We start from the raw sequence: 56,115 nt of genomic DNA on the forward strand, positions 1-56,115 counted from the left end.
AGCGCGCCGACACTCAAGTGCCGGCGCGCAGCCATGTGTGGACCCCTTTTCGTCGCCGCCGGCGCAATTATCGATCTTGCGGAAGCGCCCGGAATTGCGCCCGGTAATTGTGATCATGCATTTCCGTTCCGTCCGCGACGGCCGGGCGGAAAGCGGACAGCCGGTCCGGCGGGTGGGTCGCGTGGCGGCGGCGCCCCGGTCCCGGGTTAGTCTGCGGGTTCACCAGGTCCGCGCAGCCGGCGACGGTACGGCGGCCACCGGACGAGGATCGAGAAGGTGCATCTCAAGAGCCTGACGGTGAAGGGCTTCAAATCCTTCGCCTCCGCCACGACGTTGAAGCTGGAACCCGGGATCACCTGCGTGGTGGGCCCGAACGGCTCCGGCAAGTCCAACGTCGTCGACGCCATCGCCTGGGTGCTCGGCGAGCAGGGCGCCAAGGCGCTGCGCGGCGGCAAGATGGAGGACGTCATCTTCGCCGGCACCGCTGGGCGGGCGCCGCTGGGCCGGGCCGAGGTCACCCTCACCATCGACAACACCGACGGCGCGCTGCCGATCGAGTACACCGAGGTCTCCATCACCCGCCGGATGTTCCGCTCCGGCGAGAGCGAGTACGAGATCAACGGCGACTCCTGCCGCCTGCTCGACATCCAGGAGCTGCTGTCCGACTCGGGCATCGGCCGGGAGATGCACATCATCGTCGGGCAGGGCCGGCTCGACGGCATGCTGCACGCCAAGCCGGAGGACCGGCGCGCGTTCATCGAGGAGGCGGCGGGCGTCCTCAAGCACCGTAAGCGCAAGGAGAAGGCGCTGCGGAAGCTCGACGCGATGCAGACCAACCTCAACCGCCTGACCGACCTCACCGCCGAGCTGCGCCGCCAGCTCAAGCCGCTGGGCCGGCAGGCCGAGGTGGCCCGCCGCGCCGCCGGCATCCAGGCCAACCTGCGCGACGCCCGGCTGCGGCTGCTCGCCGACGACCTGCACACGCTGCGGACCACACTGGACAAGGAGATCGCCGACGAGACGGCGCTGCGCGAGCGGCGCGAGCTGATCGAGGCCGAGCACGGCGAGGTGCAGGGCCGCCTCGGCGAGCTGGAGGCGGCGCTGGCCGAGGACGCCCCGCTGCTCGCGGCGGCGCAGGACACCTGGTACCGCCTCTCCGCGCTCCAGGAGCGGTTCCGCTCGATCGAACAGCTGGCCCGGGAGCGGCTGCGTCACCTCAGCGCCGCCGGTGACGACGAGCGCCCCGGCCGCGACCCGGAGCAGCTGGAGGCGGAGTCGCGGCGCGTACGCGAGCAGGAGGAGGAGCTGCGCGCCGCGCTCACCGACGACCAGATCCGGCTGGCCGAGGCGGTCGAGCACCGCCAGGAGCTGGAACGGCAGCTCGCCGCCGCCGAGCGGGAACTGGTCGCCGCGGCCAAGGCGATCGCCGACCGGCGGGAGGGGCTGGCCCGCCTCACGGGCCAGGTCAACTCCGCCCGGGCGCGGACCACGAGCGCCGGCGAGGAGATCGAACGGCTCGCCGCCGCGCACACCGACGCGATGGGCCGGGCCGAGAAGGCGCAGGCCGACCTGGACGCGGTAGCCGAACAGTCGACCGAGGCGGACCGGGACAACGCCGACCTGGACGCCCGGCACGACGAGGCGGTGGCCGTCCACGAGCGGGCCCAGGCGGCGGTGCGCAGCCTTGCCGACGGTGAGCGCGCCGCCGAGAAGGACGCCGCCACCTGGAAGGCCCGCGAGGAGGCGCTCGCCATGGGCCTGCGCCGCAAGGACGGTGCCGGTGAGCTGCTGGCCCGCGCCGACCAGGTGCCCGGCCTGCTCGGCAGCCTTGCCGGGCTGCTCACCGTCGCGCCCGGTGACGAGGCGGCGCTGGCCGCCGCGCTGGGTGGTCTGGCCGACGCGGTGGCGGTCAGCGGCGTGGACGAGGCGGTCGAGGCGATGCGGCTGCTCAAGATCTCCGACGCCGGTCGGGCCGGGCTGCTCGTCGGCAGCCCCGCCGGACCGGGCATGGACGGTCCCGCCGACGCGCTGCGCCCGAAACTGCCCGAGGGCGCCCGCTGGGCCCCCGACCTGGTCGAGTGCTCGGCGGCGATCCGCCCGGCCGTGCACCGCGCGTTGCGCGACGTGGCGCTCGTCGACGATCTCGCCGCCGCGTCCGCGCTCGTCGCCGCGAACCCGGAGCTGCGCGCGGTCACCCCCGACGGCGACGTGGTCGGTGCGTACGCCGCGGCGGGCGGGTCGGCCAAGGCGCCCAGCTTCATCGAGGTGCAGGCCGCCGTCGAGGAGGCGCGGGCCAACCGGGCCACCGCCGAACGCTCCGCCGCCGAGCTGCGCGAACAGCTCGCCGAGGCGCGCGCCGAGGTGGCCGCCGCCAAGGAGGCGGTGCAGCACGCCGCGGCCGCGAAGCGGGAGGCGGAGAGCCACCGCAACGCCGCCGCGCGCCGCCTGGCCGAACTGGGCGCCGCCGCCCGGTCGGCCAAGGCGGAGACCGACCGGCTCGGCGAGTCCCGGGCCCGCGCCGAGGCGGCCCGGGAACGGGACCTCGCGGCGCTGGCCGAGCTGGAGGAACGGCTGCGGCTGGCCGAGGCCACCCCGATCGACGCCGAACCGTCCACCGAGGAGCGGGACCAGCTCGCCGCCCTGGTGCCGCAGGCACGGCAGAACGAGATGGAGGTCCGGCTCGCGGTGCGTACCGCCGAGGAGCGGGTGGCCTCGATCGCCGGGCGGGCCGACTCGCTGGCCCGGCAGGCGACCGCCGAACGGGCGGCGCGGGAGCGCGCCGCGGCCCGGCGCGCGGCCCGCACGCGCGGCGCCCAGATCGCCCGGGCCGTGGTCGGCGGCGCCCGCGAGGCGCTCACCCGGCTCACCGTCTCCATCGCCCGCGCCGAGGAGCACCGCGACGTCGTCGCCCGCGAACGCGCCGCGCGCGAGGCCGAGCTGTCCGAGGTACGCGGCGCGGCCAAGCGCCTCGCCGCCGAGCTGGAACGGCTCACCAGCCAGGTGCACCGGGACGAGGTGGCGCGCGCCGAGCAGCGGATGCGCATCGAGCAACTGGAGGCCAAGGCCGCCGAGGACTTCGGGCTGGACGTGGCCACGCTCGTCGCCGAGTACGGCCCGGACCGGCTGGTCCCGCCCACCGACGCGGACGTGGCGCTCGCCGAGAAGGAGGGCCGGCCGGTGCCCGAGCCGGTCCGCTACGAGCGGCCGGTGCAGGAGAAGCGGGCGGCCAAGGCGGAGCGGGAACTGGCCCTGCTGGGCAAGGTGAACCCGCTCGCGCTGGAGGAGTTCGCCGCGCTGGAGGAGCGCTACAAGTTCCTCTCCGAGCAGCTGGAGGACCTCAAGGCGACCCGGCGCGACCTGCTCACCGTGGTCAAGGACGTGGACGACCGCATCCTTGAGGTCTTCGCCAGCGCGTTCGAGGACACCGCACGGGAGTTCGAGCAGGTCTTCACCGTGCTGTTCCCCGGCGGCGAGGGCCGGCTCGTGCTCACCGACCCGGAGGACCTGCTGACCACCGGCGTCGAGGTCGAGGCCCGCCCGCCGGGCAAGAAGATCAAGCGGCTCTCGCTGCTCTCCGGCGGAGAGCGGTCGCTGACCGCGGTGGCGATGCTCGTGGCGATCTTCCGCGCCCGGCCCAGCCCGTTCTACATCATGGACGAGGTGGAGGCGGCGCTCGACGACGTGAACCTGGGCCGCCTGATCACGCTGCTGGCGCAGTTGCGGGAGAAGAGCCAGCTCATCGTGATCACGCACCAGAAGCGGACCATGGAGATCGCCGACGCGCTCTACGGGGTGACGATGCGCGCCGGTGTGACCCAGGTGATCAGCCAGCGGCTCAACCGGGCCGACGACGAGGAACAGGTGACGAGCGAGTGAGTCGGGAACGCGCCACGGCGCTCCTGGTGGACTTCGACGGCGTACTGCGCCGCTGGGATCCGGCGGTGGCCGCCGGCGTCGAGCGGGAGTACGGGCTGACCGAGGGCGTCCTCGGTGAGATCGCGATGTCCTGGGGACTGCTCCAGCCGGTGCTCACCGGCCAGGTCAGCCATGCCCAGTGGATGGTGAGCGTGGCCGACGCGCTGACCCCCGCCGTCGGCGCGGATCGGGCCCGCGCGGCGGTCCAGGAGTGGCAGAGCTACCGCGGTGAGGTCGACCCGGAGGTGCTGGCGTTCCTCCGCGAGGTGCGTGCCGCCGGTATCCGGGTCGGGCTGGGCACGAACGCCACTGACCTGCTCGACGCCGACCTGGCCGCGCTGGACCTGACCGAGGAGCTGGACGTGATCGTCAACTCCTCGGTCGTGGGGGTGCACAAGCCGGCGAAGGAGTACTTCCAGGCCGCCTGCGAGGCGCTGGCGACGCCACCGGGGCGGGTGCTGTTCGTCGACGACGAGGACCGCGCGGTGGCCGGCGCCCGGGTGGCGGGTCTGTCCGCGCACCGTTGGAGCGGCCCGGCCGACCTGCGGTACCTGCGGGCGGCGCTGGCGTACTGAGCCGGCTCAGGCGCCGGTGACGCCGTCGATGCGTTCCCGGATCAGGTCGGCGTGGCCGTTGTGCCGGGCGTACTCCTCGATCATGTGGACGTAGACCCAGCGCAGGCTGATCTCGTGCGTGGTGTCGCCCCGGCGGTGGTGGAAGGTGTGCTCCAGCGGCAGGCCGGCCACCGCCTCCCGGGCCGCGTCGATCTCGGCGCGCAGCGTGGCGAGCGCCTCGGCCGGGTCGGCGTCGGCGATGTCGTTGTGGTCCGCGTCCGGGTCGGTGCTGTAGTCGTACAGCGTGGGCACGTCCTGCCCGCCGGCGCGGATGCGGAACCACCAGCGCTCCACGTCGGCCATGTGCCGGACCAGGCCGAGCAGGGTCAGCCCGGACGGCTCCACGCTCGGCGTGCGCAGTTGCTCGGCGGTAAGCCCGGCGCACTTGTGCACCAGCGTGTCGCGGTGGTGGTCGAGCCAGCCTTCGAGCATGGTGCGCTCGTCGGCGACGTAGGGCTCGTGGCGGCGGTCGATCTCAGGAACGGTCCAGGTCATGGGCGCAGATGGTAAGAGGGGCCCCCGGTACAACGCGAGGCGTTAACAGGGGGCCCTTCCTTGCACCCTCAGGGGACCACGACGACGGGCCAGCGGCCGGTGCGCACCAGCCGGGTGGCGACCGAGCCGACCAGCCTGTGCCCGGCCTGCTCGGACGAGCCGACCACCACCATGTCGGCCCGGTGCTCGTCCGCGGCCCGGCACAGCTCGGTGTAGGCGTCGCCGCGCCGGCACAGGAACGTCACCGGCAGGTCCAGTTCCTCGGCCCCGCGCCGGCACTCCGCGCGCAGCTCGTCGGCCAGCTCGTCGTGGGTCTGCTGGACCGCACCGGCCACCACGCCGGAGAGCATCGCGCTGTACGAGGCGGGCGAGCTGACGAACACCGCCACCAGCGTGGCGCCCTGCCGCCGGGCCAGTCCGGCGGCGTACGCGGCGGCGCGCATCGAGGTGCGGCTGCCGTCCACGCCGACGAGCACCACCCGTGGCCCGTCCGTACCCCGTTCGTAGGGCAGCGGACGGGTCTGCGGGCCGTACCGTTCACGCTCCGCGGCGTCCATCGTCAGTCCTTCGTTCCGGCCGGAACGGCCTCGGCCGTCTCCCGTCCGGCGGGCACCGGCTCGGCGTTGGAGCGGCGCAGCGGCACCTCCCGGATGAGGACCACAGCGATCAGGGCGAGCAGTCCGAACGGGGCGGCGGCCAGGAAGATGTCACCGGCGGCGTGGCCGTACGCGGACTCGACCACGGCGCGGATCGGGCCGGGGAGCGTGTGCACGTCCGGCAGGCCGCCGCCACCCGACCCGGAGGCCGGGACGCCGAGGCGGCTCAGGCCGTCGGCCAGGTAGCCGGCGACCCGGTGCCCGAGGATCGCGCCGAGCGCGCTGACGCCGATCGCGCCGCCGAGGCTGCGGAAGAACGCCACCACCGAGCTGGCCGCGCCGAGTTCGTCCGGGCGGACCGTGTTCTGCACGGCCAGCACCAGGTTCTGCATGCTCATGCCGACGCCGAGGCCGATCAGCGCCATGAACACGGCGAGGCGCCAGTACGGGGTGTCCGCGCGCATGGTGCCCATCAGCGCGAAGCCGGCGGTGAGCAGCACCGAGCCGATGACCAGCCAGCTCTTCCAGCGACCGGTGGCGGTGATGATCCGGCCGACCACCGTCGAGGAGACCAGCAGGCCGCCGATCATGGGCAGCGTCATCAGGCCGGACATGGTCGGGCTGGCGCCACGGCTGATCTGGAAGTACTGGCCGAGGAAGACCGAGGCGCCGAACATGCCGACGCCGACCGCGATGCTGGCGATCACGGCGAGCGTGATGGTGCGGTTGCGGAACAGGTGCGGCGGGATCATCGGCTCCGCGGCACGCTTCTCGACCCGGGCGGCGAGCACGCCGAGCACCGCCGCGCCGGCCACCATCACGCCGCTGGTCCAGGAGATCCAGTCGTACCTGTCGCCGGCCAGGGTGATCCAGACCAGCAGCAGCGAGACGGCGGCGGTGATGAGCGTGGCACCCCACCAGTCGATCTTCACCTCGCGCCTGACCACCGGCAGGCGCAGCGTCCGCTGGAGCACGACCAGGGCGAGCACGGCGAACGGCACGCCGACGTAGAAGCACCAGCGCCAGCCGAGCCAGGAGGTGTCCACGATGACGCCGCCGATCAGCGGGCCGCCGATGGTGCCGACGGCCATCACCGCGCCGAGGTAGCCGCTGTACCTGCCGCGCTCGCGCGGCGCGATCATCGTCGCCATGATCACCTGGGCCAGGGCGGTGAGGCCGCCCGCGCCGACGCCCTGCACCACGCGGCAGGCGATCAGCTCACCCGTGGTCTGCGCCTGCCCGGCGAGCACCGAGCCCAGCACGAAGACCACCAGGGAGAGCTGGACCAGCAGCTTCTTGCTGAACAGGTCGGAGAGCTTGCCCCAGATGGGCGTGGTCGCGGTGGTCGCCAGCAGCGTCGAGGTGACCACCCAGGTGTACGCGGACTGGCCGCCGCGCAGGTCGGTGATGATTCGCGGCAGCGCGTTGGAGACCACGGTGGAGGAGAGGATCGCGACGAACATGCCCAGCAGCAGGCCGGAGAGCGCCTCCAGGATCTGCCGATGGGACATGTCGACGGCGGTCGCCCGCGCGGGCGCAGTCGCCTGGGTCATCGTGGATTGCCTCCGGAGCGGGAAAAAGGTTGCCTTGGGCAACCGTATAAGTCGTTGCCTTGAGCAACAACTCCTGCCGGACCGGCTTTGTTCCCCCCGCCGGGGGCATCAGAACGACTCGTTGAAGCGGTGCATCAGCCGGGCCAGGTCCGCCACGTCCTCTTTCGGCCAGCTTTCGAGCGAACGCCTTATCTGTCCGAGTCGCGCCGCCCGGGCCGCGTCGAACCGCCGCGTGCCCTCCTCGGTCAGGCTCAGCTGGGCCGCCCGCCGGTCGGTCGGGTCCGGGTCGCGCCGGACCAGGCCCAGCGCCTCCAGCCCGCCGATCTGGCGGCTCAGCGTGCCCTTCCCGATGCCCAGCTTCGCGGCCAGGTCGGTGAGGCGGATCGATCCGGAGCGGCGCAGCCAGAGCAGCAGGCCGTACGCGTTCGGTTCCAGGTTCGGGTGGACCTCGCGGGCGATCTCCCAGGACAACGCCCGGCCGCGGCGCAGCAGCGCGGTCAACTCGTGCTCCACGGCGCGCAGCGTCTCGTCCACGCTCAGAGGGTACTCAGTCCCCGTCGCTGAGTTGCTGTTGCGCCACCGGTCGCAGCTCGCCCTCGCTGGTCGTGCCCTCTATCACCACGGCGGCCCTGCGACCCTGATGCGTGAGCGTGGCGACCGCGTTACCGAAGTAGGGCCCCGCCAGCTTCCGCCAGCGCACCGGCGGGCGGCGTACCCCGGCCGAGCGTGCCAGCGCCCGGGTCGCCCCGGCCGGGCCGGGATTCCAGCCCAGCGTCATCAGCGGGCGCATCGCGGCCGGCACCTGGTTGTGGATCGGCGAACAGGTGAGCTGGTACACGGGTGTGCGGACGTCACGGTCGGCGAACCGGGCCCGCGCCACGTACGAGTGGTGCACGTCACCGGAGAGCACGCTGATCGACGCCGGTCGCGCGTACGCCGGCCCGGCGCCCACCCGCGCCCCGGTGCGCGGCGCGGTACCGCTGCCCAGCCGCGCGAACAGCTCGCCCAGCGCCTCGAACGAGCGCCGGAACGCGGCCCAGTGCTCCAGGTCCAGGGCCCGGCGGATCTGCTCGGAGATCCGCGCCACCCACTGCCGGTCGGAGTCGGCCAGGCGCTCGTTCCACGCCTCGACGTGGTGGATGCCCGGCGGCAGCAGCCACGGCAGCGAGCTGCCCACCACCAGATGGTCGTAGGTGCCGTGCGCCTGGTCGAGGAACCACGACCACTCGCCCGGCGGCAGCATCGCCCGGCTGCCGGGCAGGAGCACCCGGCTGGACCGGTTGTCCAGCATGACCAGGCGGGTACGGCCCAGGTCCAGCGCGTAGCTCCACTGGTATTGCACGGCCCGCCAGCGCTCGGTGTCGTGCGCCAGGTCGGCCTCCTTGTCGACCCGCTCGCCGAACTCGTGCAGCACACCGGTGGCGTCCTCGGCGGCGATCACCTTCGCGTACACCGGGTCGGCGGCGATCTCGTCCGGGCTCAGGTTGCCCAGGTGCTGGTAGACCCAGTAGGAGGCGAGGCCGCTGCGGATCCGCTCGGCCCACCACGGCTGCTCGCGCATGTCCGCGCGCCACGACTGCGAGGTGTTCCAGTCGTCGATCACCTCGTGGTCGTCGAAGATCATCACGCTCGGCACGGTGGAGAACAGCCAGCGGATCTCCGGGTCGCGCCACGACTCCAGATAGAGCTTGGTGTACTCGTCGAAGCTCACCACCTGCGTCGCCGGGGCGTCCTTCGGCCGCCGCCGGCGGCGCTTGAGCAGCCGCCGCACCGTGGGCGAGGTCTCGTCCGCGTACACCTGGTCGCCGAGCAGCACCAGCAGGTCGGGCAGCACGGCCTCGTCGGGCGCCGCCATCACCCGCCGGGCGTACGCGTCCAGCGCATCAGGCGGCAGCTTCCGCGCGGTGGAGTGCTGGGTGGTCTCCCGGCACGAGCCGAACAGCAGCCGCACCGGCTGGTCCGCGTCGTCGAGTGCGCGGGTGCGGATCACGCTGGGCGGGAACGACGAGTCCGGCAGCGGCCACGCCACCTCGTCGTCGATCAGCACCTCGTAGGTCGTGGCGGCGTCCGGGGTGAGCCCGCTCACCACGACGATCGCGTAGTGGTGGTCGTACGCGGAGAAGGTGGGCGAGCTGCCGGTGGCGCCGTCCGCCGTGCGGACGGTGACCACGGCGGGCGAACTGGTCTCCACCCAGACGGTCGCCCGCGTGTCGACGACCCGGCGCAGCAGCGGGCCGATGAGCAGGCGGGAACCGGGCACGACGCACCTCCGACAAGATCGTTGCGGCTGATTCCTACCCGGCCGGCGGTTGCGGTACGCCTTCCGGTGTGAGCGTACCCGCAGGTTGTTCGCGTGCCGAGGCGGTGAGTGGGACGCCGTCGCCGGCATCTGACAGGATTTCGGGCATGACGGAATACCTCCTCGTCGCTCTCGCCCTGCTCGGCGTGCTGATCATCGGCGGCCTGAGCCTCGTGGTGCCCCGGCTGCGCCGGCGCCCGCAGCCGCCGCTGCCGCGTACGGAGGTCGACACCCGGACCGAGGAGGACCTGGCCGGCCCGCCGGTCGAGGCCCCGGAGGCGGAACTCACCACCGGCGTGGTGGTCGAGGCGCCGCCGGCCCCTCCGGTCGAGGTGCCGCAGGTCGAGGTGCCGGAGCCGACCGCCGGCCGCCTGGTCCGGCTGCGCTCGCGGCTGTCCCGCTCGCAGAACGTCTTCGGCAAGGGCCTGCTCGGCCTGCTCAGCCGCGACCGGCTGGACGAGGACACCTGGGAGGAGATCGAGGACAGCCTGATCACCGCCGACGTCGGCATCGACGCCACCCGGGAGATCGTCGACCGGCTGCGCGAGCGGACCCGGGTGCTCGGCACGCGGACCGGGGAGGAACTGCGCGCGCTGCTCGCCGCCGAGCTGGTCAACGCGCTCGACCCGGGCCTGGACCGCTCGCTGCGCACCGCGCCGAAGGAGGGCGTCCCGGCGGTGGTGCTCGTGGTCGGCGTCAACGGCGCCGGCAAGACCACCACCTGCGGCAAGATCGCCCGGGTGCTCGTCGCGGACGGCCGCAGCGTGCTGCTCGGCGCCGCCGACACGTTCCGGGCCGCCGCCGCCGACCAGCTGGAGACCTGGGGCGGCCGGGTGGGCGCCGAGACGGTCCGCGGGCCCGAGGCCGCCGACCCGGCGAGCGTCGCGTTCGACGCGGTCAAGCGCGGCATCGACACCGGCGTGGACACCGTGCTCATCGACACCGCCGGCCGACTGCAGAACAAGATCGGCCTGATGGACGAGCTGGGCAAGGTCAAGCGGGTGGTGGAGAAGCACGGCCCGATCGACGAGACGCTGCTGATCCTCGACGCCACCACCGGCCAGAACGGGCTGGAGCAGGCGCGGGTCTTCACCGAGGCGGTGAACGTCACCGGCGTGGTGCTGACCAAGCTCGACGGCACCGCCAAGGGCGGCATCGTGATCGCCGTGCAGCGCAAGCTCGGCATCCCGGTCAAGCTCGTCGGCCTCGGCGAGGGCAAGGACGACCTGGCCCCGTTCGACCCGGCACAGTTCGTCGACGCGTTGCTCGGCACCGAGCCGCTCGCCCGGGACGCGTAGCCTCTCCCGTGACGACTGACGATCGCGCCTACGCGGGGTGGCGCGACCCCAGCCACCCGTCGCCACGCCTCGGGAGACCGTACGTGACTTCGCAGGAGATCCCGCTGCACGGCGGGAACGTGAGCACCGTGGTCCGTGTGGGAGACACGGTCCGGCGCAACGCCGGCCCGTGGACGCCCTCCGTGCACGCGCTGCTGCGCCACCTGGAGTACGTCGGATTCACCGGCGCGCCCCGGGCGCTCGGCATGGACGAGCGCAACCGGGAGGTCCTGTCGTACCTGGAGGGGGAGTGCGGGGAGTACCCGCTGGCCCCGCACTGGGTCACCGACGAGGCCCTGGTCACGGTGGCCACCATGCTGCGGATGTTCCACGACGCGCAGTACGGCTTCACCCCGCCGCCCGGCGCGGTCTGGCGCTCGTTCGGGCCGCCCCCGCCGGACACCGAGGTCATCTGCCACCACGACGCCGCGCCGCACAACGTGATCTGGCGGCCGGACGGCACGCTCGGGCTGATCGACTTCGACCTCGCCTCGCCCGGCGCCCGGATCTACGACGTGGCGTACGCGGCCTGGACCTGGGTGCCGATCTTCTCCGACCGGGACTCGATCACGCTCGGCTGGAAGCACCCGGACCGGCCGCGCCGGCTGCGGCTGTTCGCCGACGCGTACGGGCTGATCCCGCGCGACCGGCACCGGCTCATCCGGACCATCCGCAAGCGCATCGTCGACCACGTCGAGGGCATCCGGCGGATGGCCGCCGCCGGTGAGCCGGCGTTCGTCCGGATCGTTCACAAGGGCCACCTGCGTCGCCCTATGCGTGACCTGCGGCTGCTCGACTACGAGCGGCACCAGCTGGAGTACGCGCTGCGCTGAGCAAGATCGGCGTTCTTCACACGCCGGAAACAACCCGTCACGCGTCGGAAATCGCGCGGTGTCGCTGAAGGAAACAGCCGGCGACAAAGCTTCCGCGCAACCGGCTGACGGGCGATGCTGCCAGGTCTCAGTCGGAGGGAGGAATACGACAACGAGAGGAGGCAGCGTGGAGATCGACACCGGGAACACTGCCTGGTTGCTTGTCTCGACTGCCCTCGTGCTGCTCATGACCCCCGGTCTCGCGCTGTTCTACGGCGGCCTGAACCGGTCCAAGGGCGTTCTGAACATGATGATGATGAGCTTCTCGTCCATCGGGCTCGTCAGCATCCTGTGGCTTTTCTACGGCTTCACCGTCGCCTTCGGCGAGGGCGGCAGGTTCTGGGGTGACCTGGGCCAGTACCTCGGTACCAAGACCTTCGTCGGCGAGAGCGACCTGTGGGGCGAGACCGGCATCCCGATCTACGTCTTCATCGCCTTCCAGATGATGTTCGCGATCATCACCGTGGCGCTGATCAGCGGTGCGCTGTCCGACCGGGTGAAGTTCGCCGGCTGGCTGCTGTTCGCGTTCGGCTGGGCCACCCTGGTCTACTTCCCGGTCGCCCACATGGTCTGGGGCGGCGGGCTGATCGGCGGCGACATCGGCGCGCTGGACTTCGCCGGTGGTACCGCCGTGCACATCAACGCCGGTGCGGCGGCGCTCGCGCTGGTGCTCGTGCTCGGCAAGCGGGTCGGCTGGCCGCGCGAGAGCATGAAGCCGCACAACGTCCCGATGGTCGCCCTCGGCGCCGCGCTGCTGTGGTTCGGCTGGTTCGGCTTCAACGCCGGTTCCGAGCTGACCGCCGACGGGGTCACCGCGCTGGCGTTCATCAACACCCAGGTCGCCACCGCCGCCGCGCTGCTCGGCTGGATCGTCGTGGAGTGGCTGCGCGACGGCAAGCCGACCCTGGTCGGCGCCTCGTCCGGCGCCATCGCCGGCCTGGTCGCGATCACCCCGGCCTGTGCGTTCATCACCCCGGCCGCAGCGGTGCTGCTGGGCGTGGTGGCCGGTGCGGTCTGCGCCCTCGCGGTCGGCCTGAAGTACCGGCTCGGCTACGACGACTCGCTCGACGTGGTCGGCGTGCACTTCGTCGGCGGCTGGATCGGCTGCCTCTGGATCGGCCTGTTCGGTACCGCCTCGGTCAGCTCGCTGGTGGAGACCGACGGTCTGCTCGTCGGCGGCGACGCCTCGCTGCTCGGCAAGCAGGCGATCAGCGCGCTGATCGTCAGCGTCTACTCCTTCGTGGTCGCCTTCGCCCTGGGCTTCGTGATCGACAAGACGATCGGCCTGCGGGTCTCCGCCGAGGCCGAGGTCGACGGCATCGACATCGCCGAGCACGCGGAGAGCGGCTACGACCTGTCGCCCACCACGGGCAGCAGCGGTGGTGCGTTCGCGATGGCCGGGATCGGCGCCGGCAAGTCGGCCGCGGAGCCCGCCGTCGAGACCGACGAGTCCGCGCCGGTCAGCGAGAAGGTCGCCGGTTAACGTTCCTGGGATGGAGGGGTTGGACATGAAGCTGGTGACCGCGGTCATCAAGCCGTACCAGCTGGACGCGGTGAAGGAGGCCCTGCACGCGCTCGGCGTGGCCGGGCTGACCGTCAGCGAGGTCCAGGGCTACGGCCGGCAGAAGGGGCACACCGAGGTCTACCGGGGTGCCGAGTACACGGTCGAGTTCCTGCCCAAGATCCGGGTCGAGGTGCTCACCGACGAGATGGACGTCGACAAGATCGTGGACGCGATCGTCGGCGCCGCCCGGACCGGCAAGATCGGCGACGGCAAGGTCTGGGTGACCGGCGTCGAGGAGGTCGTCCGGGTGCGTACCGGCGAGCGCGGGCTCGACGCCCTCTGATCGCCGGATCCGCCGACGTGACCTCGTTGACCACGGCCGCCGCCCCCACCGGGGACGGCGTGCCCGTGGTCAACGAGGTCGCCGGCGTTCCCGCCGGCATCGGCGCGGCCGCCCGGACCGCCCGGGCCGACGCGCTCGACGCCTGGCTGTGCCGGGCCTTCCCGGACCGGGACGGGGTCGCGCTCGTCGCGGTGGGCGGGCTGGGCCGTCGCCAGTGCGCCCCCTACGGCGACCTCGACCTGGTGCTGCTGCACGCCGGGGTACCCGGCATCGACGAGCTGGCCGCGTCGCTCTGGTATCCGATCTGGGACGCCGGGCTGCGGCTCGACCACTCGGTCCGCACCGTCGCCGAGGCGCTGTCGGTGGCCCAGGACGACGTCAAGGTCGCCCTCGGCCTGCTCGACGCCCGGCACGTGGCGGGCGATCCGGCGCTCACCGACCAGCTCTCCCGTACCGCCACCGACCACTGGCGGCGGACCGCGATCCGCCAGCTCCCCGGCCTGCGCGAGATCACCGCCGCGCGCTGGGAGGCGCACGGCGAACTGGCCTTCCTGCTCGAAGGTGACCTCAAGGAGGCGGCCGGCGGGCTGCGCGACGTGGGCATCCTGCGCGCCATCGCCACCGCCGGCGTCACCGACGCGCTCCGTCCCGCCGTGTACGCGGCGCACCGGCGGCTGCTGGACACCCGCGACGCGCTGCACCAGCAGGTGGGCCGCCGGGTCGACCGCCTGGTCGCCCAGGAACGCGACGGCGTGGCGCGGCTGCTCGGCGCCGAGGACGGCGACGCGCTGCTGCGGCTCGTGGCCGGCGACGCCCGCACCGTCAGTCACGCCCTCGACGACGCCTGGCGGGCCGCCGACCGGCTCCGCTCCGGCCGGCACCGCGCCGCGCCCGGCCGCCCGCTGCGCCGCCCGGTCGCCCGGGACGTGGTGGAGCAGGACGGCGAACTCGTGCTCGCCCGCACCGCCATCGGGGCCCGCCCCGACCCGAGCCTGTCGCTACGTGTGGCCGCCGCCGCTGCCACCACCCGGCTGCCGATCGCGCGCGCCACCTGCGAGTGGCTCGCCGCGTACTGCCCGCCGCTGCCCGCGCCCTGGCCACCGGCGGCCCGCGCCGCGCTGATCACCCTGCTCGGCGCCGGTCCCGGCCTGGTGCCCGCCTGGGAGACCTGCGACAGGTACGGGCTGATCGACCGCTGGCTACCCGAGTGGACCCGGATGCGCAGCCTGCCCCAGCACAACCCGGTGCACCGGTTCACGCTCGACCGGCACCTGGTGCAGACCGCGTACGAGGCGAGCCGGCACACCCGCGACGTGGAACGGCCCGATCTGCTGCTGCTCGGCGCGTTCCTGCACGACATCGGCAAGGGGCTGGACGGCGACCACTCGACCGTCGGCGCGCCGCTGGCCGAGGCGGTGGCCACCCGGATCGGGCTGCCGCCGGACGAGGCGGCGCTCATCGGCACGCTGGTCCGGCTGCACCTGCTGCTGCCCGACGTGGCCACCCGCCGTGACCTGTCCGACCCGAAGACCGTCGCCGGCGTCGCCGAGCGGGTCGGTGACACCGGCACGCTGGAACTCCTGCACGCCCTGGTCCGCGCCGACGCCGCCGCCACCGGCCCGGCCGCCTGGTCCGGCTGGAAGGGCCGGCTGATCGCCGAACTGGTGAGCCGGGTGCGCACCACGCTGGACACCGGTGTGGTGCCCGCCCCGCCGGCCCCGGACCCGGCGCTCGTGGCCGGGCCGCTGCCTGTCGTACACCTGGGGGAGGACCGGGTGTCGGTGGCCGCGGCCGACCGGCGCGGGCTGCTCGCGACGGTGGCCGGGTGCCTGGCGCTGCACCGCCTGGAGGTGATCTCCGCGGACGCCGCCACCGTCGACGGCCGCGCCCTGGTCGAGTGCCGGGTGCAGCCGCGCTACGGGCTGGCCCCGGAGCCGATCGCGCTCAGCGCCGACCTGCGCCGCGCGGTCGGCGGCGACGTGTCGGTCATCCAGCGGCTGCGCGGCCGGGCCCTCGCGGCGCGCAGCCAGGGCGCCGCGCCGCGGGTGGTGTGGCACCGGGAGGCGGCCACCGACGCGGTGCTGCTGGAGCTGCGGGCCGCCGACGCCGCAGGGCTGCTGTACCGGGTGACCTGCGCGCTGGACGAGGCGGGCGCCCAGGTGCGGGCGGCCCGGATCTCGACGCTGGGCGGCGACGTGGTGGACGCGTTCTACCTGGTCGGCGGCTGGCCCTCGGACGAGGAACGGGCCCGGATCGAGGCTGCGGTGCTGGCCGCCGTGTAGCGGAACGCGCCGCCGGGCCGGAGCGGGGGTGCGGGCGGCGGGCTACCCTAACGGTGGGCTGGACCACCGGCCCGGCAGCATGTACCCGCCGAAAACGACAAACGGGATGTTCGCGTGTTTGACACCTTGAGTGACCGCCTGTCCGGGATCTTCACCAAGCTCCGCGGCAAGGGCCGGCTCACCGACGCCGACATCGACGCCACCGCGCGCGAGATCCGGATGGCGTTGCTGGAGGCCGACGTCGCCCTGCCGGTGGTCAAGGGCTTCATCGCGAACGTCAAGGAGCGGGCGCGCGGCGCCGAGGTCTCCCAGGCGCTCAACCCGGCGCAGCAGATCGTCAAGATCGTCAACGAGGAGCTGATCAAGGTCCTCGGCGGCGAGGGGCGGCGGCTCCAGTTCGCCAAGCAACCGCCGACCGTGATCATGCTGGCCGGTCTCCAGGGTTCCGGTAAGACGACGCTCGCCGGCAAGCTGGCCCGCTGGCTCAAGAGCCAGGGCCACCAGCCGCTGCTCGTCGCCGCCGACCTCCAGCGTCCCAACGCCGTCGGTCAGCTCCAGGTGCTCGGTGGCCGGGCCGGGGTCGAGGTGTACGCCCCGGCGCCCGGCAACGGCGTCGGCGACCCGGTGCAGGTGGCCCGCGACTCGATCGAGCACGCCCGCCGTGCCGCCCGGGACATCGTCATCGTCGACACCGCCGGCCGGCTCGGTATCGACACCGAGATGATGCAGCAGGCCGCGAACATCCGCGACGCCGTCCAGCCGGACGAGGTCATCTTCGTCATCGACGCGATGGTCGGCCAGGACGCGGTGCGTACCGCCGAGGCGTTCCGCGACGGCGTCGGCATCACCGGCGTGGTGCTGTCCAAGCTCGACGGCGACGCCCGCGGTGGCGCCGCGCTCTCCGTCCGCGAGGTGACCGGCCAGCCGATCCTGTTCGCCTCCACCGGCGAGAAGCTGGAGGACTTCGACGTCTTCCACCCGGACCGGATGGCCAGCCGGATCCTCGGCATGGGCGACGTCCTCACTCTGATCGAGCAGGCCGAGGCGGCCTTCGACTCCGATCAGAAGGAGAAGATGACCGCCAAGCTGATGGGCGGGGAGACCTTCACGCTGGAGGACTTCCTCGATCAGCTCATCGCGGTCCGGCGGATGGGCCCGATCGCCAACGTGCTGGCCATGATGCCGGGCATGGGGCAGATGAAGGACCAGCTCGCCGAGCTGGACGACAAGCACTTCGACCGGGTCACCGCGATCATCAGGTCGATGACCCCGGCCGAGCGCACCAACCCGAAGATCATCAACGGCTCCCGCCGGGCCCGCATCGCGAACGGCTCCGGCGTCACCGTCATGGACGTCAACCAGCTGCTCAACCGCTTCGCCGACGCGCAGAAGATGATGAAGCAGATGGGCGGCATGATGGGCCTGCCCGGCGGCGGCCGGCGCAAGGCGACCAAGTCGCCGAAGAACAAGCGCAAGGGCACCAAGGGCGGCGGGCGGCCGCGTACCGGCGCCGGCATGCCGGGCGGCTTCCCGGGCGGGATGCCGCAGCTCCCGCCGGGCCTGGACCCGGGCGACCTGGCCGGTGGGCAGGGCCTGCCGCCGGGCTTCAAGCTCCCGAAGATCGACTTCAACAAGCTCGGCAAGGGCGGCGACAAGGGCCCGCGGTAGCGTGTCGGTGACGGTGGGCGACATTGCTGTCTCTTAAGGTGATGTCGCCCCCTGGAAGGAGATGTCAATGACCGCGGCCCCGATCCTGCCGGAGCGGCACGAGTGGACGGTCGACGACCTGGGCGAACTGCCCAAGGACCTTCCGTACGAACTGATCAACGGAAGGTTGATCGTGCCGTCGCCCACTCTGCTGCACCAGGACATGTGTGTCCGTCTCCTGCTCGCGTTGGAGGTCAACTGCCCGAAGGAGTACCAGGTCGGCATCGACCTGTCGATGCGGGTCGACCACCGGAACGAGCCCCGGCCGGACGTCGTCGCGGTCGTGCGGGGTAACGCCAACCGGAGCCCGCTGCCGGTCGAGGACGCGGTGCTCGCCGTCGAGGTCATCTCGCCGACCTCCACCTTCCGCGACATGTACGACAAGGCCAGGGTCTACGCGTACGCGGGCGTCCGCTCCTACTGGGTGCTCGACCCCATCAAGGAGAAGATCACGCTGACCGAGTACGCGCTCGGCGCCAACCTCGAGTACAAGCAGGTCGGTCAGACAGACGACGTGTTCGTCACCGCACGGCCGTGGAAGGTCTCGATCGATCTGCCGGCGCTGACCGCGCGCCGCAACGACCTGCTCGCCGGCGAGGAGGGCTGATCGGGTAGGACTGTGCACATGGCTCTGCACGTGCGCGGTGTGTTCCTTCCCGACGACGAGGTCCGGGACGTCTGGCTGGTCGGCGACCGGGTCACCTTCGAACCGGTGCCCGGCGCCGAGACGGTGGCCGACGGCGGCTTCGTGCTGCCCGGCCTGACCGACGCCCACTGTCACATCGGCATCGCCCGCGGCGGAAGCCCGATCACCTCGCTCGACCAGGCACGGGACCTGGCCCGGATCGACCGGGACGCGGGCGTGCTGGCGATCCGCGACGCCGGCTCGCCGTACCCGTACCCCGAACTGGAGGACGAGCCGGACCTGCCGCGACTGGCCCGCGCGGGCCGGCACGTCGCGCCGCCGAAGCGCTACCTGCGCGACATCGGCGTGGAGGTCGGCGCTGCCGAGGTCGCCGCGACGGTGGCCGCGCAGGCCGCGGCCGGCAACGGCTGGGTCAAGCTGGTCGGCGACTGGATCGACAGGGGCGTGGGCGACCTGGCGCCGGCCTGGGACGCCGACACGATGACCGCGGCGGTCGCCGCCGCCCACGCCGCCGGCGTACGCGCGGCGGTGCACACGTTCTCCGAGTCGGCGGTGGAGATCATGGTGCGGGCCGGGGTGGACTCGGTGGAGCACGGCACCGGGCTGAGCCTCGACCTGATCGACCTGATGGCCCGGCAGGGCACCGCGCTGGTCCCCACGATGATCAACATCCGGACGTTCGGCCACATCGCCGAGCAGGCCCGGCCCAAGTTCCCCGGGTACGCCGACCACATGCTCGCCCTGCGCGACCGCTTCCCCGAGGTGGTGCGCGCCGCGCACGAGGCGGGCGTGCCGATCTACGTCGGCACCGACGCGGGTGGGGGCATCGACCACGGCCTGGCGGCCGAGGAGATGCTGCTGCTGCACGAGCAGGCCGGGATGTCCGCGCCGGACGTGCTCGCCGCCGCCTCCTGGCGGGCCCGGGAGTGGCTCGGCTTCCCCGGGCTGGTCGAGGGCGGTCTCGCCGACCTGGTGGTCTACCCCGAGGACCCGCGCCGCGACCTGCGCGTGGTCCGCGCCCCCAGCCGGATCGTGCTGCGCGGCCGGGTCGTCCGCTGACCTGCGGTCGGTGGCGGTGGTGACCGGCCGCCGTCGGCGGCCCTAGCGGGCCGTCGCCGCCGTCAGGAACAGGCGTACCGCCAGGTCGGCCAGCCGGTCGGCGGTCTCGTCCACCGGGCCACCGGGCAGCACGATGTGGCTCACCACCAGGCGTACGACGCTGTCCGCCGCGAACGCCAGGGCCGCCGGATCGGCGTCGGGCAGACGCTCACCGGTCCACTCCAGCAGCGCCCGCGCGGCCTCGGCGAGCACCAGCTCGGACCGGGTGGTGAGGTAGGGCAGCAACTCCTCCGAGCCGCCCCGGGTGCTGGTCAGCACCGCCCTCACCAGCGGGTTCTCGGCGGCCGAGGCGAGCGTGCGGTGGATCGCCGCGTACGCGGCCGCGCGGACGTCGGAGTCGTGCTCGTCCAGCGCGGACCGGACCTGGCCGACGAACCGGTCCACCTCGTGCCGGGCCAGCGCCTCGCCCAGGCCCGCCTTGGTGCCGAACTCGTTGTAGACCGTCTGCCGGCTCACCCCCGCCGCGCTCGCGACCGCACCCATCCGGACCCCGGCCCAGCCGGTCGTGACGGTCAGCGAGCGGGCGGCGTCGACGATCGTGTCGCGCACCGGCGTGACGTTCCTGGGCTTAGACATGGTGATCGAAGTCTACGGGCGCTGTTCCGCGCCCGGCTGCGCCGACCCGTCACGGGACGCATAGGATGTGCGGTCATGGCACGCGTGCTCACTCCCCGTGCGGAGGACTTTCCCCGCTGGTACCAGGACCTGATCGCCAAGGCGAAGCTGGCCGACAACGGCCCGGTCCGGGGGACCATGGTGATCCGACCGGCCGGCTACGCCATCTGGGAGCGGATGCAGGCCGAGATGGACGCCCGGATCAAGGCGGCGGGTGCGGAGAACGCGTACTTCCCGCTGTTCATCCCGGAGAGCTACCTGAAGCGGGAGGCCGAGCACGTCGAGGGCTTCTCGCCGGAGCTGGCGGTGGTCACGCACGGTGGCGGCAAGCAGCTCGCCGAGCCGGTGGTGGTGCGGCCCACGAGCGAGACGGTCATCGGCGAGTTCATGGCCAAGTGGATCGACTCGTACCGCGACCTGCCGCTGCTGCTCAACCAGTGGGCGAACGTGGTCCGGTGGGAGCTGCGCCCGCGGATCTTCCTGCGTACCAGCGAGTTCCTCTGGCAGGAGGGGCACACCGCGCACGCCACCCGTTCCGACGCCCGCGCCTACGCGCGGCGGATCCTGCACGAGGCGTACGAGGATCTGATGGTCAACGTGCTCGGCATCCCGGTGGTGGTGGGCCTGAAGACCGCCCGGGAGCGCTTCGCCGGCGCCACCGCCACGTACACGTGCGAGGGCATGATGGGCGACGGCAAGGCGCTCCAGCTGGGCACCAGCCACGAGCTGGGCCAGAACTTCGCCAAGGCGTTCGACATCAGCTACTCGTCGGCCGAGGGCGGCCGGGAGCACGCGTGGACCACCTCCTGGGGCACCTCCACCCGGATGCTCGGCGGCCTGATCATGTGCCACGGCGACGACAACGGGCTGCGGGTGCCGCCGAAGCTGGCGCCGGTCCAGGCGTACGTGATGATCGTCAAGGACGGCGAGGGCGTGAGCCAGGCGGCGGCCAAGCTGTGCGACGCGCTGCGCGACGCCGGGGTGCGGGTGGCGCTCGACGACCGGACCGACACCGCGTTCGGCCGCCGCGCCGTCGACGCCGAGCTGCGCGGCTACCCGGTCCGCGTCGAGGTCGGCCCGCGTGACCTGGCCGCCGGCAACGCTGTGGTGGTCCGGCGTACGGACGGCTCGAAGGCCCCGACGCCGGTGGCCGACGTGGTCGGCGCGGTGGTGGCCGCGCTGGAGGCCGACCAGCGGGCACTGCACGACCAGGCGCTGGAGTTCCGCCGGTCCCGCACCGTCGAGGTGTCGACGCTGGCCGAGGCGATCGAGGCGTCCGCCACCGGCTGGGCGCGGGTGCCGTGGTCGGCGGTCGGCGTCGAGGGCGAGGCCGAGGCGAACGGCCAGGGCGTGACGGTCCGCTGCCTGGTGCGCGCCGACGGCTCGGTGCCGGACTCGGAGGACGAGCCCGACCTGGTGGCGATCCTCGCCCGCGCGTACTGAGATGCGGCCCGGCGATCCGGCCGGCCGGTTCGCGCCGGGGCGGCTGATCCTGCACCGGAACGTGCGGCACGGCCGGATCGGCTGGGTCCGGTCGGCCCGCGTGGTCTCCGACGACGAGCGTGGCCTGCTGCTCTGGGTGGCGCGGACAGCGCCCGTCGCGCACGAGGTGACGGAGGCCGGCCTGGGCATGCGGGCCGTGCCGTTCGCCGAGTGGGTGACGTCGTCCTACCGGCTCGCGCAGGGGCTGTGGAACGGCCCGCCGGTGCTGAAGTTCCTGCCCACCGGCGCGGCCCACTCGGTCTGGTGGTTCCGCGACGCCGCCGGCCGCTTCCAGAACTGGTACGTCAACCTGGAGGAGCCCGGCGTCCGCTGGGACGACGGCACGGTGGCCGGGGTCGACATGGTCGACCAGGACCTCGACGTCGTGGTCCACCCGGACCTGAGCTGGGAGTGGAAGGACGAGGACGAGTTCGCCGAGCGGCTGGCGTTCCCGGAGCACTACTGGGTGACAGACGAGAAGGCGGTACGCGCCGAGGGCGAGCGGGTGATCCGGATCGCCGAGGCGGGGGAGTCCCCGTTCGACGGCACCTGGTGCGACTTCACCCCGCCCGCCGAATGGGACGTACCGGACGAACTTCCGCCGGGCTGGGACCGCCCGCCGGTGCGCTGAACGAGTGTCCTCGGTCACGGTCCGGGCTGCCCCGGGCGTGGTGTCCGGGTCCGGTGTGAGAGTTCCGGTCCGGATCTGGCAGAATGGTTCGCTGGTATCCGGCACGCGTCCGGCGCCCTCTAACCCGGGCGCGTCGCCAGTTCACCGAGCAGTCTCCGGCCCAAACCCCACTGTGCCGGTCGGCGCTCACCCGCCACACCGCCCGTACGGGCCGGTGAGATCGCAACAGGAGCGAAACAACTGTGGCCGTAAAGATCCGGCTCCTGCGGATGGGCAAGATCCGCAACCCGCAGTACCGCATCGTCATCGCCGACTCGCGCACCAAGCGTGACGGTCGCGCGATCGAGTTCGTCGGTGTGTACCAGCCGAAGGAAGACCCTTCGGTGATCGAGGTCAAGTCGGAGCGGGTCCAGTACTGGCTCTCGGTCGGCGCCCAGCCGAGCGAGGCCGTGCAGCGCCTGCTGGAGCTGACCGGTGACTGGCAGAAGTTCAAGGGCCTGCCGGCCCCGCCGCCGCTGAAGGTCGCCCCCGAGCGGGCCGACCGCAAGGCGGCGTACGAGGCCGAGGCGAAGGCCGCCGCCGGCGTGGCGGACACCCCGGCGAAGCCGGCCAAGAAGGCCGCCGCCAAGGCGGAGGAGCCGAAGGCCGAGGCCCCCAAGGCCGAGGAGCAGACCGGTGCCGAGTCCGGCGAGCAGGCCTGACATGCCGCTGCGTCCCGCTCTGGAGCACCTGGTCAAGGGCATCGTCGACCACCCGGACGACGTCCGGGTGCGCATGGTCGACTCCCGTCGGGGCAAGCGCCTCGAAGTCCGCGTGCACCCCGAGGACCTCGGCACGGTGATCGGGCGGTCCGGCCGGACCGCCAAGGCGCTGCGCCAGGTGATCGGCTCCATCGGCGGGCGTGGGGTACGCGTCGACATCGTCGACTCGTACTGATGCTTCTCGTCGTCGGCCGGATCGGTAAGCCGCACGGCATCCGCGGTGAGGTCACCGTGGAGGTGCGTACCGACGAGCCCGAAGCACGGTTCGCCCCCGGCTCGGTGTTGACCACCGAGCCGGGGGCCACCCCGTCGGAGCCCGGTGCCTGGCGGGTGCCGCCGACACTCACCGTCGAGTCGGCCCGCTGGCACCAGGGCCGCCTGCTCGTCGCCTTCGAGGGCGTGCTGGAGCGCGACGTCGCCGAGGCGCTGCGCAACACGCTGCTCGGCGTGGACAGCGCCGACGTCGCCCCGCCGGAGGACCCGGAGGAGTTCCACGACCACCAGCTGGTCGGGCTCGCCGTGGTCACCCGCGACGGCGAGCACGTGGGCGAGGTGGCCCGCATCGACCACGCGCCCGCGTCCGACATGCTGGTGCTGCGGCGCCCCGAGGGGCGTACCGCGCTGGTCCCGTTCGTCAAGGCGATCGTGCCCGAGGTGGATCTGGCCGGCGGTCGCGTCGTCGTCGACCTGCCCGGTGGCCTGCTCGACCTCTAGCTCTCGACCTCCGGCTGGAGCCACCGCATGCGCGTCGACATCGTGTCGATCTTCCCCGAGTACTTCGCCCCGCTGGACCTGTCGCTCATCGGCAAGGCCCGCGCGAACGGCACGCTGCGGCTGGCCGTACACGATCTGCGGACCTGGACCCACGACGTGCACCGCACCGTCGACGACACGCCCTACGGCGGCGGTCCGGGCATGGTCATGCGGCCGGAGCCGTGGGGTGAGGCACTGGACGCGCTGGCGCCCGGCGAGCTGAGCCCGGACGGGCACACGCTGCCCCGGCTGCTCGTGCCGTCGCCCGCCGGCGTCCCGTTCACCCAGGCCCTGGCGCACGAGCTGGCCGCCGAGTCGCACCTGCTGTTCGCCTGCGGCCGCTACGAGGGCATCGACCAGCGGGTGCTGGACCACGCGGCGACCCGGATGCCGGTGACCGAGGTCTCGCTCGGCGACTACGTGCTGTTCGGCGGCGAGGTGGCCGTGCTGGTGATCCTGGAGGCGGTCACCCGGCTGCTGCCCGGTGTGCTCGGCAACGCCGGGTCGCTGGACGAGGAGTCGCACGCGCACGGGTTGCTGGAGGCCCCGCTCTACACGAAGCCGGCGAGCTGGCGCGGGCTGGACGTGCCCGAGGTGCTGCGCTCCGGCGACCACGCCCGGATCGACCGCTGGCGGCGGGACGAGTCGCTGCTGCGGACCGCGGCCCGGCGCCCCGACATGATCGGCGCGCTGGCCCCGGAGACGCTCGACGAGCGGGACCGGGCGACGCTGGACCGGGGCGGATTTTCCCCGCCACCGGGGCATGTGGCAAAGTAGAGGGGTTGCCGCATCCGTCCACGCCGTGGGCGGCTGCGAGGACCCCCGACCGGGGCCGGTCCCGCCGGTCACCACCCGGGGGTCAGAATCACCCATCCGCGCATCGAGTGACGATGCGCCGTGAGCCTCACGAGGACACAGCGATGAACATCCTGGACGCCCTTGACGCCCAGTCGAAGCGTACCGACCTGCCCGACTTCCGTGCCGGTGACACCGTCAAGGTGCACGCGCGGGTCGTCGAGGGCAACCGCTCCCGGGTCCAGATCTTCCAGGGCGTCGTCATCCGCCGCCAGGGCGACGGCCTGCGCGAGACCTTCTCGGTCCGCAAGGTCAGCTTCGGTGTCGGCGTGGAGCGGACCTACCCGCTCAACGGCCCGGGCATCGACCGGATCGAGGTCGTGACCCGCGGTGACGTGCGTCGCGCCAAGCTCTACTACCTGCGTGAGCTGCGCGGCAAGAAGGCCAAGATCAAGGAGCTGCGGGAGAAGCAGCCGGCTAACTGATCCGCGTTCGCCACGCCGCCCGGGCTGCGCGGATGTCGTATCGACCAGACCGCATTACCCTGGTCGGTACGGGCGCAGCCGGACGGTGCGAAACGGTCCACTACCGCCCGTGGGGTCTCCGAGGAGACTCCCGGGCGGTAGTGTCGTTTCCGCGGACCGGAGAGTGGCATGGTGCAGATGGTTGACGAGGACGGCGCCGTCGATCCCTGGCGCCGGCGGGCCCGCCGCGGCCGCCGCCAGATGCCGCTCTGGCAGGAGCTGCCGCTGCTGCTGATCGTGGCGTTCTGCCTCGCGGTGCTGATCCGGACGTTCCTGCTCCAGGCGTTCTTCATCCCCTCCGGCTCGATGGAGGACACGCTGCTCGTCGGTGACCGGGTGCTCGTCAACAAGGTCGTCTACGACGTCCGGGACCCGATCCGTGGCGAGGTGGTGGTGTTCCGGGGCACCGACCGCTGGGTCGCCCAGGAGGCGCCCGCGCCGCCGACGAACTTCGCCGGCCGGGTCGGCCGCACACTCGGCGACCTGGTGGGCGTCAGCCGCCCCGGCGAGAAGGACTTCATCAAGCGCGTCATCGGCGTACCGGGCGACAAGGTCTGGTGCTGCGACGACGGCCGGGTGGTGGTCAACGGGGTGCCGCTGGACGAGACGGCGTACGTCTCCGAGGACTCCCCGGTCGAGCTGCCACCCAATCCGAAGGAGTGCCGGTCCCGGCAGTTCACCGAGGTGGTGGTGCCACCGGGGCAGATCTTCGTGATGGGTGACCACCGGCTGGTCTCGCAGGACGCCCGATGTCAGGGACCGGTGCCGATCGAGAACGTGGTCGGCCGCGCCTTCATGATCGTCTGGCCCTCGCAGCGTTGGACGAGTCTGCCCGTACCGGAGACCTTCTCGAGCGTGCCGCGCGCGGACGCCGCGGCGGCGCCGGGGCCGGTGCCGGTGGATCCCGACCCGGTCGGCGGCGTCGTCCTGATCCTCCCGGTCGCGGCGACGCTCACCGTTCTGGCGGGTTCGGGGCGACCGCGGCATACCCGGCGACGTAGGCTCCACCCGTGATCGACGAGCAGACCGAGAAGCCCCGCAGCTCCTTCTGGAAGGAGCTGCCCATCCTCCTGGGCGTGGCGATCCTGGTCGCGGTGCTGGTGCGTGCCTTCGTGCTGCAGACCTTCTTCATCCCGTCGCCGTCCATGGAGAACACCCTCAAGATCGACGATCGGGTGCTTGTCAACAAGCTGGTCTACGACTTCCGTTCGCCGCACCGGGGTGAGGTCATCGTCTTCAAGGCGCCCATCGAGTGGAGCGGCAACCCCGACGGCGAGGACTTCATCAAGCGGGTGATCGGCGTCGGCGGCGATCACGTGGTCTGCTGCGACCGCACCGGCGGCCAGGAGCGGCTGGTCATCAACGGCAAGCCGATCGACGAGCCGTTCATCTTCCCCGGCAACAAGCCCGCCGACCAGGACTTCGACATCACCGTGCCGAAGGGGCGCCTGTGGGTCATGGGTGACCACCGGGAGGCGTCCGGCGACTCGCTGGAGCACTGGCAGCAGTCGGGCGAGGACATCAACGTCGCCACCATCCCCGAGGGCGAGGTCGTCGGCCGGGCCTTCACCATCTTCTGGCCGGTCAGCCGCGCGACCTGGCTCAGCGTTCCGAAGCAGTTCGACGGGATCCCCAATCCCTGAGCAGGCTCGCGCCACGCTCCGGCCCGCCGGCCCTGCGCGGCCGGCGGGAGGGCGTGGTCGTTCGTCGCAGGCGTCTGGCAGGCTGGTGCGGTGACCGTCTACACCCCTCGTCGCGCGGCCCGGGTGCTGCTGGTCGACGCGTCCGACCGGGTGCTGCTCTTCCAGGGCAGTGATCCGGCCCGGCCGGGTCACCGGTACTGGTTCACCCCCGGCGGCGGGCTGGACCCGGGGGAGTCCCCGGCCGACGGCGCCGCCCGGGAACTGGCCGAGGAGACCGGCCTGCGGCTGGCCCCGGCCGAGCTGGGCGCGCCGGTCTGGTCGGACACCGTCGAGTTCCCGTTCGACGGCGTCTGGTACCGCCAGGAGCAGCAGTTCTACCTGGTCCGGGTGACGGGCTGGGAGGTCGACACCGCCGGGTTCACCGACGTCGAGCGGGCGAGCGTGCACGGGCACCGCTGGTGGCCGGTCGCCGAGCTGGCCACCAGCACCGAGCGCTACTACCCACCGGACCTGCCCGGCTGGCTCGGCGCCGTGCTGTCGGGAGGCGGCGCATGCTGACTCCGCCGCGCACCGTGGTACGCCGCGACGGCGGCCTCTACGCGCTGGAGCGGGCCCTGCAACGGCGCGGCTTCCGGCACGTGGCGGGCGCCGACGAGGCCGGTCGAGGCGCCTGTGCCGGGCCGCTGGTGGCCGCCGCCGCGATCCTGCCCGAGGGCCGGCGCGGCGAGATCGACGAGCTGGCCGACTCGAAGCTGCTCACCCCCGCCGCCCGCGAGCGCGTCTACGACGAGGTGGTGGCACGGGCCCTGGCGTACGCCGTGGTGGTCATCCCGGCCGAGGAGGTCGACGCCCGCGGGCTGCACGTGTGCAACCTCGCCGCGATGCGCCGGGCGCTCGCCTCGCTCACCACCCGCCCGGAGTACGTGCTGACCGACGGCTTCGGCGTCGACGGGCTGGACGTGCCGGGCCTGGCGGTCTGGAAGGGTGACCGGGTGGCCGCGTGCGTGGCGGCGGCCAGCGTGCTGGCGAAGGTCACCCGGGACCGGATGATGGTGGAACTGGACGGGCGGTTCCCCGGCTACGGCTTCGCCGAGCACAAGGGCTACATCACCGCCGAGCACAGCGCCGCCCTGCGCGCGCTCGGGCCCTGCCGGGAACACCGCTTCTCGTACGTGAACGTGGCCGCCGTCTCCGGACGGGACGGCCGGCCTCCCCGCGCCCGCCGCCCGGCGGGCACCGACGCACCGTCGCCCGAGCCCGTAGCAGGGCTGCCGGGTCTCGGGCCCGGCGCGTTCGCCGGCCGCCCGGACGAGCCGATGGGGCGCTGCGGCGCGTCAGGGGGTACCGTCGGCGTGGCGTTGGGCGAGCAGCCGCGACCTCCGGCGTCGGTGGGGGAAGATGTGGTCATGGAAGGCGGAGTGCGATGAGCGCGGAAGATCTCGAGAAGTACGAGACCGAGATGGAGCTGCAGCTCTACCGGGAGTACCGGGACATCGTCCGCCAGTTCTCCTACGTGGTGGAGACCGAGCGCCGTTTCTACCTGGCCAACCAGGTCGACCTGCACGTGCGCAACTCCGACGGCGAGGTCTACTTCGAGGTCGAGATGCACGACGCCTGGGTGTGGGACATGTACCGCCCTGCCCGTTTCGTCAAGAATGTGCGAGTGATGACGTTCAAGGACGTCAATGTGGAAGAGCTCGAAAAGCCCGACATCTCGCTTCCCGCAGATTCCGGATTCGGGAGCTGACCGCAGGCGGCTGAACGCCGGAGATCACTCCGCCGGCACGACCACCTCGACCCGCTGTACCAGGTTGTTCGCGAACCCGCCCCGGTTCCACGGCTGCTCGACCGGCTGGGTACGCCCCGACGCGTCGGTCGCCCGGGCGCCGAGCACGTACCGCCCCGGCGTCGCCGTCCAGCTCACCGACCAGCGGCGCCACGCCCACTCGCCTCCGGCCGGCTCGTCCAGGACCGCCGGCGTCCACGTCCCACCGCCGTCGGTCGTCACCTCGACTGAGATCACCGGCGCGTGGCCGGACCAGGCCCGGCCGTCCAGAGTGCACGGCCCGGGCCGCAGCACCCGGGTGCGGGACATGAAATCCGGGAACCCGGGCGGACGCACCAGCGCACGCGGCTCGATCCGGGTCACCGGCACACCCGGGTCGTCGGCGTCGCGCCGCAGCCGGTAGGCCACCGCGTTCTGGTAGCCGTCGAACGGCTCGGTCGTCACGGTGATGTCGCGCAGCCACTTCACGTGCGCCATGCCGTACCAGCCGGGCACGATCAGGCGCAGCGGCGCGCCGTGCTGCGGCAGCAGGGGAGCGCCGTTCATCTCGTACGCCAGCAGCACCTCCTCACGCAGCGCGTCTGCGACCGGCAGCGCCCGCTGGTAGTCCTGCTCGACGCCGCGCTCCACCCCGTGGTCCGCGCCGGTGAACACCGCGTCCACCGCGTCGCCGGACAGGCCGGCCTCGCGCAGCAGCGGCGCCAGCGGCGTACCGGTCCACTCGGCGTTGCCCACCGCCTCCACCAGCCAGGGCTGGCTCACCGGGCGGGGATGCAGCAGCGCCCGGCCGTTGCCGGCGCACTCCAGCGTCACGCGGTGGGTCACCCGGGGCCGGTCGCGCAGCGCCGCCAGGTCCAGCCGCAGTGGACGCTCGACCGCGCCGGACACGTTCAGCGCGTACGCCGCCGGGTCGACGTCCGGGATGTCGTAGTGGATGAGCAGGTAGTGCAGGCCCGCCGGGGTCACGTCGTACCGCAGCGCCTCCAGCGGGATGCCGTGGTTGCGCGCGGCGAGCTGAAGCTCCTCGGCGCTGATCGCCTCGTCCGGCCCGGCCACCCGGGAGGGCCGGCTCACGTCGTCCACAGTGGTCATTCCTGCTCCGTCCGCTCCAGCACGTCGTAGCCCACGAACGTGAACATCCGCACCCCGGGCGTCAGCGGGCGGGGCGTGCCGGTGAAGCGGTGCGCGCCGACGCCCACACCGTCGGCCGGGCTGCCCACCGCGACCGGCTCGAAGCCCTCCTCGGCGAACCACTCGCAGATGACCGGCACCAGGTCCGGCTCGCGCCGGTGCCGCGTCCACAGCACCGTGCCGCCGGTGGCGCAGAGCGAGGCGCAGTGCCGCACCGTCGCCCGGATGTCGTCGTCGCTGATGTTGCCGAAGATGCCGCAGACCAGCACCAGATCCGCCGGGGCCAGATCGGCGTACCGGTCGGTCAGCGAGGCGTCCCCGGTCACCACCTCGACGCCGGTGAGCCCGGCGTCGGCGGCGGCACGGCGGGCCGGATCGGTGTTGCGCGGATCCAGCTCGACCAGGCGGGCGGTCACGTCGGCGCCCCGCGGATGGGCGGCCAGCACCGGGATCAGGTCACGGCCCTGACCCGCGCAGAGACTCAGCGCGCGCAGCGGACCGGCCGGCGCGGCGTCGAGGGCGTCGGAGACACGCTGCCGCACCTCGGCGAGCCGCCGGGCCAGTGCGGACTCGGGCTGGTCGTAGTCGCTGTGCCAGGCGTACCAGTCCTTCGTCACCCGGCCAGCATAGGCGTCCGGGCCGTAGCAGATCGGCCCCGAATTCGGCGCTCGTCCACAGTGAGGGCGTCGTCCACAGGGCCGGCCGGTGGGGTGCGCGGGAGGGTGCCCGGGCCGGGCAGGGTGCTCGCGTGCGTTCCTCGATCTCTTACGCAGTGGTGTTGTTCCTCGTCGTCTGCCTGCCGGGGCCCTCCGCGTCTTCCCGGGCGACGCTGCCGGCCTCGGTCGGGCCGGTGTCGGGGCTACCTGCGGATGCCCCGGCTTCTGGTGCTTCGGCGACGGGCGGCTCGGCTGCGGGACTTCGGGGTGCGCCCGGTGGGCGGTTCCGGTGGCCGCTGCCGGGCGCGCCCCGGGTGGTGCGGCGCTTCGACCCGCCGCCGCAGCCCTGGCTGTCCGGGCACCGGGGTGTCGACCTCGCCGCCGAGCCGGGCGCGCCGGTGCTGGCGGCCGGCGCCGGGACCGTCCTGTTCGCCGGCACCGTCGCCGGCCGGCCGGTGCTCACCGTCGGCCATGCCGACGGGCTGCGCACCACATACGAACCGGTCCGCTCCCGGCTCGCCGCCGGTACCCGTGTGGACGCCGGCACGCCGGTCGGCGTCCTGCTCGCCGGGCATCCCGGGTGCGTGGAGGCGGCCTGCCTGCACTGGGGACTGCGACGCGACGCGGAGTACCTCGATCCGCTGGCCCTGCTCGGGCTCGGTCGCGTCCGGTTGCTGCCGCTGCACCCCGTCCGCCGACCTCGCCGGGTGATCGGGCGTGTCGCTCAGCCCTGGGCGAGCAGCGCAGGCAGCCGGACGGCCAGCCGGTCGTACTCGTCGGGGGTGTTGTAGACCTGTCCGCACAACCGCAGGTAGCCGCGCCCGTTCCAGCCGGCGATCGACACCTCGGCGGAGAGCCGGTCGGCGATCCGGGTCCGCAGCTCCCGGGCCGCGTCCAGCGTCGTCGCGACACCGGGCGGCAGCGGCACGAGCCGCATGGCGACCGCCGGTCCGCCGGGCTCCGGCAGCCGCTCCGGCGCCACACCGAGCGCGTCCCCGACGACCCGTTGCCCGTACGCGGCCAGCGCCGCGTTGTGCGCGCGTACCCGGTCCACGCCGAGGCTGCGCAACGTGAACAGGCCCACCGGCGCGGCCAGCCAGCCGGTGTAGTCGAGCGTCGCCTGCCACTCGACACGGACCGGGAAGCCGCTGTCCTGCTCCCACGAGACGACGAGCGGCTGGATCTTCTCCCGCCACTGCGGCGCCACCACGAGTACGGCGGTGCCGCGTGGCGCGTACGCCCATTTGTGCAGGTTGCCGACCCAGAAGTCGGCGCCTACCGACGCGACGGTGGCCGGCAGCATGCCCGGCGCGTGCGCGGCGTCCACCAGCACCGGCACGCCCTGCTCCCGGGCCACCGCGACGATCGCCGCGGTCGGGAAAAGCCGGGCGGTCGGCGAGGTGAGCTGGTCGACGATCAGCAGCCTGGTACGCCCGGGCCGCAGCCCGGTGCGGACGATCTCGACCACCTCCTCGTCGGTGGCGGTCAACGGCACCGGCAGCGTGCGGTGCACCGCCCCGGTGCGGGCGCACTCCCTGGCGATCGAGAGCGCCACCGCCCCGTACCCGTGGTCGGTGGTCACGATCTCGTCGCCGGGGCGCAGCGCCAGCGACTGCAACACCACGGCCGCGCCGGTGGTGGCGTTGCCGACGAGCGTGGTGCCGTCCGGGTCGGCGCCGAGGAACGCGGCCAGGTGACGGCGGGCGTGGGCGATCCGGTCGACCAGGCCCTGCGTGAAGAACCGCAGCGGGTTGGCCTCCATCTCGTCGCGCAGGCGCTGCTGGGCGCGTTGCACGGCGATCGGTACGGCGCCGAACGAGCCGTGGTTGAGATGGCTGACGGAGGGATCGAGGGAGAAGAGCAGCCGAGCCCCGGGAATCGGCTCGGGCGGCTGCGGCACCGTCATGCACCGATCCTAGCCCGGGATGGATCATGCGCCGGCCGCATTCGGTGGTCAGGCGCGGGGGTGTGCCTGGCGGTACGCGGCGCGGAGCCGCTCCACCGAGACGTGCGTGTAGATCTGGGTGCTGGCGAGCGACGAGTGCCCCAGCAGCTCCTGCACGGCGCGCAGGTCCGCGCCTCCTTCGAGCAGGTGCGTCGCTGCGGAGTGGCGCAGCCCGTGCGGCGTGACCCGCGGTACCCCGGCGGCCCCGGCCCAGCCGGACACGATCCGCCGCGCGGTGGTCGGGTTGAGCCGCCCGCCCCTAGCTCCGAGCAGCAGTGCCCGGCCCGAGCCCGGGGTCAGCAGAGTGGGCCGGCCGTCGCGCAGCCAGGCGTCGAGCGCCCGCTGGGCCGGCACTCCGTAGGGCACCGACCGCTCCCGCCCGCCCTTGCCCAGCACGCGTACCACCCGGCGGGCCTGGTCGACGTCTGTGACGTCGAGGCCGCACGCCTCGCTGACGCGTACCCCGGTGCCGTAGAGCAGTTCCAGCAGCAGCCGGTCGCGCAGCAGCACCGCGTCGGGCGGTCCGTCGCCGGCCGCCTCGGGGGCCGTTGCGTGGTCGCGTCCGAGCCCGGCGCCGTCGGGGTGGACCGTCGAGCGGTCGGCCTCGGGCGGGCCCGGGCGCTGCGACGGTGCCTCCACCAGGGCGGCGGCCTGGTCGGCGCGCAGCACCGTGGGCAGTTCCCGCCGGGCGCGAGGGCTGGCCAGCGGCGCGGCCACGTCGTCGGCGAGCAGGCCGGTGCGGTGCGCCCAGGCGCTGAACGTCCGGGCCGCGGCGGCGCGTCGCGCCATCGTCGTCCGGGCCGCTCCCACGGTCCGCTGCTTCGCCAGCCAGCTGCGCACCACGGCGAGGTCCAGCTCCGGCAGTTCGGCGCAGCCCATCCGGACGGCGTGATCCAGCAGCGACACGAGATCCGTGACGTACGCCCGGACGGTGTGGACGGAGCGGTTGCGCACCCGCGACAGATGATCGGCGAAGTCGTCCACCGCCTCGCGCATCGAGGCCGGCAGTTCCTCGTGTGCGTCCCGGGTGCCGCGCTGCCGTCTGCTCACCGCGGCACCCGGTCCGGGCGCACACGGTCGCGGCGGCGGAGGCGGACGGCGATCACCGCCCCAGCGTAAGGCCGGAGCGCCGCCCGTCGCCGTGCCGCCACCTCGCCGTGCCGCCCGGCTGTCGCTCCCGCCTTCGCGGCGGGTCGGCCGTCGCCCGTGGGCTGTGCCGTCCGCCACGTCGGCCGCGTCCTTCCGGCGTGGAAAGCGTGACGACGCGCTGAGCGGGGTGGCAGAAGCCGGTCTGGACAGGGGAAACTCATTCTGCGGCACGCTCCGGTGCGGCGACCGGCGGGCAGCGCGGCCGAGCCGGCCCCGACGGAGGCCGATCCGGCCGCGATCAGGCCAGTGCGTCCCCGTGACGGTGACGCCGGTACGAGGAGGCCGAGAGTGGGAGTGGACGCCGTCCTCTACCGGCAGATATCGGCGGGCACCGGTCGTCGCCGGCCCGCGTATGTCTCGATCGAGGCCGTCGCAGACCCGCAGGACGTGCTGCTCGACCTGCTCAAGCGTGTCCGGGGCGGCGGGCGGACCCGGCTGCTGGACCGCGTCGACCCGCTCGGTGAGCTGACAGTGAGCGCCGAGCGGATGCCGCAACTGCTCGCCGAGCTGCGGTGCCTGGCCGAGGTGGCCGGGGCGCCGGCGGAGGTCGACCACGTGCACCGGCTGGCCCGGCTCGTCCGCCGATGTGCCGAGCGCCGCGACGCCGAGATCCGGTTCGAGGGCGACTGACGCGCTCACCAACGGGCGACCGGTGGGGGCGGTGCGAGTGCGTATCCGTCGTCGCGGCGTACCACCATCGCCAGTTCCTCCAGCATGGACAGTTTGCGCATGGCGGTACGCAGGTCGACGCCCGCCCGCGCGGCGATGCTCTCCAGGTCGAGGGCCCGGCGGCGGGGCAGCGCCTCCAGCACCTGGGTGGCCTCCTCGTCGAGCCGGTCCCGGGGGCGTTCGGGCGCCCGGGCGGGCGGGGCCAGGTCGTACCCGATGCGTCCCACCTCCTCCAGCACGTGCGCGACGTTCGCTACCAGCCGTGCCTCCGGCCGTTCCCGCAGCACCTCGTGGCCACCGACGGACATCGCTGACGTGACCGGCCCGGGCACCACCATCGCCGGGCGGCGCAGGCCGAGCGCCCGGTTGAGTGTCTGGGTGGCGCCGCTGCGGGCGGCGGCCTCGACGAGGACAGTGCCGTTCGTCGCCGCCGCGATGACCCGGTTGCGGATGAGGAACCGGGGCCGCAACGGCTCCGCGCCCGGAACCCATTCGCTCACCAGCAGGCCGGTCTCGGCGATCCGGTCGAACAGCGCGGCGTTGCCCATCGGGTACGGGCGGTCCACGCCGCAGGCGAGCACGGCGACGGTGCGCCCGCCCGCTGTCAGCGCCCCGCGATGCGCGGCGGCGTCGATGCCGAACGCCCCGCCGGACACGACTGTCCACTCCCGGTCGGCGAGACCGTAGCCCAGCTCGGTGGCGATGTGCGCGCCGTAGGGGGTGGCCGCCCGCGCGCCGACGACCGCCACCGAGCGCGCCAGCGCCTCATCGAGCGGCCACGCTCCGCGTACCCAGAAACAGAGCGGCGGATCGGTCTCCACGTCGACCCGCCGGGTGGCCCCGGAGAGCGCCAGCCGGCGCAGGTCGCCGACCTGGGCGGGCCATTCGTCGTCGTCCGGGGTGACCAGCCGGGCCCCGAGCCGTTCGCCGCGGGCCAGCGCGTCGGCGGCGACCGCCCGGGCGTCCCCGGCAGCGCCGCGCGCCGCGACGGCCGACCGCAGCGTCCGCTCCGGCGCCCCGCCGGACAGCAGCAGATCGAGTGCGGCGACCGGGCCGAGCCGCTCGACCAGGGCGTACACCGACCGGGTGCCGGGTTCGGCGAGCCAGGTGAGCGCGACCCGCGCCAGCCGGCGATCGTCGGCGCTCACGCGCCCTGCCCGGTCCGGAGCTGGATGGCCTCCGCCACGTCGTCGTGGCCGGGCCGGTCCCGCCCGTCCAGGTCCGCGATGGTCCAGGCGAGCCGGAGTACGCGGTCGTAGCCGCGCGCGGACAGCGAACCGGTGTCGAGCCGGCGGCGCAGATCCGTGGTGACCCGGGCCGGCAGGTGCCACGGCGGCCGGCGCAGGTACGGGCCGGGGACGTCGGCGTTCACCCGGTGCCCGGTGGCCGTCCAGCGCTCGGCGGCGGCGTGCCGCGCGGCGACCACCCGGGCGGCGACGGTGGCCGAGGACTCCTGCGCGGCGCCGGTGCTCAGCAGCTCCGCCGCGCGTACCGCCTTCAGCTGGACCTGCACGTCCACCCGGTCGAGCAGCGGACCCGACAACCGCCCCAGGTAGCGTCGCCGGGCCGGCGGCGGGCACTCGCAGTCGACGTCGCCGGACGGTTTCGCGCACGGGCAGGGATTGGCCGCCAGCACCAGTTGGGTGCGGGCCGGGTACTCGGTGGCGCCCCGGGTACGCGCCACCCGCACCCGGCCGCTCTCCAGCGGCTGCCGCAACGCCTCCAGCGCGCCCTTGCTGAACTCGGGCGCCTCGTCCAGGAACAGGACCCCGCGGTGGGCGAGCGACACCGCGCCGGGCCGGGCCAGCCCGGAACCGCCTCCGACGAGCGCTGGCACCGTGGCGGTGTGGTGCGGCGCCTGGAACGGGGGACGGCGCAACAGCCCGCCGCCGGGTGGCAGCAGACCGGCGATCGAGTGCAGCGCGGTCACCTCCAGGGCTGCCTCGTCGTCCAGCTCGGGCAGGATCGACGGCAGCCGTTCGGCGAGCATGGTCTTGCCGGCGCCGGGCGGACCGAGCAGTGCGAGGTGGTGGCCACCGGCGGCGGCGATCTCCAGCGCGCGCCGCCCGAGCGGCTGCCCGGCCACGTCGGCCAGGTCGGGCCCGGCCGTGCCGCCGGCCGGGACGTGGGCGGGCGGGGCGAGCAGCGGGCTGCCGTCGCGGACGTGGGCGACGAGCCGGTGCAGCGTGTCGACCGCGTGCACGCGTACGCCCGGGATGACTGCCGCCTCGGCGGCGTTGCCGGCGGGTACGACGACGCGGGTGTGCCCGGCGCGGGCGGCGGCGGCGACCATCGGCAGCGTGCCGCGGACGGGGCGTACCGTGCCGTCGAGGCCGAGTTCACCGAGCACGACAGTGGCGTCAAGCGCGACCGGTGGCAGTTCACCCGAGCCGGCCAGGACGGCGAGCGCGATGGCGAGGTCGAACGCCGAGCCGTACTTCGGCAGTGTGGCAGGAAGCAGGTTGAGCGTGATGCGCCGGTTGGGCCACTTCTGGCCGGAGTTGACGATCGCGGCGCGGACCCGGTCGCGCGCCTCGTGAAGCGCGGTGTCCGGCAGGCCGGAGATGATCACGGCGGGCAGGCCGGGCGCCAGGTCGGCCTCGACCTCGACGAGATGTCCGGCGACTCCGGCCAGGCCGACGCTCAGCACTTTCGCGTACCCCATCTCAGAACGCGCCGCGGACGTGCTCGACGCGGGCGGGGCCGGTGAGCGGGAGCCGGACGGAGAGCACGTCGAAGCGGACCTCGTCGGCGGTGGTGCCGGTCTCGGCGAGCCAGCGCGCGGCCAGGCCGCGCAGCCGGCGGGCCTTGGCCGGTACGACGGCCTCGGCGGGGGAGCCGAACTGCTCGGTACGGCGCGTCTTGACCTCGCAGATGGCCAGGACCGGGCCCTCCCAGGCGATGATGTCGATCTCGCCCTCGGGGCAGCGCCAGTTGCGGGCGACCGGGCGCAGGCCCGTCTCGATCAGGTGCCGTAGCGCGCACCGCTCGCCGTACGCCCCGACGGCTCGGTTCCGGTTCGTCATGCCGGCCAGGATGCGACCGGCGGACGGGAGCGGGGGCGTCGTGCGGGGCCGCCCTGTGGACAAGGTGCCGCCTGTGGACGGAACGACGATCATGACTCCGATCTGCTACGGAGAGCGCGGGAGAGACGTGAGGCTTGCATGAATCGGTACGTCGAGCGGCTCGCGCGGATGGTGCCGCCTCCCGCCCGGTCGAGCGCGCCACCGAACTGGCCGGCGGTGGAGCGCTCGCTCGGCTTCGCGCTCCCCGGCGACTTCCCCTACCCGGACGTCGCGCCGATCTTCACGCCGTACGGCTACTGAGCGTGTTTTGTCGGCGACCCGGCGATATCGGCGCTGACCTGGGCCGATCCTCGGGAGGCCCGAATGGCGCGGCTGGAGCCCGTCGCATACCGTGCCGGTCGTGGACGGACGACGCAGCTATTCCGAGGATGAGCAGGGGTCGCGATGGGGCGACCGGGGATACGAGTCGGACTGGCGCGCCGCGGGCGAGCCCCGCTACCGCGACGACGACTACCGCACGCCCGAGCAGCGCGCCGGTGACAGCCGGTACGCCGAGCCGGGCCGGTACTCCGCCGCCGATCCGCTGGTGGACGACACGAGCAGCTGGCGGTCGCAGCGGCCGGACGACCCGGAGGTCTCCGGTGAGCTGCCCGGGTCGCGCGCCGGCCGTCGCGCGGCACGCGAGTCGGCGGCCGACCCGCTCGGCGCGGTGTCCCGCAGCGGCGTCGACGCGCTCGGCACCGCCGCGCACGGTAACCCGCTGTCGAGCACGCTCGGTGCGCCGGCAACCGCCCCGCTGACCGGCGCCGCACCGGCCGGTGCCGACCCGTACGGCCTCATCGTCCACGGCAGCGACCCGGCGGGCGGCGCCGACGCCCGGAGCGCTGCTGCCGGCGTCGAGAAGCCCCGGCTCAGCCCGATCGGCGGCTACCCGGTCGTCGAGCCGGCGCCTGGTGCCGACGGCGGGGCCGAAACGGCCGCCGCGGCACGGCTGAACCCCGGCGAGGCCACTCCGCTGCGAATCGGCGAGCGTCCGGGTGGTCCGGCCCAGCCGGCGGCGACCCCGAACCCGCTGGAGATGCCGACCGGCCCGATGCCGGCACTCATGCCCCGACCGGACGGTCCGCCGCCCGGCGACGGCGTCTACCGGACCCGGCGCCCCGCGCTGGCGGTGCTGCTGGCGGCGCTGGTGCTGGTGCTGGAGGTGCCGGCGGTGCGGGTGCTGCTGCACGGCCTGTTCGGCGACCCGGTGTCGACGTCGCACGTGGTGGTGGGCATCTTCCTGGTGGTGGGTCTGCCGATCTTCGGCACCGGCCTGTACGGGCTGCGCACCGGCGGGCTGGCGCTCGCCGACGGCAGCCGGGGCTGGCTGCGCCCGCCGACCGCCTACCTGACCGTCGGCCTGGTCCTCTTCCTCGCCGCCGCCCTCGCGGCCGGCTGAGCCCGACCCCAGTACGCCGGAGTGGCGGTGTCACCGACAGGGTGACGCCGCCACTTCGCCGTCCTGGAGTCGATCAAGGCGCACCTGGAGTCGATCACGCCGGCCTCCGCACCCGGGGGCCGGGCAGCGGAGAGGGCGCGTACACTGGTCGACTGGCGACCGCCTCGCGCGGTCGACCTCGCGTGCCCTCTCCACGGTCTCCTCCGTGGGGCGACGGCCTCCCTGGTCCCGGTCTGACGTACCGGGCCCACCCTGGCCGGCGACCGGGCGCCAGGCGTCCGGCCGCCGGCTGGACGGACAACCAGGGACAACGTAGGAGTAACCCACCATGGCCGTCGTGACCATGCGTCAGCTGCTGGAAAGCGGTGTGCACTTCGGGCACCAGACCCGCCGCTGGAACCCGAAGATGAAGCGCTTCATCTTCACCGAGCGCAACGGTATCTACATCATCGACCTGCGCCAGACGCTCGACTACATCGAGAAGGCGTACGAGTTCGTCCGCACCACCGTCGCCGGTGGCGGCAGCATCCTGTTCGTCGGCACCAAGAAGCAGGCCCAGGAGGCCATCGCCGAGCAGGCGACCCGGGTCGGCCAGCCGTACGTGAACCACCGCTGGCTCGGTGGCATGCTGACCAACTTCCAGACCGTGTACAAGCGGCTGCAGCGGATGAAGGAGCTGGAGGCCCTGGGTGACCTGAGCGGCACCGCCGCCGGTTACACCAAGAAGGAGACGCTCCAGCTCTCCCGCGAGAAGATCAAGCTCACCAAGACCCTCGGTGGTCTGCGGGACATGCAGAAGCTCCCGGCCGCGGTCTGGATCGTCGACACCAAGAAGGAGCACATCGCCGTCGACGAGGCCCGCAAGCTGGGCATCCCGGTGATCGCGGTGCTCGACACCAACTGCGACCCGGACGAGGTCGACTTCCCGATCCCGGGCAACGACGACGCCATCCGCTCGGCCGAGCTGCTGACCAAGGTCGTCGCCGCCGCCGTCGCCGACGGTCTGATCGCCCGTTCCGGCCGCAACCGGGGCGCGGACGAGAAGCCCGAGGCCGGCCAGGTCGCCGCCGACGAGCCGCTGGCCGAGTGGGAGCGCGAGCTGCTCGAGGAGCCGAAGAAGGCCGACGAGCAGCCCGCCGCCGCCGAGCCGGCCGCGCCGGCCGCCGAGCAGCCGGCGACCGCCTCCGCGGAGTGATCTCGCCGTCGCGTCCCCACCGTCCGGGTTCCCGGCGGTGGGACGCGACGGGTACGCCGGGCAGAACCGGCCCGGAACCGGGTAACCAGCACCCCAGACCACCTCACTGACACCGAAGAGAGAGTCATGTCCAACTTCACCGCCGCGGACGTCAAGAAGCTCCGCGACCTCACCGGCGCCGGCATGATGGACTCCAAGAAGGCGCTGACCGAGGCCGAGGGCGACTTCGACAAGGCCGTCGAGATCCTGCGCGTCAAGGGCGCCAAGGACGTCGGCAAGCGGGCCGGGCGCACCGCCGCCAACGGCCTGATCGCCCACTCCGGCCAGGCGCTGCTCGAGCTCAACTGCGAGACCGACTTCGTCGCCAAGAACGACGCCTTCATCGCGCTGGCCCAGCAGCTGGTCGAGCACGGCGTGGCCAGCGGCGCCACCAACGCCGAGGAGCTGCTCGCCAGCAGCATCGACGGCAAGAGCGTGGCCGACCTGATCCAGGAGCAGTCCGCCAAGATCGGCGAGAAGCTGGTGCTCAACCGCTTCGCCAAGCTGGACGGCACCACCGCGGTCTACATGCACCGCAAGAGCCAGGACCTGCCCCCGGCGGTCGGCGTGCTGGTCGAGTTCACCGGCAAGTCGGACGAGGCGGCGGACGCCGACGCGCGCGCCGTGGCCATGCAGATCGCCGCGATGCGGCCGAAGTACCTCACCCGCGACGAGGTGCCGGCCGAGACCGTCGAGTCCGAGCGGCGCATCGCCGAGCAGACCGCCCGCGAGGAGAACAAGCCCGAGGCGGCGCTGCCGAAGATCGTCGAGGGCCGGGTCAACGCCTTCTTCAAGGACTTCGTCCTGCTGGAGCAGGCGTCGGTCGCCGACAACAAGAAGACCGTCAAGCAGGTGCTGGCCGACGCCGGCATCGAGGTGACCCGCTTCCTGCGGTTCGAGGTCGGCCAGGCCTGAGCCGCCGCACCGGGCCGTCCGGCCCGGGCACAGGGGAGAACGTCGACGAGGAGGCCGCCGGTGTACGCGACAGGCACCGCGGCCTCCTCGTCACATAGGGTCGGCAGGGGCACGTACGCGACGCTCGCGCGATGCGCGGGGAGAAGGGGCGGGGCGGATGACGCAGGTTGTGAGTGACCGGAGCCTGGCGGCGGAGGACCCGACCGCCCCTCCGCCCGGTCGGTCCCGCCGGGTGGTGCTGAAGCTCTCCGGTGAGGTCTTCGGCGGCGGCGCGATCGGCGTCGACCCCGACGTGGTGCAGGGCATCGCCCGCCAGATCGCCACCGTGGTACGCCGCGGCGTGCAGGTGTCGGTGGTGGTCGGCGGCGGCAACTTCTTCCGCGGCGCCGAGCTGCAGAAGCGCGGTATGGACCGGGCCCGCGCCGACTACATGGGCATGCTGGGCACGGTCATGAACTGCCTGGCCCTCCAGGACTTCCTGGAGAAGGAGGGCATCGAGACCCGGGTGCAGAGCGCCATCACGATGGCCCAGGTCGCCGAGCCGTACATCCCGCTGCGCGCGATCCGCCACCTGGAGAAGGGCCGTGTGGTCATCTTCGGCGCCGGCGCCGGCATGCCGTACTTCTCCACCGACACGGTCGCCGCCCAGCGGGCGCTGGAGATCCGTGCGGACGTGGTGCTGATGAGCAAGAACGGCGTGGACGCGGTCTACACCGCCGACCCCCGGATCGACCCGACCGCGAGCAAGCTCGACTCGATCACCTTCTCCGAGGTGCTGCGCCGTAACCTGCGGGTGGCCGACGCCGCCGCGTTCAGCCTCTGCATGGAGAACGGCCTGCCGATGCTGGTCTTCGGCGCCCAGGGCGACGACACCATCGTCCGGGCCGTCGGGGGCGAGAAGATCGGCACCCTGATCACCGCCTGACCGGCCCGCCGGACCGGCAGCGGTCCCTCTGCCACGGCAGCACCCGCACCACACACGACGAGCGACAGAAGGAGGCGAGGAGACCGGTGATCGACGACACCCTCCTCGAGGCGGAGGAGAAGATGGAGCGTGCCATCGAGCACGCCAAGGAGGAGTTCGGCGGCATCCGTACCGGACGCGCCAACGCCGCCATGTTCTCCCGGATCGTCATCGACTACTACGGCAGCCCGACCCCGCTGCCGCAGATGGCGTCCATCGCGGTGCCCGAGCCGCGCATGGTCATCATCAAGCCGTACGACAACTCGCAGCTGGGCGCCATGGAGAAGGCGATCCGCGACTCGGACCTCGGGGCCAACCCGAACAACGAGGGCAACCAGCTCCGCATCGTCCTGCCGCAGATGACCGAGGAGCGGCGCCGCGACATGATCAAGGTCGCCCGGCAGAAGGGCGAGGAGGCCAAGGTCGCCGTCCGCAACATCCGCCGCAAGGCCAAGGAGGAGCTGGACCGCCTGGTCAAGGACGGCGAGGTCGGCGAGGACGAGGGCCGGCGCGCGGAGAAGGAGCTGGACGACCTGACCCAGCGCTTCGTCGCCGGCGTCGACGAGCTGGTCAAGCACAAGGAGAGCGAGCTGCTCGAAGTCTGAGCACCCGCGTACCTCGCACGGCACCGCGCCGCCGTCGCCCGCCCGGGCGGCGGCCCGGTGCCGTCGTCGTGCCCGGCGGCGCACACCCTCGGGGCCGGGGCGGGTGCAGTAGGCTCGGCACGATTCCCGACCACCACGGGGTGAACGGCGGGAGTCGCCCGGCCGTCGGTCGGTAAACAGGAAGTCTCACGCCGGTAGGGGATGGTCTTGGTCTTGCGTCATGTGGTGGCTCTCGTACCGGCTGCCGGTGCGTGATGTCCCACCCCGACCCCTACGGCAACACCGAGTCGCGTGGCTGGGACCGCCCGGCCGCCCCGGCCCTGCCCTGGCCGGACACCGACCTGGAACCCGGCCCCTGGCGACCCGGCCCGGCCGCGCACACCCACCCCGCCGAGCCGGACACCTACGCCCGTCCCGGAGCAGGCCCGGACACGTACGCCGGTCCGGACACCTATGCCGCTCCGGACACGTACGCCGGGCCGTACCCGACGACCTCGCGGCACCACGACGGCCCGGGCCGGTACGACGGACCGCCGGCCGGCGACAGCGGGCGGCCCGCCGGGCCGGACCACGACGGGCCGTGGGGTGAGCCCGCCCGCGACGACGAGTACCCGACCGCGCAGATCGCGCCGGTGCGTGCCGAGCCCACCGAGCAGATCCCGGCGGTACGCGACGAGCCCGTCTCGGAGCCGCCGGCCGGCCGCCGCGGGCCGGGGCGCCGGCGGGCGAGCGCCGAGCGCCCGCCGACCACCGCGCCGAAGACGTCCCGGGCGGGGCGCAACCTGCCGGCCGCGATCGGCGTCGGGGTGGCCCTCGGCGCGGCGGTCGTGGTGCCGCTGTTCTTCTTCATGCCGGCGTTCCTCGCCGTGCTCGCGACCGCTGTGGGGATCGGCATCTGGGAGATGGCCCGCGCGGTACGCCGCAGCGGCGCCCACCCGCCGCTGGCGCCGCTGGTCGCCGGTGGCGTGATCACCGTGGGCCTGGCCTGGTACGCGGGCCCCGACGCGCTCTGCCTCGGCCTGCTGGTCACGGTGCTGGGCACGATGATCTGGCGGCTGGGCGACGGGCCCGGCAACTACCAGCGCGACCTGACCGCGGCCACCTTGATCGCGGTGTACGTGCCGTTCCTCGCCGGGTTCGCGGCGATGCTCGCGGCGGCGCCCGGTGACGGGCACCTGCGGGTGCTGGTGACGCTGGCGGCGGTGGTGCTCTCCGACACCGGCGGGTACGCCGCGGGCGTGTCGTTCGGCAAGCACCCGATGGCGCCCACGATCAGCCCGAAGAAGTCCTGGGAAGGCTTCGCCGGCTCGGTGACCGCCGCGGCGGCGGGCAGCGCGGCGCTGCTGTGGGCGTTGTTCGACGTGGCCCCCTGGTGGGGTGCGCTGTTCGGGATGGCGATCTCGGTCTCGGCGGTGCTCGGTGACCTCGCCGAGTCGATGATCAAGCGGGATCTGGGCGTCAAGGACATGAGCAACCTGCTGCCCGGGCACGGCGGCCTGATGGACCGGCTCGACTCGATCCTGTTCGCCGTGCCGGTGGCGTACCTGCTGCTCGCCGTCTTCGTTCCGGTGGTGAACTGAGGCATGCGTCACGGCGGCGACCCGCTGCGGGCCGGGTGGCCGGGGGCGATTCGACACGTACGGACGGGTGCGTCCGGGCGGGAGCGTGTCAGACTGGACGCGCCATGACGAGTCTTCCGCTGATCTCCGTAGACCCCGACGCCCGCGGCCGCCGGCCCGCGATGCCTCCCCGCCACCTCGCCGACCTGGACCTGCCGGGCCGGCAGGCGCTCGTCACCGAGCTGGGTGAGCCCGCGTTCCGCGCCAAGCAGGTCTCCAACCACTACTTCGGCCGCCTGGTGCGCGACGCGGAGCGGATGACCGACCTGCCGGCCGCGACCCGGGAGCGGCTGGCGGGTGAGCTGCTGCCCACGCTGCTCACCCCGGTCCGCGAGCTGGCCTGCGACGACGGCGCGACCCGCAAGGCGCTCTGGCGGCTGCACGACGGCTCGCTGGTGGAGAGCGTGCTGATGGGCTACCCGGACCGGGTGACCGTCTGCATCTCCAGCCAGGCCGGCTGCGGCATGGCCTGCCCGTTCTGCGCCACCGGCCAGGCCGGGCTGACCCGTAACCTGTCCACCGCCGAGATCGTCGACCAGGCGGTCTACCTGGCCGGGGTGGCCGCCTCCGGCGCCGTGTCCGGGTCGCCGCCGCGGCTGTCGCACGTGGTGTTCATGGGCATGGGCGAGCCGCTCGCGAACTACTCGCGGGTGGTGGCGGCGATCCGCCGGCTGGTCGCCCCGGCGCCGGAGGGACTGGGCCTGTCGCAGCGGCACATCACCGTCTCGACCGTCGGTCTGGTGCCGGCGATCCGCCGACTGGCCAGCGAAGACCTCTCGGTGACCCTTGCGCTGTCGCTGCACGCCCCCGATGATGAGCTGCGCGACGAACTCGTCCCGGTCAACCAGCGCTGGAAGGTGTCCGAGGTGCTGGACGCGGCGTGGGACTACGCGGCCACGACGGGGCGTCGCGTGTCCATCGAATACGCGATGATCAAGGACGTGAACGATCAGCCGTGGAGAGCCGATCTGCTCGGGCGGCTACTGGCCGGCAAGCTGGCCCACGTGAACCTGATCCCGCTCAACCCGACTCCGGGCAGCCGCTGGGACGCCAGCCCGAAGCCGGTCGAGCGGGAGTTCGTCCGGCGGTTGCGCGACGCCGGGGTGTCGACCACGGTGCGCGACACCCGGGGACGCGAGATCGACGGGGCCTGTGGGCAGCTCGCCGCCGCCGGGGACACGGACGGCGACTCACGCGCGGCAACGGCGTAGCGGTACGAGACCAGGAGACATAGTGGCGAGTCAGGGTCAGCGTTTCCGGCGTAAGGCGCTCCGCCGGGGCTACAAGGTCGACGAGGTCGACGCCTTCCTGGACCGGGTCGAGGCGACACTCGACGGCCAGCCGATCGGCGCGCCCGTGGCCTCCCAGGAGGTCCACGACGTCGTCTTCCGGGTCCGGTTCAACGGCTACGACGAGTGGCAGGTCGACCTGCACCTCGACCGGGTCGAGCGGCAGCTCGCCGAGCTGGAGGAGCGCGGTGGCGCGCCGGCCGGGCGCGGTGGCGACCCCCGGATGGCCGACCGGCTCGGCCCGCCGATGCGCGACGACCGGGGCATGTCGCCGGTGCCGCAGCCGCCGATGCCACCCCGCCAGATGCCAGCCCAGCCCGGCCCGCCCGCCGACCGGTACGGCAACCGCTACGACGAGCCGACCGGCGCGTTCGCCGGTGGCTACGACGGCCCGCGCGGTGGCTACGACGGCCCCCGTGGCCCGGGTGGCCCCGGCCCGATGGGCCCGGGCGCGCCGATGGGGCACGGCGGCCCGCCGCCGCGCGGCCTGCCGCCCGGCCCGGGCGGTTACGGCCCGCCGGACAACGGTCCCGGTGGGTACGGTCCGCCGGACAACGGCCCGGGTGGCTACGGTCCCCCGGACAGCGGTCCCGGTGGGTACGGCCAGGAGGAGCGCTTCGACGGGTTCGAGGCCGGTCGGCGTGCCCGTGCCGACATGACCGCCGAGATCCGCATGCCCGAGCGTGAGCTGCGTGGTCGTGGCCCCGGCGGCCCGCCGGCGCTGCCGCAGCAGGGTTACGGCGCACCGGAGCCCGGCTATGGTCCGCCGGACCCGGGTTACGGGCCGCCGGACCAGGGCTACGGCCCGGGCCCCTCGATGACCGGCCCGCCGCTCGTGAGCCCGCCGGTCGCCGGTCCGCCGATGGTGGGGCCGCCGATGGCCGGCCCGCCCGGCAGCGACCTGCACCGGGTCGACCAGATCCGGCGCAGCTTCCAGGTCCGGCGGTTCGGCAGCGGGTACGACCCGGATCAGGTCGACCGGTTCTTCGAGACGCTGCTCGGCGGCATGCAGGGGCGCAACCCGATGCCGGTGAACCCGAAGGAACTCGACACGCTGCGCTTCGGGCTGGTGCCCGGTGGCTACTTCGAGGCCGAGGTCGACGCGGCGCTCAAGGACGTGCAGGACATCCTGCTCGGCCGCTGACCCCGCCTCCCGAGACGACGAAGGGCCCGCCCCCCGGTGAGGGGGCGGGCCCTTCGCGCACTACCGTGGGCGCCGCGCGTCAGGACCGCAGGCCGTTGCGGCGCAGCACGGCGTCGCCGATGACGATGGCGATCAGCAGTCCGGCGATCCCGAACAGCCAGATGTGCTCCACCCGGCCCTCCTCGATCCCGCAGAGCGCCATCAGTACCAAAGCCACCGCCGACAGCACCGCACCGATCCGTCCGGACTTGCGGTGTCCGGGCTTGTGCTGATCTGGCGCGGTTACCGGCTCGTCTCCTGCCACTGTCGGTCCTTCCCTCGCGATCGGATCTCCGATCAGTCTGGCACGGCCCCAACCGGGCCCGGCGCAGGGTCCGACCTCCTGTGCCGGGGATGACCCGGGCGGGCGACAGCGGGCGGGCGGCGCGGCCCGGGTCGTTGGTCCCGTACCGGTGGGGGCGGATGGCCACTACCGGCGTCGCGGGACGGCGAGCACACTGCCTCCGGTAGCGTCTTGACGTACACCTTGATGCCTTTTTGAGGAGGACTGCGGTGCGAGTGACCGGTACGGGGCATGCCAGCATGCGGATCGACACGGCCGCGGGCAGCATCCTGTGCGACCCGTGGGTCAACCCCGCCTACTTCGCCTCGTGGTTCCCCTTCCCGGACAACTCCCTGCTCGACTGGGCAACCCTCGGCCAGGTCGACTACCTGTACGTGTCGCACCTGCACCGGGACCACTTCGACGCGAAGCACCTGCGTGACTTCGTGTCGAAGGACGCCACCGTCCTGCTGCCCGAGTTCCCCACCTCGGAGATGGAGGACGAGTTCCGGGAACTGGGCTTCACCAAGTTCCTCAAGGCCCCGAACGAGCAGGTCGTGGAGCTACCAGGCGGCCTGAAGATCATGATTCAGGCGCTGACCAGCCCGACCGACGGCCCGATCGGCGACTCGTCGCTCTGGGTCGAGTACGACGGCGTGCGGCTGCTCAACCAGAACGACGCCCGCCCGACCGACCTGAGCGTGTTCGCCGAGCTGGGCCACGTGCACGCGCACATGCTCCAGTTCTCCGGCGCGATCTGGTACCCGATGGTCTACGAGCTGCCGCAGGCGGCGAAGACCGCGTTCGGCAAGCAGAAGCGGGACCGGCAGTTCGACCGCACCTGGCGCTACATCGACGACCTGAAGGCCGACCACGTCTTCCCGATCGCCGGCCCGCCGTGCTTCCTCGACGACGAGCTGTGGCAGTTCAACGACATCTTCGGCGACGAGGGCAACATCTTCCCCGACCAGTCGGTGTTCCTGGCCGAGTATGCCAAGGTCGGCGGCACCAACGGCATCGTGCTGCTGCCGGGCAGCGTCTCGGAGGTCACCACCGAGGGCGCGACCACCACGCACCCGGTGCCGGTGGAGGAGTTCTTCGCGAACAAGGTCGCCCACCTGGAGGAGATGCGGGAGCGCAAGCGCGGCGTCATCGAGGCGGAGAAGGCGTCCTGGCGGCACCCCGAGGTGGACGTGCTGGGTGAGATGAAGCGCCGGATCGAGCCGCTGCTGGACGAGTCGATCTACCTGGCCAAGGGCGTCGGCGGGCCGGTCCGCTTCGACCTGGTCGGCTACGACGGCGCCGAGGTCGAATCCATCGTGGTGGACTTCCCGGGCAAGGAGGTCCGGCCGTACGCGGACGAGAAGGTCCGCTACCGGTTCCGGACCGAGCGGGCGCTGATCGAGCACCTGCTGCACATCGGCGAGGTGGACTGGGTCAACTCCCTCTTCCTGTCCTGCCGTTTCTCCGCGGCCCGCATCGGCCAGTACAACGAGTTCGTCTACGCCTTCTTCAAGTGCCTGTCCGAGGAACGCCTCCAGTACGCCGAGGGCTGGTACGACGAGCACGAGCGGGCGGTCGACGCCGAGGACATCACGCTCGACGGCTGGGTGGTGCAGCGGCGCTGCCCGCACCTGAAGGCGGACCTGAGCCGGTTCGGCATCGTCGACGGCGACCAGCTCACCTGCCAGCTGCACGGCTGGAAGTTCGACCTGGCCAGCGGGCGCTGCCTGACCAGTGTCGGGCACAAGATCCGCGCGCACCGCGCCGACGCGGAGACCCCGGCGCCGGCCGGGGAAGCGGCCGTCTGACGAGTTCCGCCCCGTCCGCCGCCCTCGGCACGCGACCATCGGTCGGGAGGGGGCGGTGTGACGGGTGCGGACAGGGAACCGGCGTACCGGTTCGGGCGTGGCAACGAGATGGCGCGCGACGCCTCCCGGGTGGAGGCGTTCAGCGACGCTGTCATCGCCATCGTGCTCACCCTGATGGCCGTCGAGCTGCTGTCGTTCGACCCGGACACGCCGCAGGACGACGGTCTGCCGGCCGCGCTGCTGCACGAGTGGCGCGCCTACCTGGCGTACGTGATCACCTTCGCCATCGTCGGCCAGGTCTGGCTGACCCACCACAACATGTGGCGGTACGTCCGCCGGGTCGACCAGATGCTGCTGGTGCTGAACCTGCTGCTGCTGATGTTCGTGGCGGCGATCCCGTTCACCGCCGACCTGCTCGCGGACAACCTGCGCGGCACCGTCGGCGACCAGCGGCTGACCGCCGCGCTGTACGCGGGCGTGGTGCTCGGTGAGGCGCTGTTCTTCAACCTGAGCTGGTGGTGGGCGCGCCGCCGCGGGCTGCTGCAACCGGGCCTGGACCCGAGGCTGGCGCGGGCGGTGGCCCGCCGGTTCCGCCTCGGTCCGCTGCTCTACCTGGTCGCGTTCGCGATCGTGTTCGTCGACCCGGTGCTGAGCCTGCTGGCGTACCTGCTGCTGGTCGGCGTCTACCTGGTGCGCGGGCCGGGCGACCTCCCGCCCGCCGGTCAGGAGGCACCCGACACGCCGTGAGGACTCAGCCCAGGTCGGCGAGGATGCGGCGGGCGGCGTTGTGCCCGGCGGCGCCGATCACGCTGCCCGCCGGATGGCAGCCGGCGCTGCCCGCGTACACCCCGTCCACCCCCGTCGCGTACGGCATCCGGTCGGTGAACGACACAGTGTTGTCGACGTGGTGGATGTGCCCGCCGGTGATGCCGAAGTGCGCCTCGATGCCGGGCGGCGGCAGCGGCACCGCGTCCGCGACCAGGTCACCGGCGCCCGGGGCGTACCGCTCGCAGATCGCGAGCAGCCGCTCCACGTAGCCGGGCAGCGCCGCCTCCCAGGTGGTGCCGGCCAGCTCGTAGGGGACCGACTGCACGAACAGCGCCGACGAGTGGTGGCCCGCCTCGTCGGACAGTGATGGGTCGACAGTGGTGTGCAGGTACCACTCGATCGTCGGCTCCTCCGGCAGCCGCCCGGCCCGCACGTCCGCCCACATGCCGCGCAGCGCCGCCATCGGCGACTCGCCGCCGTCGCCGACGAGCGAGGCCGAGCCGGGCAGCAGGTGGATCGTCGACCCGAACGGGCTCGGCGCGTCGGTCGGCAGGCAGGAGAAGCGCGGCAGCCCGGTCAGCGCCAGGTTGAGCTTGAGCGTGGTGCCGGGGCGGCGGACCGCCGCCATCCGCGCGCCCAGCTCCGCCGGGAGCGCGCCGTCGGGCAGCAGCTCCATCAGCCGGTACGGGTCACAGGCGCCGAGCACCACAGGGGCGTCCACCTCCCGCCCGTCGGCGAGCGTCACCCCGGCGGCGGCGCCTCCGGCCAGCCGGATCGCTGTGACCGGCGCGTCGGCCACGATCCGCGCCCCGGCGCGCACGGCGGCCTCGGCGAACGTGCGGGACACCGTACCCATGCCGCCCCGGGTGATCATCCAGGTGCCGTCCGCGCCGGGTAGCCGGCACATGTTGTGCACCAGGAAGTTGTGCCCGGTGCCGGGGTCGTCCGGTCCGGCGTTCAGCCCGGACAGGCCGTCGGTGACCGCGTACATGCTGACCAGCAGCTCGGAGCGGAAGTCGAAGCGGGCCAGGTGGTCGGCGACCGAGCCGCGGACCAGGTCGACGAAGACCTGCCGCAGCGCGGGCCGCACGTAACGCTCGGCGGTCTCCTCGACCGGCAGCGGCTCGGCCAGCCACGCCGGGGCGAGATCCTCCCGCAGTTGGGCCAGCTCGGCGTGCAGCGCGTCGTCGGCGGCGACGTCGGCGGGGGAGAACATCTCCGCGAGCTGCCGCCGGCTCGCCGCCACGTCGCTGCCGGCCAGCAGGTACGGCGAACCGAGCCCGCCCGGCGTGGGCAGGAAGTAGTGCGGGTCGCGGCGTAGCACCGGGATGGTCACGTCGAGCGTGGCCAGCAGCTCCGGCGGCATCAGCCCGAGCAGGTACGACCCGGTGGAGTGACGCAGCCCCGGCACCTTCGGGAACGGGTTCTCGGTGCGGGTCGCCCCGCCGATCACGCCTGATGCCTCCAGCACCAGCACGTCCAGGCCGGCGCGGGCCAGCAGGATCGCCGAGACCAGGCCGTTGTGCCCGGCGCCGACCACCACGACGTCGGCGCGGGACGACAGCTCACTCGCGTCGCTCATGGCGTGCCGGCTGGGCATGCGCTCACGGCCCTCGCTTCGCTCGGTGCGTTCGCTCATGCCGCGGAGCGTAGCGGCGGGCGAGCTGTTGCGGGAGGGTTCGCCCTGGGGCGCTACCGTTCCCGGCATGTCCCCGGCTGTCCAGATCGCGCTCGCGGTGGCGCTCGTCGTGGTGGTGCTCCTCCTCCTGCTCGTGCTGCGGCGCGACCGTCCCCGGGACCTGGTCGCCCCTGATCGCCCGGCCGGCGACGGGCAGGCCGAGGTGCTCCGGCTGGCCCGCGCGGGGCGTACGGTCGAGGCGGTCAAGGTGCTGCGCGAGCAGACCGGGCTGTCGCTGCTGGACGCGAAGCGGGCGGTGGACGCGCTGGCGACCGGTGGAACCTGGTCGCCCGGCCCTCCGGCCCCCGGAAGGGGCGTCGACGATTCGGTGCGGGCCGAGGCCGCGCGGCTGCTGTACCAGGGGAAGAAGATCCAGGCGATCAAGGTGGTGCGGGAGCACACGCACATGTCGCTCGCCGACGCGAAGCGGTACGTCGAGGGGCTCTGACGCCGGACGGCCGTCACCGGGCGTTCACCCTATAGTGGCAGTTGTCGATGCATTTCCGTCCTACCGTCGACGGGACACCCACCGCCTCCGGGAGGTAATCCCCGATGGATCGTCGTACCGTCCTGCGTGCCACAGCCGTCGGTGGCGCCGCCGCTTTCGCCGGTGGTCTCTGGGCCGCCGCTGCCGCCCCGGCCCAGCCCGCCCAGCCCGGTCCCGGCCCGTACGGCGACCTGCTGGCCGCCGACGCCAACGCCCTCCAGTTGCCGGCCGGGTTCACCAGCCGGGTGATCGCGCGGTCCGGGCAGCGGGTCGCCGGCACCTCGTACACCTGGCACCCCGCGCCCGACGGCGGCGCCTGCTTCCCGTCCGGCGACGGCTGGATCTACGTCTCCAACTCGGAGGTGCCGCTCGTCGGCGGCGCCTCGGCGGTGCGGTTCGCCGCCGACGGCGCGATCGCCGCCGCGTACCGGATCCTCGGCGGCACGAACGTCAACTGCGCGGGCGGGCCGACCCCGTGGGGGACGTGGCTGTCCTGCGAGGAGGTGCCGCTGGGTCGGGTCTTCGAGACCTGGCCGGAGGGCGGCCGGGCCGGTGAGGAACGGACCCGGATGGGCCGCTTCAAGCACGAGGCGGCGGCCTGCGACCCGGTGCGGCGGGTGGTCTACCTGACCGAGGACGAGGGGGACGGCTGCTTCTACCGGTTCGTCCCGGACACCTGGGGCGACCTGCGCACCGGCAAGGTGCAGGTGCTCTGCGCCCCGGACGGCCAGGTGACCGGGCCGGTCACCTGGCGGGACCTGCCGGACCGCGACGGGTTCCCGGTGCCCACCCGCTACCAGGTCGCCGCGGCGCAGACGTTCGACGGCGGCGAGGGCTGCTGGTACGCCGACGACACCTGCTGGTTCACCACCAAGGGGGACAACCGCGTGTGGGCGTACGACGCGGTGAACCAGCGGCTCGACCTCGCGTACGACGACTCGCTGGTGCCGGCCGGAGCCGCGCCGCTCACCGGCGTCGACAACATCACCGGCACCGCCGGCGGTGACCTCTACGTGGCCGAGGACGGCGGCAACATGGAGATCAACGTGATCACGCCCGCCGGTGTGGTGACCCCGTTCCTGCGGCTGCTCGGGCAGTCCGAGTCGGAGATCACCGGGCCGGCGTTCTCGCCGGACGGCAGCCGGCTCTACTTCTCCTCGCAGCGCGGCACCAGCGGCGCCCGGGCCGGGACCGGCGGCATCACGTACGAGGTGCGCGGCCCGTTCCGGCGCTGACCTGCAGCCGTCAGGCGCGGGCCGCCACCCGGGCGGCCCGCCACCGGCTCGCCGCCAGCGTCGCCGAGTAGCCGGACAGCACGATCACGTGGAACAGATAGAGCCACAGCAGCACCGCCACGCCGCCGCCGATCTCGTCGAACCCGCCGAACGGCACGCCCAGGTCCAGCGGCAGCGAGCAGAACAGCACGAACCCGTGCAGGAAGCCGGACAGGTTCGCCGCGGTGAACGAGCCCAGGCCCACTGTGACGAGCCAGTCCGGGGAGGCCGGGCCGACCACCCGGAACACCCAGATCAACACCGGCGTGAGCACCAGCCACACCGCCAGGAACGACAGCACCACGCCGAGCGCGCCGATCCAGCCGCCCTGGCGTACCAGCCGGGTGGTCATCGGCAGCCCGAGCAGGATCGACAGCAGCAGCACCGGGGCCGGCGCCAGCAGCGGGAGCAGTAGCAGACGCCCCCGCCAGCCGACCAGCGCACCGGACTCGGCGCGCGGCTCGGCCACCGAGACGAACGCGCGGCGCAGTCCTTCCCCGTAGAGCGAGGCAGGCAGCAGCGACGCCAGCGCCAGCAGCGGGGTCAGCCCCAGCCCGGCCTCGACGAGCGCGGCCGCCGCCCGGTGGGCGCCGATCTCGGTGGGTAGCGTGTCGATCGCGTACCCGGTCAGCCGCCGCACCCGGTCCGCCCCGGCGAGCAGCCCGGTCAGCCAGATCGCCAGCAGCGCCACCGGCACCACGGCGATCGCGCCGTAGAAGGTGATCGCGGCGGCGTGCAGCGACAGGTCCCGGCCGCGGACCGGCCGGAACGCCGCAGCCGTGATCCGCTTGGTCCGCTCCCACCCGTCGCCCATCGCCCTCTCGTTCCCCGTACGCCACCGCGCCACGCATTACGATCCGGCGGCATGACGATCGCCACGACCGACCGGCTGGTGCTCCGCGACTGGACCGAGTCGCCGGACGACCTGGCCCGCATCTACGACATCTACTCACGGGACGAGGTGATGCGCTGGCTGGGCGGCGGCAAGGGGCGGATGACCGACCCGTCCGAGGCGCGCGAGCGGGTCCGGATGTGGCACGAGCGCTGGGCGCCGTACGACGGTCGCTGGGGCCTGTGGGCGATCGAGCCGCGCGACGGCGGACCGGTGGCGGGGAGCATCCTGCTCAAGCCGCTGCCGGGACGCGACGGCGTCACGCTGACCGACGACATCGAGGTCGGCTGGCACCTGCACCCCGACGCCCAGGGCAACGGCTACGCCACCGAGGCGGCCCGCGCGGTGCTGGAACGCGAGTTCGCCACCGGCACCCCGAGGGTGTACGCGGTGGTGATGGCCGGGAACGACCCGTCGATGGCGGTGACCCGGCGCCTCGGCATGACGCACGTGGGCGTGCGCACCGACTGGTACGGCGGTGCCGAGGTTGAAACGTTCGTCCTGGAACGTCCGGCCTGAGCCGTGCCGTTGGCAGTTCGCCCTCGGCCTCCTACGGTGGTGGGGACACGGGGGAGGCACGGATGGTCGACGGTGGCGACGCAGCGCGCTGGCTGCACCTCCACGCCGCCCGGGGCGGTCCGGACGACCTGTCGCTCCTGGTGAACCGGGTCGCGCCCGCCATCGGGGCCACCGACATCGTGATCTACCTGGCCGACTACACGCAGTCCTCGCTCGTGCCCCTGGTCGGCGCGGGCGCGCCTCGGGACGAACTCACGATCGAGACGACGCTGGCCGGCCGGGCGTTCACCGGCCTCCAGGTGCAGCGCGCTCCCGACCGCCCGGACCGGCTCTGGGTGCCCCTGCTGCTCGGCTGCGAACGGCTGGGGGCACTGGAGATCGTGTCGTCGCGCGCCGGCGACCCGGCGCTGGACCGGCCGGCCTGGGAGGTTGCGGTCGCCGTCGCTCAGGTCCTGGTGAACCGCCGGCTCTACGGCGACGTCGTGGAACGGATCCGCCGCCGCCTGCCGATGCAGGTCGCCGCCGAGACCGTGTGGGGGCTGCTGCCGCCGCTGACCTTCGCAACGGACGAGCTGGTGATCACCGCCATCCTCGAACCGTGTTACGACGTCGGCGGGGACATCTTCGACTACGCGCTCAACGGTGACGTGCTCAGCGTCGGGCTCTTCGACACCTGTGGGCACGGGATCAAGGCGAGCGCGATGGCCTCGCTCGTGGTCAGCGCGTACCGCAACGCCCGGCGTACCGGTCTCGACCTGGTCGACACGGCGATCAGCATCGACAGGTGGGTCCGCTCCGAACACCCCGGCCTGTTCGCGACCGCGCTGCTCGCCGAACTCGACCGGCGGACCGGCGTGCTGCGGACCATCAACGCCGGCCACCCCGGCGCCATGCTGCTGCGGGACGGCAAGGCCGTCCGGGCACTGCCCGGACCGACCGCGCTGCCGCTCGGGCTGGGCAACCTGTCGACGCGGCGCCCGCGGGCGCACGAGGAGGCGCTGCACCCGGGTGACCGCATCCTCGCCTACACCGACGGCATCACCGACGCCCGGGGCGACGACGGGGAACGGTTCGGGCTGGACCGGCTCGTCGACTTCGTCGAGCGTGCCCTCAACGAGCGGCTGCCCAGCCCGGAGACGATGCGCCGGCTGGTGCGCGCCGTCCTCGCCTACCAGCAGGACCAGCTCGACGACGACGCCACCGCGCTGTTCCTGGAGTGGCAGCCCTCGCACCTGCCGTTGGAGCACCTGGAGCACCTCACCGCGCCCGACGGGACGATCGCGTCCCCGTAGCCTCATCCCGCAGCGACAGCCCCGCCTGACCGTTCGGCGGAGATCGCCGGGCGTGGGCGCGGTTTACCGTACGTCGTGCTGATCGAGTTCGAGGCCGCGCCCGAGCGGGGGCCGTTCACCGTGGCGTGGCGCCGGCTCCTGCGGGGCGTGGTCCTGCCCTATCGATGGGTGGGCGGCACGCTGGCGCTGCTGTCGGTCTTCACGCTCGTCGTGGAGCCCCGCCTCGTCGCCGCTGCGCTGGCGGGTGGGGCCGTGCTCTGCTGGTTCCTCGCCCCGGCCGTGATGCTGCACCGTGCGGTGGGGGCGGCCTGGCAGTGGGGCTCCGTTGCGGCCCGCTGGAACCTCTCGGACGAGGGGTTGCGGTGCGAGAGCCCGGAGGGCCACACGCTGGTGTGGTGGTCCGCCGTGTCCGCCGTCGAACAGGTCCACGGCCAGTTGCTGGTGCGACTGTCGGGAGGGCGAGCGCTGATCGTGCCCTTGGCAGAACTCACGCCGCAGCAGAGACAGGACGTTCTCGCCTTCCTCCACGACCGGACCTTGCTCGTCTGAGCGCGTCGGTTCGCCACCGGGACGCACCATCTGTGCGAGCGACGGCACGAGAACGGGTGAAGCTCGACTCCGAGCATCCGGCTCGGCCTGGTCGAGGAGAAAGGGTGTCTTCGGTGAGCGGAGGCACGTCGAGTGACGCGGAGCGGAGTCCCGTCCTGCCCGGCACGGCTGCCGTCCCGGCCGGCGAACTCGCACGCCGCCAAGGTGCCGAGCCGGTCACCAGCCTCGACGATCTGGCTCGTCCGGACCTGATCGGGTCGGACGAGGAACTGGAGGTTCTCCTTGCCGACCTCGACGCCTCGCGGCATCGGGACCGGCCTGACCGCGACTCGTCCGGTAGGTCGTTGGATCTTCTGGGGTGCCTTGACCAGCCCTGGACGGCCGCGGCGGCACTCGACCTGCTGCCGGAGAACAACGGCCCGAGGATCGAGGTGCTGCGCGGCTGTGTGATCGTCACGCCGGGC

At 73.1% G+C, this 56,115-nt stretch carries 57 protein-coding genes (1 of these 57 running past the window's edge); 41 read left to right on the top strand and 16 right to left on the bottom strand.

The features are described from left to right. Positions 1 to 276: 276 nt before the first annotated feature. Entirely contained in the window at positions 277 to 3,876 is a 3,600-nt protein-coding gene (smc, locus tag O7611_RS04970; protein WP_269696285.1) for a chromosome segregation protein SMC, read from the top strand. Further along, on the top strand, positions 3,873 to 4,490 hold the full coding sequence (locus tag O7611_RS04975) for an HAD-IA family hydrolase (RefSeq protein ID WP_194799701.1): 618 nt from the start codon (positions 3,873 to 3,875) through the stop codon (positions 4,488 to 4,490). Before smc ends, O7611_RS04975 begins: the two co-directional genes overlap by 4 nt. Before the next feature lie 6 nt (positions 4,491 to 4,496). On the opposite strand, the gene O7611_RS04980 is transcribed toward O7611_RS04975, so the two are convergent. From O7611_RS04980 to O7611_RS05000, 5 genes are all read right to left on the bottom strand, one after another. Then, positions 4,497 to 5,024 carry a DinB family protein gene (locus tag O7611_RS04980; protein ID WP_194799702.1) on the bottom strand — a complete coding sequence of 176 codons (528 nt, stop codon included), beginning with the start codon at positions 5,022 to 5,024 and terminating at the stop codon, positions 4,497 to 4,499. 68 nt (positions 5,025 to 5,092) lie between these two features. Beyond that, complete coding sequence (locus O7611_RS04985; protein ID WP_194799703.1) at positions 5,093 to 5,581, bottom strand: universal stress protein; 489 nt, start codon at positions 5,579 to 5,581, stop codon at positions 5,093 to 5,095. Between the two features lie 2 nt (positions 5,582 to 5,583). Beyond that, positions 5,584 to 7,173: an MDR family MFS transporter gene (locus O7611_RS04990; RefSeq protein ID WP_269696286.1), complete on the bottom strand. Its 1,590-nt coding sequence runs from the start codon at positions 7,171 to 7,173 to the stop codon at positions 5,584 to 5,586. 108 nt (positions 7,174 to 7,281) lie between these two features. Continuing rightward, complete coding sequence (locus O7611_RS04995; RefSeq protein ID WP_013284573.1) at positions 7,282 to 7,707, bottom strand: MarR family winged helix-turn-helix transcriptional regulator; 426 nt, start codon at positions 7,705 to 7,707, stop codon at positions 7,282 to 7,284. Positions 7,708 to 7,720: 13 nt separating this feature from the next. Beyond that, positions 7,721 to 9,433, bottom strand: coding sequence for an alkaline phosphatase D family protein (locus O7611_RS05000; protein ID WP_194799705.1), 1,713 nt, complete (start codon positions 9,431 to 9,433; stop codon positions 7,721 to 7,723). 146 nt (positions 9,434 to 9,579) lie between these two features. Here O7611_RS05000 and ftsY point away from each other — a divergent pair, with 146 nt between their 5' ends. From ftsY to O7611_RS05040, 8 genes are all read left to right on the top strand, one after another. Beyond that, positions 9,580 to 10,770 carry a signal recognition particle-docking protein FtsY gene (gene ftsY / locus O7611_RS05005; RefSeq protein ID WP_013284575.1) on the top strand — a complete coding sequence of 397 codons (1,191 nt, stop codon included), beginning with the start codon at positions 9,580 to 9,582 and terminating at the stop codon, positions 10,768 to 10,770. Positions 10,771 to 10,778: 8 nt separating this feature from the next. Continuing rightward, complete coding sequence (locus tag O7611_RS05010; RefSeq protein WP_174361701.1) at positions 10,779 to 11,642, top strand: phosphotransferase; 864 nt, start codon at positions 10,779 to 10,781, stop codon at positions 11,640 to 11,642. A 166-nt stretch (positions 11,643 to 11,808) separates the two neighbouring features. After that, positions 11,809 to 13,164, top strand: a complete 1,356-nt coding sequence (locus O7611_RS05015; protein WP_194799706.1) for an ammonium transporter — start codon at positions 11,809 to 11,811, stop codon at positions 13,162 to 13,164. A 25-nt stretch (positions 13,165 to 13,189) separates the two neighbouring features. Beyond that, complete coding sequence (locus O7611_RS05020; RefSeq protein ID WP_013284578.1) at positions 13,190 to 13,528, top strand: P-II family nitrogen regulator; 339 nt, start codon at positions 13,190 to 13,192, stop codon at positions 13,526 to 13,528. A 17-nt stretch (positions 13,529 to 13,545) separates the two neighbouring features. Next, the gene (locus tag O7611_RS05025) at positions 13,546 to 15,810 is read left to right on the top strand and encodes a [protein-PII] uridylyltransferase (RefSeq protein ID WP_194799707.1); all 2,265 of its coding nucleotides are present in this window, start codon (positions 13,546 to 13,548) and stop codon (positions 15,808 to 15,810) included. Between the two features lie 114 nt (positions 15,811 to 15,924). Continuing rightward, positions 15,925 to 17,478, top strand: coding sequence for a signal recognition particle protein (gene ffh, locus O7611_RS05030; RefSeq protein WP_269696287.1), 1,554 nt, complete (start codon positions 15,925 to 15,927; stop codon positions 17,476 to 17,478). A 67-nt stretch (positions 17,479 to 17,545) separates the two neighbouring features. Next, positions 17,546 to 18,124, top strand: a complete 579-nt coding sequence (locus O7611_RS05035; RefSeq protein ID WP_194799709.1) for a Uma2 family endonuclease — start codon at positions 17,546 to 17,548, stop codon at positions 18,122 to 18,124. Between the two features lie 18 nt (positions 18,125 to 18,142). After that, positions 18,143 to 19,222, top strand: a complete 1,080-nt coding sequence (locus O7611_RS05040; protein ID WP_194799710.1) for an amidohydrolase family protein — start codon at positions 18,143 to 18,145, stop codon at positions 19,220 to 19,222. A 42-nt stretch (positions 19,223 to 19,264) separates the two neighbouring features. Here the strand turns inward: O7611_RS05040 and O7611_RS05045 are convergent, their stop codons facing one another. Continuing rightward, on the bottom strand, positions 19,265 to 19,858 hold the full coding sequence (locus O7611_RS05045; protein WP_194799711.1) for a TetR/AcrR family transcriptional regulator: 594 nt from the start codon (positions 19,856 to 19,858) through the stop codon (positions 19,265 to 19,267). 75 nt (positions 19,859 to 19,933) lie between these two features. Here O7611_RS05045 and proS point away from each other — a divergent pair, with 75 nt between their 5' ends. The 12 genes from proS to O7611_RS05105 all read left to right on the top strand — a co-directional run bounded on the left by proS (position 19,934) and on the right by O7611_RS05105 (position 28,233). After that, the gene (gene proS, locus O7611_RS05050; RefSeq protein ID WP_194799712.1) at positions 19,934 to 21,340 is read left to right on the top strand and encodes a proline--tRNA ligase; all 1,407 of its coding nucleotides are present in this window, start codon (positions 19,934 to 19,936) and stop codon (positions 21,338 to 21,340) included. Position 21,341: 1 nt separating this feature from the next. Next, positions 21,342 to 22,010, top strand: a complete 669-nt coding sequence (locus O7611_RS05055; RefSeq protein WP_269696288.1) for a DUF402 domain-containing protein — start codon at positions 21,342 to 21,344, stop codon at positions 22,008 to 22,010. A 242-nt stretch (positions 22,011 to 22,252) separates the two neighbouring features. Beyond that, a complete protein-coding gene (rpsP, locus tag O7611_RS05060; RefSeq protein ID WP_018786330.1) occupies positions 22,253 to 22,711 on the top strand; it encodes a 30S ribosomal protein S16 in 459 nt (152 codons plus the stop codon). After that, entirely contained in the window at positions 22,686 to 22,946 is a 261-nt protein-coding gene (locus tag O7611_RS05065; RefSeq protein ID WP_026268109.1) for an RNA-binding protein, read from the top strand. Before rpsP ends, O7611_RS05065 begins: the two co-directional genes overlap by 26 nt. Next, positions 22,946 to 23,485 carry a ribosome maturation factor RimM gene (gene rimM / locus O7611_RS05070; protein WP_194799713.1) on the top strand — a complete coding sequence of 180 codons (540 nt, stop codon included), beginning with the start codon at positions 22,946 to 22,948 and terminating at the stop codon, positions 23,483 to 23,485. The genes O7611_RS05065 and rimM overlap by 1 nt, the downstream gene beginning before the upstream one ends. 27 nt (positions 23,486 to 23,512) lie before the next feature. Next, a complete protein-coding gene (trmD, locus tag O7611_RS05075; protein WP_194799714.1) occupies positions 23,513 to 24,301 on the top strand; it encodes a tRNA (guanosine(37)-N1)-methyltransferase TrmD in 789 nt (262 codons plus the stop codon). A 143-nt stretch (positions 24,302 to 24,444) separates the two neighbouring features. Next, positions 24,445 to 24,804, top strand: coding sequence for a 50S ribosomal protein L19 (rplS, locus tag O7611_RS05080; RefSeq protein ID WP_013284591.1), 360 nt, complete (start codon positions 24,445 to 24,447; stop codon positions 24,802 to 24,804). A 168-nt stretch (positions 24,805 to 24,972) separates the two neighbouring features. Next, positions 24,973 to 25,857 carry a signal peptidase I gene (gene lepB, locus O7611_RS05085; RefSeq protein WP_194799715.1) on the top strand — a complete coding sequence of 295 codons (885 nt, stop codon included), beginning with the start codon at positions 24,973 to 24,975 and terminating at the stop codon, positions 25,855 to 25,857. Then, positions 25,854 to 26,486 (top strand): signal peptidase I, encoded by a 633-nt coding sequence (lepB, locus tag O7611_RS05090; protein ID WP_269696289.1) that lies wholly within the window; start codon positions 25,854 to 25,856, stop codon positions 26,484 to 26,486. The genes lepB (O7611_RS05085) and lepB (O7611_RS05090) overlap by 4 nt, the downstream gene beginning before the upstream one ends. Before the next feature lie 90 nt (positions 26,487 to 26,576). Further along, entirely contained in the window at positions 26,577 to 27,044 is a 468-nt protein-coding gene (locus O7611_RS05095) for an NUDIX hydrolase (RefSeq protein ID WP_269696290.1), read from the top strand. Further along, positions 27,038 to 27,913, top strand: a complete 876-nt coding sequence (locus tag O7611_RS05100; protein WP_194799718.1) for a ribonuclease HII — start codon at positions 27,038 to 27,040, stop codon at positions 27,911 to 27,913. The genes O7611_RS05095 and O7611_RS05100 overlap by 7 nt, the downstream gene beginning before the upstream one ends. Further along, a complete protein-coding gene (locus O7611_RS05105; RefSeq protein WP_011905215.1) occupies positions 27,910 to 28,233 on the top strand; it encodes a DUF2469 domain-containing protein in 324 nt (107 codons plus the stop codon). The genes O7611_RS05100 and O7611_RS05105 overlap by 4 nt, the downstream gene beginning before the upstream one ends. Positions 28,234 to 28,257: 24 nt before the next feature. Here the strand turns inward: O7611_RS05105 and O7611_RS05110 are convergent, their stop codons facing one another. Then, positions 28,258 to 29,364, bottom strand: a complete 1,107-nt coding sequence (locus O7611_RS05110) for a sulfite oxidase (RefSeq protein ID WP_269696291.1) — start codon at positions 29,362 to 29,364, stop codon at positions 28,258 to 28,260. Further along, the gene (locus O7611_RS05115) at positions 29,361 to 30,020 is read right to left on the bottom strand and encodes a methyltransferase domain-containing protein (RefSeq protein WP_269696292.1); all 660 of its coding nucleotides are present in this window, start codon (positions 30,018 to 30,020) and stop codon (positions 29,361 to 29,363) included. Before O7611_RS05115 ends, O7611_RS05110 begins: the two co-directional genes overlap by 4 nt. Before the next feature lie 131 nt (positions 30,021 to 30,151). Between O7611_RS05115 and O7611_RS05120 the strand changes: the two genes are divergently transcribed. Further along, positions 30,152 to 30,850, top strand: a complete 699-nt coding sequence (locus tag O7611_RS05120; protein ID WP_442929326.1) for a murein hydrolase activator EnvC family protein — start codon at positions 30,152 to 30,154, stop codon at positions 30,848 to 30,850. On the opposite strand, the gene O7611_RS05125 is transcribed toward O7611_RS05120, so the two are convergent. Together O7611_RS05125 and O7611_RS05130 are read right to left on the bottom strand one after the other, a co-directional pair. Further along, on the bottom strand, positions 30,784 to 31,965 hold the full coding sequence (locus tag O7611_RS05125) for an aminotransferase class V-fold PLP-dependent enzyme (protein WP_194799722.1): 1,182 nt from the start codon (positions 31,963 to 31,965) through the stop codon (positions 30,784 to 30,786). The genes O7611_RS05120 and O7611_RS05125 overlap by 67 nt on opposite strands. A gap of 48 nt (positions 31,966 to 32,013) precedes the next feature. Then, positions 32,014 to 33,000 (bottom strand): tyrosine recombinase XerC, encoded by a 987-nt coding sequence (locus tag O7611_RS05130; RefSeq protein WP_194799836.1) that lies wholly within the window; start codon positions 32,998 to 33,000, stop codon positions 32,014 to 32,016. Between the two features lie 441 nt (positions 33,001 to 33,441). Between O7611_RS05130 and O7611_RS05135 the strand changes: the two genes are divergently transcribed. After that, positions 33,442 to 33,783 (top strand): hypothetical protein, encoded by a 342-nt coding sequence (locus O7611_RS05135; RefSeq protein ID WP_269696293.1) that lies wholly within the window; start codon positions 33,442 to 33,444, stop codon positions 33,781 to 33,783. A 5-nt stretch (positions 33,784 to 33,788) separates the two neighbouring features. Here the strand turns inward: O7611_RS05135 and O7611_RS05140 are convergent, their stop codons facing one another. The 3 genes from O7611_RS05140 to O7611_RS05150 are packed head-to-tail and all read right to left on the bottom strand — an operon-like array spanning position 33,789 to position 36,848. Next, positions 33,789 to 34,970 (bottom strand): DNA-processing protein DprA, encoded by a 1,182-nt coding sequence (locus O7611_RS05140; RefSeq protein ID WP_194799724.1) that lies wholly within the window; start codon positions 34,968 to 34,970, stop codon positions 33,789 to 33,791. Further along, positions 34,967 to 36,487 carry a YifB family Mg chelatase-like AAA ATPase gene (locus O7611_RS05145; protein ID WP_269696294.1) on the bottom strand — a complete coding sequence of 507 codons (1,521 nt, stop codon included), beginning with the start codon at positions 36,485 to 36,487 and terminating at the stop codon, positions 34,967 to 34,969. Before O7611_RS05145 ends, O7611_RS05140 begins: the two co-directional genes overlap by 4 nt. A gap of 1 nt (position 36,488) precedes the next feature. Further along, entirely contained in the window at positions 36,489 to 36,848 is a 360-nt protein-coding gene (locus tag O7611_RS05150; RefSeq protein ID WP_194799734.1) for a YraN family protein, read from the bottom strand. 138 nt (positions 36,849 to 36,986) lie between these two features. On the opposite strand from O7611_RS05150, the gene O7611_RS05155 reads away from it, so the two are divergent. From O7611_RS05155 to O7611_RS05195, 9 genes are all read left to right on the top strand, one after another. Next, positions 36,987 to 37,148, top strand: coding sequence for a hypothetical protein (locus tag O7611_RS05155; RefSeq protein WP_194799735.1), 162 nt, complete (start codon positions 36,987 to 36,989; stop codon positions 37,146 to 37,148). A 91-nt stretch (positions 37,149 to 37,239) separates the two neighbouring features. Then, a complete protein-coding gene (locus tag O7611_RS05160) occupies positions 37,240 to 38,289 on the top strand; it encodes a hypothetical protein (RefSeq protein ID WP_194799736.1) in 1,050 nt (349 codons plus the stop codon). A 328-nt stretch (positions 38,290 to 38,617) separates the two neighbouring features. Next, a complete protein-coding gene (gene rpsB, locus O7611_RS05165; protein ID WP_194799737.1) occupies positions 38,618 to 39,484 on the top strand; it encodes a 30S ribosomal protein S2 in 867 nt (288 codons plus the stop codon). 126 nt (positions 39,485 to 39,610) lie between these two features. Continuing rightward, on the top strand, positions 39,611 to 40,438 hold the full coding sequence (gene tsf / locus O7611_RS05170; RefSeq protein WP_030269902.1) for a translation elongation factor Ts: 828 nt from the start codon (positions 39,611 to 39,613) through the stop codon (positions 40,436 to 40,438). A gap of 157 nt (positions 40,439 to 40,595) precedes the next feature. After that, complete coding sequence (gene pyrH, locus O7611_RS05175) at positions 40,596 to 41,363, top strand: UMP kinase (RefSeq protein ID WP_013284607.1); 768 nt, start codon at positions 40,596 to 40,598, stop codon at positions 41,361 to 41,363. Positions 41,364 to 41,449: 86 nt separating this feature from the next. Further along, positions 41,450 to 42,007, top strand: a complete 558-nt coding sequence (gene frr, locus O7611_RS05180; RefSeq protein WP_013284608.1) for a ribosome recycling factor — start codon at positions 41,450 to 41,452, stop codon at positions 42,005 to 42,007. 254 nt (positions 42,008 to 42,261) lie between these two features. Then, positions 42,262 to 43,587 carry a phosphatidate cytidylyltransferase gene (locus O7611_RS05185; protein ID WP_194799738.1) on the top strand — a complete coding sequence of 442 codons (1,326 nt, stop codon included), beginning with the start codon at positions 42,262 to 42,264 and terminating at the stop codon, positions 43,585 to 43,587. Positions 43,588 to 43,691: 104 nt separating this feature from the next. Further along, entirely contained in the window at positions 43,692 to 44,837 is a 1,146-nt protein-coding gene (gene rlmN / locus O7611_RS05190) for a 23S rRNA (adenine(2503)-C(2))-methyltransferase RlmN (RefSeq protein ID WP_135243775.1), read from the top strand. A 22-nt stretch (positions 44,838 to 44,859) separates the two neighbouring features. Beyond that, positions 44,860 to 46,059: a DivIVA domain-containing protein gene (locus tag O7611_RS05195; protein WP_194799739.1), complete on the top strand. Its 1,200-nt coding sequence runs from the start codon at positions 44,860 to 44,862 to the stop codon at positions 46,057 to 46,059. 79 nt (positions 46,060 to 46,138) lie between these two features. Here O7611_RS05195 and O7611_RS05200 read toward each other — a convergent pair whose 3' ends face one another. Then, complete coding sequence (locus tag O7611_RS05200; protein ID WP_013284612.1) at positions 46,139 to 46,363, bottom strand: hypothetical protein; 225 nt, start codon at positions 46,361 to 46,363, stop codon at positions 46,139 to 46,141. A gap of 248 nt (positions 46,364 to 46,611) precedes the next feature. Between O7611_RS05200 and O7611_RS05205 the strand changes: the two genes are divergently transcribed. Together O7611_RS05205 and O7611_RS05210 are read left to right on the top strand one after the other, a co-directional pair. Next, entirely contained in the window at positions 46,612 to 48,192 is a 1,581-nt protein-coding gene (locus O7611_RS05205) for a Rieske 2Fe-2S domain-containing protein (protein ID WP_194799740.1), read from the top strand. A gap of 108 nt (positions 48,193 to 48,300) precedes the next feature. Beyond that, the gene (locus O7611_RS05210; RefSeq protein ID WP_194799837.1) at positions 48,301 to 48,939 is read left to right on the top strand and encodes a TMEM175 family protein; all 639 of its coding nucleotides are present in this window, start codon (positions 48,301 to 48,303) and stop codon (positions 48,937 to 48,939) included. Between the two features lie 4 nt (positions 48,940 to 48,943). On the opposite strand, the gene O7611_RS05215 is transcribed toward O7611_RS05210, so the two are convergent. Then, positions 48,944 to 50,542: a phytoene desaturase family protein gene (locus O7611_RS05215; protein ID WP_194799838.1), complete on the bottom strand. Its 1,599-nt coding sequence runs from the start codon at positions 50,540 to 50,542 to the stop codon at positions 48,944 to 48,946. A 124-nt stretch (positions 50,543 to 50,666) separates the two neighbouring features. On the opposite strand from O7611_RS05215, the gene O7611_RS05220 reads away from it, so the two are divergent. Together O7611_RS05220 and O7611_RS05225 are read left to right on the top strand one after the other, a co-directional pair. Further along, on the top strand, positions 50,667 to 51,086 hold the full coding sequence (locus O7611_RS05220) for a ribosomal protein L7/L12 (protein ID WP_194799741.1): 420 nt from the start codon (positions 50,667 to 50,669) through the stop codon (positions 51,084 to 51,086). A gap of 104 nt (positions 51,087 to 51,190) precedes the next feature. Further along, positions 51,191 to 52,360 carry an alkaline phosphatase PhoX gene (locus O7611_RS05225; RefSeq protein WP_194799742.1) on the top strand — a complete coding sequence of 390 codons (1,170 nt, stop codon included), beginning with the start codon at positions 51,191 to 51,193 and terminating at the stop codon, positions 52,358 to 52,360. Positions 52,361 to 52,370: 10 nt separating this feature from the next. Here the strand turns inward: O7611_RS05225 and O7611_RS05230 are convergent, their stop codons facing one another. Beyond that, positions 52,371 to 53,213, bottom strand: a complete 843-nt coding sequence (locus O7611_RS05230) for a YhjD/YihY/BrkB family envelope integrity protein (protein ID WP_194799743.1) — start codon at positions 53,211 to 53,213, stop codon at positions 52,371 to 52,373. Between the two features lie 51 nt (positions 53,214 to 53,264). On the opposite strand from O7611_RS05230, the gene O7611_RS05235 reads away from it, so the two are divergent. The 4 genes from O7611_RS05235 to O7611_RS05250 all read left to right on the top strand — a co-directional run. Continuing rightward, the gene (locus O7611_RS05235) at positions 53,265 to 53,810 is read left to right on the top strand and encodes a GNAT family N-acetyltransferase (RefSeq protein ID WP_269696295.1); all 546 of its coding nucleotides are present in this window, start codon (positions 53,265 to 53,267) and stop codon (positions 53,808 to 53,810) included. A 62-nt stretch (positions 53,811 to 53,872) separates the two neighbouring features. Further along, entirely contained in the window at positions 53,873 to 55,102 is a 1,230-nt protein-coding gene (locus tag O7611_RS05240; protein ID WP_194799745.1) for a PP2C family protein-serine/threonine phosphatase, read from the top strand. A 75-nt stretch (positions 55,103 to 55,177) separates the two neighbouring features. Next, on the top strand, positions 55,178 to 55,651 hold the full coding sequence (locus O7611_RS05245) for a YcxB family protein (protein ID WP_194799746.1): 474 nt from the start codon (positions 55,178 to 55,180) through the stop codon (positions 55,649 to 55,651). 113 nt (positions 55,652 to 55,764) lie between these two features. Beyond that, positions 55,765 to 56,115 carry the start of a Uma2 family endonuclease gene (locus O7611_RS05250; protein ID WP_194799747.1) on the top strand. 438 nt of this gene lie beyond the right edge of the window, so the window shows 351 of its 789 coding nt (coding positions 1-351); its start codon is at positions 55,765 to 55,767; the stop codon falls past the right edge of the window.

It is taken from the genome of Micromonospora sp. WMMC273 (assembly GCF_027460285.1).
In the GTDB taxonomy this organism is placed as follows: domain Bacteria; phylum Actinomycetota; class Actinomycetes; order Mycobacteriales; family Micromonosporaceae; genus Micromonospora; species Micromonospora aurantiaca.

Bases quoted from the DNA above. Each gene is read 5' to 3' on its own strand.
- O7611_RS04980 (WP_194799702.1), bottom strand. From the start codon at position 5,024: ATGACCTGGACCGTTCCTGAGATCGACCGCCGCCACGAGCCCTACGTC.
- O7611_RS04985 (WP_194799703.1), bottom strand. From the start codon at position 5,581: ATGGACGCCGCGGAGCGTGAACGGTACGGCCCGCAGACCCGTCCGCTG.
- O7611_RS04990 (WP_269696286.1), bottom strand. From the start codon at position 7,173: ATGACCCAGGCGACTGCGCCCGCGCGGGCGACCGCCGTCGACATGTCC.
- ftsY (WP_013284575.1), top strand. From the start codon at position 9,580: ATGACGGAATACCTCCTCGTCGCTCTCGCCCTGCTCGGCGTGCTGATC.
- O7611_RS05020 (WP_013284578.1), top strand. From the start codon at position 13,190: ATGAAGCTGGTGACCGCGGTCATCAAGCCGTACCAGCTGGACGCGGTG.
- O7611_RS05035 (WP_194799709.1), top strand. From the start codon at position 17,546: ATGACCGCGGCCCCGATCCTGCCGGAGCGGCACGAGTGGACGGTCGAC.
- O7611_RS05040 (WP_194799710.1), top strand. From the start codon at position 18,143: ATGGCTCTGCACGTGCGCGGTGTGTTCCTTCCCGACGACGAGGTCCGG.
- O7611_RS05045 (WP_194799711.1), bottom strand. From the start codon at position 19,858: ATGTCTAAGCCCAGGAACGTCACGCCGGTGCGCGACACGATCGTCGAC.
- proS (WP_194799712.1), top strand. From the start codon at position 19,934: ATGGCACGCGTGCTCACTCCCCGTGCGGAGGACTTTCCCCGCTGGTAC.
- O7611_RS05055 (WP_269696288.1), top strand. From the start codon at position 21,342: ATGCGGCCCGGCGATCCGGCCGGCCGGTTCGCGCCGGGGCGGCTGATC.
- rimM (WP_194799713.1), top strand. From the start codon at position 22,946: ATGCTTCTCGTCGTCGGCCGGATCGGTAAGCCGCACGGCATCCGCGGT.
- trmD (WP_194799714.1), top strand. From the start codon at position 23,513: ATGCGCGTCGACATCGTGTCGATCTTCCCCGAGTACTTCGCCCCGCTG.
- rplS (WP_013284591.1), top strand. From the start codon at position 24,445: ATGAACATCCTGGACGCCCTTGACGCCCAGTCGAAGCGTACCGACCTG.
- lepB (WP_194799715.1), top strand. From the start codon at position 24,973: ATGGTGCAGATGGTTGACGAGGACGGCGCCGTCGATCCCTGGCGCCGG.
- O7611_RS05100 (WP_194799718.1), top strand. From the start codon at position 27,038: ATGCTGACTCCGCCGCGCACCGTGGTACGCCGCGACGGCGGCCTCTAC.
- O7611_RS05105 (WP_011905215.1), top strand. From the start codon at position 27,910: ATGAGCGCGGAAGATCTCGAGAAGTACGAGACCGAGATGGAGCTGCAG.
- O7611_RS05110 (WP_269696291.1), bottom strand. From the start codon at position 29,364: ATGACCACTGTGGACGACGTGAGCCGGCCCTCCCGGGTGGCCGGGCCG.
- O7611_RS05125 (WP_194799722.1), bottom strand. From the start codon at position 31,965: ATGACGGTGCCGCAGCCGCCCGAGCCGATTCCCGGGGCTCGGCTGCTC.
- O7611_RS05130 (WP_194799836.1), bottom strand. From the start codon at position 33,000: ATGCGCGAGGCGGTGGACGACTTCGCCGATCATCTGTCGCGGGTGCGC.
- O7611_RS05145 (WP_269696294.1), bottom strand. From the start codon at position 36,487: ATGGGGTACGCGAAAGTGCTGAGCGTCGGCCTGGCCGGAGTCGCCGGA.
- O7611_RS05150 (WP_194799734.1), bottom strand. From the start codon at position 36,848: ATGACGAACCGGAACCGAGCCGTCGGGGCGTACGGCGAGCGGTGCGCG.
- O7611_RS05155 (WP_194799735.1), top strand. From the start codon at position 36,987: ATGAATCGGTACGTCGAGCGGCTCGCGCGGATGGTGCCGCCTCCCGCC.
- rpsB (WP_194799737.1), top strand. From the start codon at position 38,618: ATGGCCGTCGTGACCATGCGTCAGCTGCTGGAAAGCGGTGTGCACTTC.
- tsf (WP_030269902.1), top strand. From the start codon at position 39,611: ATGTCCAACTTCACCGCCGCGGACGTCAAGAAGCTCCGCGACCTCACC.
- pyrH (WP_013284607.1), top strand. From the start codon at position 40,596: ATGACGCAGGTTGTGAGTGACCGGAGCCTGGCGGCGGAGGACCCGACC.
- O7611_RS05185 (WP_194799738.1), top strand. From the start codon at position 42,262: ATGTCCCACCCCGACCCCTACGGCAACACCGAGTCGCGTGGCTGGGAC.
- rlmN (WP_135243775.1), top strand. From the start codon at position 43,692: ATGACGAGTCTTCCGCTGATCTCCGTAGACCCCGACGCCCGCGGCCGC.
- O7611_RS05210 (WP_194799837.1), top strand. From the start codon at position 48,301: ATGGCGCGCGACGCCTCCCGGGTGGAGGCGTTCAGCGACGCTGTCATC.
- O7611_RS05215 (WP_194799838.1), bottom strand. From the start codon at position 50,542: ATGAGCGACGCGAGTGAGCTGTCGTCCCGCGCCGACGTCGTGGTGGTC.
- O7611_RS05220 (WP_194799741.1), top strand. From the start codon at position 50,667: ATGTCCCCGGCTGTCCAGATCGCGCTCGCGGTGGCGCTCGTCGTGGTG.
- O7611_RS05225 (WP_194799742.1), top strand. From the start codon at position 51,191: ATGGATCGTCGTACCGTCCTGCGTGCCACAGCCGTCGGTGGCGCCGCC.
- O7611_RS05230 (WP_194799743.1), bottom strand. From the start codon at position 53,213: ATGGGCGACGGGTGGGAGCGGACCAAGCGGATCACGGCTGCGGCGTTC.
- O7611_RS05235 (WP_269696295.1), top strand. From the start codon at position 53,265: ATGACGATCGCCACGACCGACCGGCTGGTGCTCCGCGACTGGACCGAG.
- O7611_RS05240 (WP_194799745.1), top strand. From the start codon at position 53,873: ATGGTCGACGGTGGCGACGCAGCGCGCTGGCTGCACCTCCACGCCGCC.